The organism is Pollutimonas rozaliensis (assembly GCF_048751585.1).
Lineage (GTDB): Bacteria > Pseudomonadota > Gammaproteobacteria > Burkholderiales > Burkholderiaceae_B.
In genome coordinates this window covers 1-56346 of record NZ_JAZHOB010000014.1, presented here as the reverse complement: position 1 = coordinate 56346, position 56346 = coordinate 1, and the positions used below count along the sequence as shown (strand labels likewise).

Sequence of the window (56346 nt, the reverse complement as noted above, 5' to 3'; positions counted from 1 at the left end):
CCGAAGAGGCCGAGCAGGCGGTTGCCGGCATGCGCTATCCCCCGGCCGGCACGCGTGGCGTGGGCGGCACCATGCGCGCCAGCGCCTTCGGGCGTAATTCCGATTACATCCGCCAATGCCAGGACGAACTGTGCCTGCTCGTGCAGGTCGAGACACAGGAAGGCCTGGATAATCTGGAAGCCATCGCTTCGGTCGATGGCGTGGACGGCGTGTTTATCGGTCCGGCGGACTTGTCCGCCAGCATGGGCTATCCGGGCGAGCTGGCGCATCCCCAAGTCAAGTCGGCGATCGAAGACGCCATACGCCGCATCAAAGCCTGCGGCAAAGCGCCGGGCGTGCTAACCGTCGACGAGGCCCTGGCGCGACGCTATATGGAAGTGGGTACGCTGTTTACGGCGGTGGGAATGGATATGTCCATCCTGGCGCGCGAAGCGGACAGGCTGGCGGCGCGTTTCCGGGCCTGAAGCCATTTCCTTAGAAAAAATCCCGTTGTTTTTCCAACAACGGGATTTTTTACGGATTACAGCAATGCATTGCGCTGAACGACAGGCCGCCCTTACTTGACGATGGTCAGCCGGGGTGGCTTCGGGTCGTCCGAGGACGGGTCCGGCTTGTCGCCCTCTATGCTCGAACCGCTGTCGGCAACCACCCTGGGGGCGGAGTCGGACGGTTCGCCGGCTGGATGCGGCTGCGATTCCACGACATCGAAACCCATGCCCGCGCCGGTTTCCCGGGCGTATATGGCCGATACCGCCGCTACAGGCACGAAAATCTGTTCGGTGACGCCGCCAAAGCGGGTCTGGAATTCGATATAGTCATTGCCCAGCGTCAGGCGGTTGGTGGCCAGGGTCCCGATATTCAGGGTGATCTGGCCATCGTGGATGTGCGCCGGAGGAACGACGGTGTTGGCGTCGACCGTTACAACGATATGAGGGGTGTAGCCGTTATCGGTACACCACTCGTGCAGCGCGCGTATCAGGTACGGTTTGGTAGAGGACTCTTGCATGGCTTCGTTAGCGGCGCATGACCTTCTCGGAAGGCGTCAGCGCTTCAATGTAGGCCGGGCGCGAGAAAATACGCTCGGCGTATTTCTGGATGGGGGCCGCGTTCTTGGGCAGTTCGATGCCGTAGTGGTCCAGGCGCCAAAGCAAAGGCGCGACGGCTACGTCCAGCATCGAAAATTCCTCGCCCAGCATGTACTTGTTTTTTAGCAGCAAGGGGGCCAGTTGCGCAAGGCGGTCGCGGATATTCTGGCGCGCGATGTCTTGTGCCCGGGTATCGGTGGAACTGCGGTCTTCGAGCACGGAAACGTGTACGAACAGCTCCTTTTCGAAGTTGTACAGGAACAAGCGGGTGCGGGCGCGCATGACCGGGTCGGCCGGCATGAGCTGCGGATGCGGGAAGCGCTCGTCGATGTATTCGTTGATGATGTTGGACTCGTACAGGACCAGGTCGCGCTCGACCAGGATGGGAACCTGGCCGTAGGGATTCATCACCGCGATGTCTTCGGGCTTGTTGTACAGATCGATGTCGCGGATTTCAAAATCCATGCCTTTTTCAAACAGCACAAAGCGGCAGCGTTGGGAGAACGGGCAAGTCGTTCCAGAATAGAGCACCATCATGTCGCGGATTCCAATCGTAGAAATGAGAACAAGAGCGCGCACCGGAATGCGGCTCCGAAAAAGGGAAATAGGCGTATCAGACTACGCCTATTTCTTGACCGGTAGCTGACATGCAGCGCCACCTGGCGCTACCGGCGGTCAGCTTTACTTGACGTTCTTCCAGTAGGCGGCGTTCAGGCGCCATGCCACCAGCAGGAAGAAGGACAGGAATAACAGGATCCAGACGCCCATTTGCTTGCGTTGCTGCTGCATGGGTTCGGCCATCCAGCCCAGGAAATTGCTGAGGTCGGCCACGTTGTTGTCGAACACGGCAGTCATCCTGGGATCAGGCGAAGACAGCACGGCCTTGTCGACGCTTGCGCCTTCGTAGTCTTTCAGGACTTCGGTCTTGATTTCCGAAAAGCCCTGAGCGTCGTACTTGGCGGTGTGGCGTTCCCACTGCGAGCTGCCGTCGGCCTTGGCTACGTCGTGGATGGTGACGTGTTCCAGCGCGCGCGGGCCCTGGAGCTGCCACAGCACATTGGGCATGCCGACACTGGGGAAGACCAGGTTGTTCCAGCCTGTGGCCTTGGAGGTGTCGCGGTAGAACGTACGCAGGAAAGTGTACACATAGTCGACACCCGATGGGCCCATGGTGGTGGACTTGGCGCGGGCAATGACCGACAGGTCGGGCGGCGCGGCGCCGAACCATTTCTTGGCGTCTTGCGGCGTCATGGCGATATGCATGAGATCGCCCACTTTTTCGCCCGTGAACAGCAGGTTCTTCTTGATCTGTTCGTCGGTCAGGCCGATCTCGGTGAGCTTGTTATAGCGCATCGAAGAGGCGCTATGGCAGCCCAGGCAGTAGTTGACGAACAGCTTGGCGCCGTTTTGCAACGAAGCCATGTCGTTGATGCGATCGGGCGCGTGATCGAGCTTGTAACCACCCTCTGCGGCGACTGAGACCGCGCAGACCAGTGATAACGCGATGGTACCTAGCAGCTTTTTAATCATGATTGTTCCGTAACGTATTGGTGGCCTTAATGAGCGTGAAACGTGACGCGGTCGGGGACTTGCTTGAAGGTACCCAGACGGCTCCAGACGGGCATCAGGAAGAAGAAGCCCAGGTAGATCACGGTTCCGATTTGGCTCATGAGGTTGAAGGTTGGATTAGGCGCTTGCGTGCCCAAATAACCCAGCACCAGGAAGTTGACGATGAAAATAGCATACAGGTACTTGTGCCAGGTTGGACGATAGCGGATCGACTTGACCGGCGAGTGATCCAGCCATGGCAGGAAGAACAGGATGACCACGGCGCCGCCCATGGCGACCACGCCCCAGAACTTGGCGTCGATGGCGCGCAGCAGCACAGCCACCAGCAGCAGGACGACAGGCACCGCAATGCGCATGATGCCTTTCAGGTTGCCCTTCAGGAACAGGGCGATGGCCGCGATGACGGCGCCCGCGACCAGAACCCAGGTGAAGTCGGCCGTGGTGGCGCGCAGCATGGAGTAGAACGGCGTGAAATACCAGACCGGCGCGATGTGCGGAGGCGTCTTCAGCGGATCGGCGGGAATGAAGTTGTTGTACTCAAGGAAGTACCCGCCCATTTCGGGGCCGAAGAAAATTATGGCGGCAAAGACGATAAGGAAGCCGGCCACACCCATGATGTCGTGCACCGAGTAGTAGGGGTGGAACGGGATGCCGTCCAGCGGATGGCCGTTGCGGTCCTTGGGGCCTTGCTTGATTTCGACGCCGTCGGGGTTGTTGGAGCCCACTTCATGCAAGGCAATGATGTGCGCAACGACCAGGCCGATGAGGACCAGCGGGATGGCGATGACGTGGAAGGCGAAGAAGCGGTTCAGCGTGGCATCGGACACGACATAGTCGCCGCGGATCCAGATGGCCAGTTCGGGACCGATGAACGGAATGGCCGAGAACAGGTTCACGATGACCTGGGCGCCCCAGTACGACATCTGGCCCCATGGCAGCAGGTAGCCGAAGAAGGCTTCGCCCATGAGACAGAGGAAAATGGCGACGCCGAAGATCCAGACCAGTTCGCGCGGCTTGCGGTACGAGCCGTAGAAAAGGCCGCGCAGCATGTGCAGGTAAACCACCACGAAGAACATGGACGCGCCGGTGGAGTGCATGTAGCGGATCAGCCATCCCCATGGCACTTCGCGCATGATGTATTCGACCGATTCAAACGCCAGCTTGGCATCGGGCTTGTAGTTCATGACCAGGAAAATGCCGGTTACGATCTGTATGACCAGTACCAGCATTGCCAGCGACCCAAAGAAATACCAAAAATTGAAATTCTTGGGCGCATAGTATTCCGACATATGGTCTTTGAACAGGCTGGTAAGCGGAAAACGCCTATCTATCCATCCTAAAAGTCCTGTCGTCTCGACGGTTTTCTCGCCAGCCATGAAACGGCTCCTTATCTTATCTTACGGCGTATAACGGGTTCGGTTCGCGGGGCGCCTTGCGGGCGCCCGGTTCGGTGGATCAGGCCTTGTTGCTTTCGTCGACACCGATAGTTATGTGGGTGCCATCGGCCGAGTAGGTATAGGGCGGCACTTCCAGGTTGTCGGGTGCGGGCTTGTTGCTGAATACCCGTCCGGCCAGGTCGAAGGTGGAGCCGTGGCAGGGGCAGTTGAAGCCGCCTTCCCAGTTGGCGGGCAGGCCGGGCTGGGGGCCGGGCGTGAAGGCTGGCGATGGCGAGCAGCCCAGGTGCGTGCAGATGCCCACGCAGACGAAGAGTTCGGGCTTGCGCGAACGGTACTCGTTCTTGGCGTATTCGGGGGTGAAGCCGGGGCGATCGGAATTGGGATCGGCCAGTTCGGCGTCGTTGTCTTTCAGGTGCTCGAGCTGGCTGGTGGTGCGATGCATGATCCAGACCGGCTTGCCGCGCCATTCGACGGTAATCATCTGGCCCGGTGCAATATTGGATACGTCGACTTCCACCGGCGCTCCGGCGGCGCGCGCCTTTTCGGACGGCGCAAACGAACCCACGAAGGGAACGGCGGTGGCAACGCCTGCGACACCGCCCACGGCACAGGCGGAAGCTACCCAGAAACGGCGCGAAGGATCGGGTGGAAGGTTGGGGTCAACCGCAGCGGAATCATCGAGCTGTGTCGTAATCTGGCTCATTCTAGTATCCTTATTCATGCCCGAGCAGGGCATACCATTCACTGTTTTTTGGCTATGTACTATCTTATCAACCGCGTATTATAGCGTTAGCCCGCTATCGGGTGTAACGGGAAAGGAAGAAGACATGAGCAAAGCACGGGGTTTCCTGCAAGAATTCCAAGAGTTCGCCGTCAAGGGCAATATGATCGATCTGGCGGTCGGCGTCATAATCGGCGCGGCATTCGGCAAGATCATCGACTCGCTGGTCAAAGACATCATCATGCCGCTGGTGGCCTTCGTCGTTGGCGGCGAGGTCGACTTCACCAATCAATTCTGGGTATTGCGCGCGCCGGAGAATTTTTCCGGCCCTGAAACCTACGATGCATTGACCAAGGCGGGAGCCGTCGTGTTGTCGTGGGGCAACTTCCTGACCATTCTTATCAATTTCGTTCTGCTGGCCTTTGTGGTGTTCTGCCTGGTCAAGGCCGTCAACGCGGCGCGCAACCGGGTGGCCCGACAGGAAGAAGCGGTTGCGCAAACCGCTCCCACCCCCGAAGACGTCGCGCTGCTGCGCGAAATCCGCGATCTCCTGAAAAAATAGCCGGCTGTTCAGATCGGATTATCGATATCCACGAACTCCACCTTGATGCCGAACTCGTCCGCTATGGCCTGGCCCAGGGCCTGTATGCCATAGCGTTCGGTCGCATGATGGCCGGCAGCGATGAATGCCGTGCCGGTTTCTTGCGCAAGGTGGAAAGTCGGTTCCGAGGCCTCGCCGGTCAGGTAGGCATCGGCGCCCGCCGCCACGGCGGCTTGCATCATGCTTTGCGCGCCCCCCGTGCACCAGGCGATGCGGCGTATCGCTTGTTGTGTATTCCCCACAAGCAAGGGGCGACGTTGTAAGGCATTGCAAATACTGTTTCCAAGTTCATCCAGTGTTTTTGCGGGCTCGCAGCGGCCCAGCCAGACCAGGCCGTCAGGGCCGCAGACGACCGGGTTTCCATTGCCGTCCCGCTCGACCTCCAGGCCCAGAACACGGGCCAGTTGCGCGTTATTGCCCAGCACGGGATGGGCATCCAGAGGCAGGTGGTAGGCGAAAATATTCAGGTCGTGGCGCAGCGCGAGCGATAGGCGTTTGCGCTTGGGGCCGCGCACACAAGGGTCTTCATTCTTCCAAAACCAGCCGTGATGCACCAGGATTGCATCCGCTTTGCGCTCGATCGCGGCTTCCAGTAACGCCTGCGTAGCCGTAACTCCGGTGATAATGTGACTGATCGCGGCTTTGCCTTCGACTTGCAGTCCATTGGGACAGTAATCCTTGAAGCGCTGGACTTGCAAAGTGGCATCGAGCCAGTCGGCCAATTGCTGCGTAGATACCTGATTCATTGCCTGTCTTTTCCCTTATTGCCTTATGCGTCGATTGTGGTTGCTATTTGCCCAAACGGTAACAGTATGCCTGGGTATTTTATTCATCGTTGCAACCTTGCGCCCGGATTGGCTGCATTCCGCGCCTCCTCCGCCCGCGCCGGCGGTGGCCCCGCCTTTGCAGGCGTCATTCGCCGCCGCAGTGGCGCAAGCCACGCCATCGGTGGTCAACGTTTATACCAGCAAGCATATCAATGTGCCGCTGATACCGCTGCCCGCCGACCCCGAGCTTGAGCGCCTGTTCCGCGATATTCCCGGCTTCAGCCGGCGCAAGGAGTCCACCAACCTGGGCTCGGGCGTCATTGTGCGCGGCGACGGCTATATATTGACCAACTACCACGTCATCGAAGCGGCCGACGCCATCGAGGTTGCGCTTAGCGACGGGCGCCAGACGCGCGCCGAACTGGTGGGCGCGGACCCCGAAAGCGATCTCGCCGTCCTGAAGATAGACCTTCCCGATCTGCGGGCCATTGGTTTCAACGGCGAGCATCAGGTCCGTACGGGCGACGTGGTGCTTGCCATCGGCAATCCATTCGGCGTGGGGCAGACCACCACCATGGGCATCGTATCGGCGCTGGGGCGCAATCGCCTGGGCATCAATATTTACGAGAACTTCATTCAGACGGATGCCGCCATCAATCCCGGCAATTCGGGCGGCGCCCTGATCGACACAACGGGCCGGCTGGTGGGCATCAACACGGCGATCTATTCCGAAACGGGCGGTTCGCTGGGCATAGGGTTTGCGATCCCGGCGCAGGCCGCGCACACCATCATGGACCAGATCATCAAGACCGGCACGGTAACCCGCGGCTGGCTGGGCATCGAGCCCCAGGACATCACTCCCGATCTGGCCAGGGCCTTCAACCTGAAGCAGAGCGACGGCGTGATCATTGCCAGCGTCCTGCGCAACGGTCCCGCTTGGCGAGCGGGAATCCGGGTGGGCGATATCGTGCTGAAGCTGAATGACCAGACGGTCTACGATTCCATCGGCTTTCTGAACCAGATCGCCCCGCTGCCTCCGCGAGAAACGATAACGCTGACCATCATGCGCGAGGGCAAGAAGCGGGACCTGGATGTGCAGGTCGGCACCCGGCCGCGCATACGCAAGCCCTGATTGGTACACGAAAGGACGCGCGATTCCGGGAGCCGCCTTATCGGCGGTTCCGGAAACAGAGACGCCCCGGGGCAAGCGGGGCGTCTCTGTTTCGGCAGGCGATGATGCCAGTTAGATATTAGTCGTTGCGCGGAGCGATTTCGTCGGCATCGAGATCTTCATCTTCTTCAAGGTCGTCTTCCTGCGGTTTCGCTTCGTGCTTCTTGAGGGTGCTGGCAACCAGCACGCCCAGCTCGAAAAGCAGGCACAGCGGCAGTGCCAGCATGAATTGGCTGACCACATCCGGAGGCGTCACGACCGCGGCGATGATGAAGGCGCCGACGATGACGTAGCCGCGTGCCGATCGTAGCTTCTGTACGGTGACGATGCCGCTTTTTACCAGCAAGATGACCGCGATCGGCACTTCGAACGTAACGCCGAAAGCGATGAACATGGTCATGACGAAGCTAAGGTAGGCTTCGATATCCGGCGCGGGCGTGATCGATTCCGGCGCGAAATTGGCGATGAAATGAAAGACCGTGCCAAACACCACGAAATAGCAAAATGCCATGCCCATCAGGAAAAGCAGCGTGCTGGAGGCGATAAGCGGCAGGGCCAGTTTTTGCTCGTGCCGGTACAGGCCCGGCGCAACGAAGGCCCAGGCCTGATACAGCACGATAGGCAGCGCCAATACGAAGGAGGCCAGCAGGGTGACCTTGATGGGTACCATGAACGGCGTGATGACGCCGGTGGCGATCATGCGCGTGCCTTCGGGAAGGGAGGCCAGCATGGGTTGCGCCAACAGGTCGTAGATGGCGGATGGACCCGGATAGATGAACAGGACCACGAAAACGGCCAGCACGGATGCTACGGCCCACATCAGGCGTGTGCGCAATTCGACAAGATGCGAAATGAAAGTGTCTTGGGATGCTTCTTGTGTCACGTTGGCGTCCCTGATTTGGTCTTGCCGGCTTCGGTATCGGTGAATCCCGGCAGGGGAAGGGACGAGGCGGCTTCATCGCCGGGCAGCTTGGCCGCGTCCGCCGCGGAAGCGGGCGCTTGAGCCGATTCCGCCTTGGCGGTGTCGACCAGGGTTTCGACGGAAGCCGAGGCGTCCTTGAGCGCCTGCTGGGCCTCGTCCAGGGGCTTGCGCAGACTATCGGTGGCGTCCTGCATGGAGGACTTGACCGAATTGGCGGCTTCTTCCATCTGGCCCTTCAGATTGTTCAACTCGTCCAGATTCATTTCGCGCTGGATGTCCGTTTTGACATCGCTGACATAACGCTGCGCGCGCCCGACCAGATGCCCGATGGTACGGGCAACCTTGGGCAGGCGCTCGGGCCCGATGACGATCAGCGCAATGACGCCGATCAGCATGAGCTCACTAAAGCTGACGTCGAACATGTGTAAGGAATCCGCTTAAAAAGAGGTTAAGGAAAAATGCAGCCCTCTTTTTCAGGCGTCGGTCTTCTCTTTGGCTTGAACGTCGATGGTGTCGTCGCTTTGAACGCGCTGTGCGACCGATTCGGGCTTCTTTTCCTCGGATGCGTCGCGCATGCCTTTCTTGAAGCCTTTCACCGCGCCGCCCAGGTCTTCACCCATGTTGCGGATTTTCTTGGTGCCGAACACCAAGGCGACAATGACCAGGACGATAAGCCAGTGCCAAATGCTGAAACTACCCATGATACGGTCTCCGTTAGGCGGCTGGTGCCGCGCGTTTATCCCAGGGGCGAGGGCCCCCGATAATATGAAAATGCAGGTGGGCGATTTCCTGCCCGCCTTCGACGCCGGTATTGACGACCAGCCTGAACCCGCCATCAGGCCCCGGCGTACAGCCATTATCGTGCGCCAACCGGGGCGCCAGGGCCATCATTCTACCCAACCATTGGGTATCTTGAGGGCCAATATCCTGCATGGATACAACATGGCGTTTCGGTATTAACAGCAAGTGTACGGGAGCCGCGGGATTTATGTCGTGAAAAGCGAAAAAATCCTCGTCTTCGTACACTTTTTTCGAGGGTATTTCGCCCTTGGCTATTTTACAGAACAGGCAGTTGTCGCTCATGAGGGCCTCGCGTGTGGTGTTCAGGATTCGGATCGGCCGGCTTTTTCGGCCAGGCCGGATACGCCTTCGCGGCGAGCCAGCTCCGCCAGCACCTGTTCGGGCCGCAGTCCGTAGTGCGCCAGGGCCACCATGCAGTGAAACCAGAGGTCGGCGGTTTCCGCCACGATGCGATCAGGCGTGTTGTCCTTGGCGGCCATCACCAGCTCGGTGGCTTCTTCGCCGATTTTCTTCAGGAAGGCGTCGGGGCCGCGCGCCAGCAGCTTGGCGGTATACGAGGCGGAAGGGTCGCCGCCGTTCGCCGGCAGCCGCGATTCGAGCGTATCGGCCAGGCGGGCCAGGATGGTGGACGTATCTTGCGGATTCATTTGTAAATTAGCTCGGGGTCTTTCAGGACGGGATCCACCGCTGTCCAGACGGCATTGCCGGCGGTGCCGTCCAGGCGCCGGTAAAAGCAGCTTGCGCGGCCGGTATGGCAGGCGATGCCGCCTTCCTGCTTGACCTTGAGCAGGACGACGTCGCCGTCGCAATCAAGACGGATTTCGTGCACGATCTGCACATGGCCGGATTCCTCGCCTTTGCGCCAAAGGCGCTTGCGCGAGCGCGACCAGTACACGGCGCGTCCGGTCGCGATGGTTTCTTCCAGTGATTCGGCGTTCATCCAGGCCACCATAAGGATGTGGCCCGTATCGAAATCCTGGGCGATGGCCGGCAGCAGGCCGTTGTCGTCGAAATGGATGGCGTCCAGCCAGGTGGTTTCTTGCGTCATGCCGTCAATCGTACCTTAATGCCCTGTTCAGCCATGAATTGCTTGGCTTGCCGAACGGTGTATTCGCCGTAATGGAAAATGCTGGCGGCCAGGACGGCGTTGGCGCGCCCCGTGGTGACGCCGTCGGCCAGGTGCTGAAGGTTGCCCACGCCGCCCGAGGCGATTACCGGGACGGCGACGGCGTCGGATACGGCGCGGGTCAATTCCAGGTCGAAGCCCGACTTGGTGCCGTCGCGGTCCATGCTGGTCAGCAGCAGCTCGCCGGCGCCGTATTCCGCCATCTTCCTGGCCCATTCCACCGCATCGATGCCGGTGGCCTTGCGTCCGCCATGGGTGAAGATTTCCCATCGCGCGGCTTCGCCGGCCGGCGATACACGGCGCGCGTCGATGGCCACGACGATGCATTGCGATCCGTGATAATCGGCGGCGTCGCGAACCAGATCGGGATTTGCGACGGCGGCGCTGTTCATCGACACCTTGTCGGCGCCGGCATTGAGCAGGCGCTGTATATCGGATACCTGGCGCACGCCTCCGCCCACGGTCAGCGGGATGAAGACCTGTTTGGCCACCGATTCGATGATGGGCAGGATCAGGTCGCGCTCGTCGCTGGTGGCGGTGATATCCAGGAAGGTGAGCTCGTCCGCGCCTTGTTCGTTGTAGCGCTGGGCGATCTCGACCGGATCGCCGGCATCGACCAGATCGACGAAATTGATGCCTTTGACCACGCGGCCCGCCGTGACATCCAGGCAGGGGATGATGCGCCGCGTAAGTTCGGTATCGGCAAAGGCGTTATCGGTTTGCGTCATGTCGTTCCGAGTTCGTCGGCCATATCTTGCGCGGCGGCGAAGTCCAGGGTGCCCTCATACAGGCTGCGGCCCAGGATGGCGCCTTCCACGCCTTCGTCCTCGACCGCGCACAATGCTTCGATATCGCGCAGGTCGGTCACGCCGCCCGAGGCGATGATGGGAATGTTGACGTGCTGCGCAAGCTTCACGGTGGCCTCGATATTGACGCCGGACAGCATGCCGTCGCGGCCGATATCGGTGTAGACGATGGCTTCGCAGCCGTAGTCCTCGAATTTGCGGGCCAGATCCAGCACGTCGTGGCGCGTCAGCTTGCTCCAGCCGTCGGTGGCGACCTTGCCGTCGCGGGCATCCAGGCCGACGATGATGTTGCCGGGAAAGGCGCTGCATGCATCGCGCAGGAAGCCGGGATCCTTGACCGCGGCCGTGCCGATGATGACGTAGGTAATGCCGGCATCGAGATAGCGTTCGATGGTGTCCAGATCGCGTATGCCGCCGCCGATCTGCACGGGGATGTCATCGGCCACGGCCTCGATGATGGACTTGATGGCGGCCTCGTTCTTGGGCTTGCCGGCTATGGCGCCGTTCAGGTCGACCAGGTGCAGGCGCCGGGCTCCTTGCTCGAGCCACTGCGTGGCCATGGCCGCGGGGTCATCTGAAAAAATGGTTGCGTCGTCCAGGTCGCCCTGGCGCAGGCGCACGCAACGCCCGTCTTTTAGATCGATGGCGGGGATGAGTAGCATGATGTTATGGATTCCAATCAACAAAATTCCGATACAGGCGCAAACCATGGTCGGCGCTTTTTTCGGGATGGAACTGTACTGCGAAAATGTTAGCCGCTGCCACGGCACAGGTAAAGCTTGCCCCGTAGTGGCTTACCCCAACAGTAAGCGCCGGATCGTCCGGTTCGGCATAGTAGCTATGCACGAAATAAAAATGGGCCTGATCCGGAATGCCTTGCCATAGAGCATGGCCGCGGGTCTGCTGCACGCGGTTCCAGCCCATATGAGGGACCTTCAGCCGTTCCTGTTCCGGGGCGCCCTGCGCGGCGCTGGCATATTGCGGGCCTGCGAAGCGTTTTACGCGGCCGGGAAATACGTCCAGGCAGGGGACATGGCCTTCTTCGCTTTCGGTAAACAGCATTTGCTCGCCCACGCAGACGCCCAGCAGGGGCTTGCCGCGGGCGGCGCGGACGACGGCTTCGCGCAAACCCGATTTGTCCAGAGTGCGCATGCAGTCCGGCATGGCGCCTTGACCGGGGAATACCACGCGCGAGGCCTGGTCGATGTCCTGCGCCTTGCTGCAGATTCTGATGTCGGCATCGGGCGCGGCCGCTTGCAGCGCGCGCGCCACCGAGTGGAAGTTGCCCATGCCGTAATCAACGATGGCGATAGTATTCACGGTAATCAGCCGTTAATGGGTTGTGCGGATACGTGGCTTAAAGCACGCCCTTGGTCGACGGCACGACGCCGGCGTTGCGCGGATCGTGCTCGGTGGCCATGCGCAGCGCGCGGCCGAAAGCCTTGAAGACGGTTTCGCACTGGTGGTGCGAATTCTCCCCGCGCAGGTTGTCGATATGCAGCGTAACCAGCGCGTGATTGACGAAGCCCTGAAAAAATTCGCGAGCCAGATCGACGTCGAACCGGCCGATGTGCGAGCGCGTGAAGGGAATGTGATAGTACAGCCCAGGGCGACCCGAGAAATCGATGACGACGCGCGACAGCGCTTCATCCAGCGGCACATAAGAATGGCCATAGCGGCGCAAGCCTGCCTTGTCGCCCACGGCGGCGGCAAAAGCCTGGCCCAGGGTAATGCCCACGTCTTCGACAGTGTGGTGGTCGTCGATATGGGTGTCGCCGTCGCACTGGATGTCCAGGTCGATCAGGCCATGGCGCGCGATCTGGTCCAGCATGTGATCCAGGAAAGGCACGCCTGTGTTGATGGTTTGACGGCCTGTGCCGTCCAGATTGATTGAAACGCGCACGCGGGTTTCATTGGTGTTTCGGGTGATGTCGGCAGTACGCATGGTCAGGATTTGGAATCGGTAGGGTTCAGGCGGTATTCGGCGCTGGCGGCATGGGCCTGCAGGCCTTCGCCGTAGGCCAGGTTGGCCGCAATGCGCCCCAGAAACTGCGCTCCCTCTTGCGAAACCTGGATGATGCTGGAGCGTTTCTGGAAATCATACACGCCCAGCGGCGAGGAAAAGCGGGCGGTGCGGGAAGTGGGTAGTACGTGGTTGGGGCCGGCGCAATAGTCGCCCAGGGCTTCCGAACTGTAGCGGCCCAGGAAAATGGCACCGGCATGGCGGATTTTATCGGCCCATATCTGGGGGTCCGCGGTGGAGATTTCCAGGTGCTCGGGGGCGATATCGTTGGCGATGGCGCAGGCCTCGTCCAGATCGGCCACCTGGATCAGCGCGCCGCGCTGTCCAAGGCTGGCGCGGATGATGTCGGCGCGCGGCATGGTGGGCAGCAGGCGCGCAATGGCGGCCTCTACTTGGTCCAGATAGGCGGAATCGGGGCAAAGCAGGATGGCCTGGGCCAGTTCGTCGTGCTCGGCCTGCGAAAACAGGTCCATCGCAATCCAGTCGGCCGGCGTGTCGCCATCGCAGATGATCAGGATTTCGCTGGGCCCGGCAATCATGTCGATGCCCACCGTGCCGAACACGCGACGCTTGGCCGCCGCCACATAGGCATTGCCCGGTCCGACGATCTTGTCGACCGGAGAAATGGTTTGCGTGCCGTAGGCCAGGGCGCCTATCGCCTGGGCGCCGCCTATGCCCCAGACCCGGTCCACACCCCCCAGGGCCGCGGCGGCCAGCACGATGGGGTTGCGCGCGCCATCGGGCGTGGGCGTCACCATGATGACTTCAGGCACGCCCGCGACCTTGGCCGGAATGGCGTTCATAAGTACAGACGAAGGGTAGGCGGCCTTGCCGCCCGGCACATACAAGCCAACGCGGTCCAGCGGCGTGATCTTCTGGCCCAGCACCGTGCCGTCGGCCTCGGTGTAGGTCCAGGTCTGGGCCAACTGGTGTTCGTGGTAGCGGCGCACCCGGTCGGCGGCCGTTTCCAGCGCCGCGCGTTGATCCGCGGGCAGCGCGTCCAGGGCGGCCAGCCATTCGCGGCGCTCGATCTCCAGCGCCGCGACAGAGGCCGCGGGGCTGCGATCGAATTGCCGGGTGTAGTCCAGCACGGCGCTATCGCCATGTTCCTGAACGTTTTTCAGGATGTCGGCGGCGGCGCGCTCGATGGACTCATCCTGGGACGCGTCGAAGGCAAGCAGGGCGCGCAGGCTTTTACCGAACTGCTCGGACTGGGTACTAAGGCGTTTGATCAATGACATGATGGAAGGGACAGCAATGGCGGCATACACCAATGAGTGTATACCGTAACCGGATATGATTCAGGCGCGGCGCCAGGCGGCGGGATGAGGCGCTAGGATGTCTCCTGGCCGTCCTGCGCCGAAGCGCGCGCAAAGGCATCGATCAAGGGCTGCAGCTTGGCGGCGCGGGTCTTCAGCGAGGCCTGGTTGATGATCAGGCGCGACGAAATCTGCGCGACCTCTTCCACGGCGACCAGGTTGTTGGCCTTCAGCGTTCCGCCGGTGGAAACCAGGTCGACGATGGCGTCGGCCAGCCCCACCAGGGGAGCGAGCTCCATCGAGCCGTACAGCTTGATCAGGTCCACATAGACGCCCTTGCCGGCAAAGTGTTCGCGGGCGGCCTGCACGTATTTGGTGGCGACACGCAGTCGCGAGCCCTGGCGGACGGCGGCTTCATAGTCGAAGCCCTGCTTGACGGCCACGCACAGGCGGCATCGGGCGATATTCAGGTCGATGGGCTGGTACAGGCCGCCCGGATGCACGGCGGCATGCTCGTACAGCACATCCTTGCCGGCAATGCCGAAGTCGGCGGCGCCGTACTGCACATATGTGGGCACGTCCGAGGCGCGCACGATGATCAATTGCAGGTCGGGGCTGCTGGTGGGCAGAATGAGCTTGCGCGAGGTTTCGGGATTCTCGCCGACCTGGACGCCCGCCGCCGCAAGCAGCGGCATGGTTTCGTCGAAAATGCGACCTTTGGACAAGGCCAGTGTCAGGGGTCTATCGAGGCTGGCAGGGCTCATGCGGCTTCCCGTTTGACGCGTTGTATGTTGGCGCCGACCGACCGCAGCTTTTCTTCCATGCGCTCGTAGCCGCGGTCAAGGTGGTAGATGCGCTCGACGGTGGTTTCGCCGAAAGCCGCCAGGCCGGCAATGACCAGGCTGGCCGAGGCCCGCAAGTCGGTGGCCATGACGGTGGCGCCCGACAGCTGGGGCACGCCCGTGACGACGGCGGTGTGCCCGTCGATATCGATCTGGGCGCCCATGCGGACCAGTTCCTGGACGTGCATATAGCGGTTTTCGAAGATGTTTTCCACGATTACGGCCGTGCCGTCGGCGATGGTATTGAGCGCCATCAACTGGGCCTGCATATCGGTGGGCAGGCCTGGATATTCGCGCGTGCGGAAACCGGTGGCGCGCGGCCGCTTGTTCATGGAGCAGCGTATCCAATCGTCGCCGCACTCGATGGACAGGCCCGCTTCCTGCAGCTTGTCCAGCGTGGCGCCCATGGTGCCCGGAGCGGCCCGGCGCAGCACGATTTCGCCGCCCGCGGCGCCCACCGCGCACAGAAAGGTGCCTGCCTCGATCCGGTCGGCCACCACCTGGTGGCTGGCCCCGTGCAGGGCGTCGACGCCGTCGATCGTGATGCGATCGCCGCCGTGGCCCTGGATGCGCGCCCCCATTTTTATCAAGAGCTCGGCCAGGTCGACGATTTCAGGTTCGCGCGCGGCGTTCTCCAGCGTGGTGCGCCCTTCGGCCAGCACAGCGGCCATCATCAGGTTCTCCGTGCCGGTCACGGTGACCATGTCGGTGCGTATCGAGGCGCCTTTCAGGCGTTTGGCCTTGGCGACCACGAAGCCGTGCTCAATCTTGATCTCGGCCCCCATGGCCTCAAGGCCCTTGATGTGCTGGTCGACAGGACGTTGCCCGATGGCGCAGCCTCCGGGCAGGCTGACGCGGGCTTCGCCGAAGCGCGACAGCAGCGGCCCCAGCACGAGTATGGACGCGCGCATGGTCTTGACCAGCTCGTAGGGCGCTTCCAGGCTATGTACCTGCGCGGCGTTCAACTGCACGACGCCGTCATGGCCGTGTTCCGATTGCACGCCCATGCGGCCCAGCAGCCGCAGCGTCGTCCCGATGTCATTCAGGTCGGGCACGTTCTGCAACGTGATGGTATCGGCTGTAAGCAGGCTGGCGCACAGGATGGGCAGGGCCGCGTTCTTGGCGCCGGACACGGTGATTTCACCATTCAGGCGATTGCCGCCGACGATCTGGAGTTTATCCATTCGGGTTCGCCTTGTATTCGGCCGGCGTCAGGGTGCGCATGGACAAAGCATGTATCTCGGCTTTCATGCGCTCGCCCAGGGCGCTGTACACCAGCTGGTGGCGGGCGATAAGGCGCTTGCCTTCAAAGGCGGGGCTGACGATCAGGGCTTCGAAATGAGAGCCGTCGCCCTGCACCTCAAGATGCTCGCAGGCAAGATGATCGGCGATGTACTGGCGTACTTGTTCGGGGGTAGGCAACATAAGAATCAATTCCGAAGTTTATAACCGCTGGCCAGCAGGCGCAGGGCAAAAAGACAAAGCGCGGCGAATACGGCCGCCACCACGGCCAGGCTTTGCCACGGCGAGACATCCGACACGGCGAAAAAGCCGTAGCGGAACCCGTCTATCGTATAGAAGACGGGATTCCAGCGGGAAACGGCCTGCCAGAACGGCGGGAGGCTGTGTATGGAGTAAAAGACACCCGACAGGAAGGTGGCCGGCATGATCAGGAAGTTCTGGAAGGCGGCCAATTGGTCGAATTTCTCGGACCATAGTCCGGCCACGATGCCCAGCGTGGCCATGATGCCGCAAGACAGCACGGCAAAGGCCAGCACCCACAGCGGGTTGCTGACCTGCAGGGGCACAAAGAACAAGGCAACCAGCCAGACGCAGGCGCCCACGCACAAGCCGCGGGCGACGGCGGCCAATATATAGGCGCTGAAAATTTCCCGATGCGAGAGGGGCGGCAGCAGGATAAACACCAAGTTCCCGGTGATTCGGCTTTGAATCAGGGACGACGATGGGTTGGCAAAGGCGTTCTGCAGCATGCTCATCATCATCAGGCCCGGGATCAGGAAAGAGGTGTAGGGCACGGTGCCGTACACCTGGACCCGGCCTTCCAGCACATGGGCGAAAATCAGCAGATAGAGCAGCGCGGTCAGGACCGGCGCGGCAATGGTCTGGAAGGCGACTTTCCAGAAGCGCAGCAGTTCCTTGCGCAGCAAGGTTGGAAAGCCCGATCCCAGGTCGTCGCGCGGAGTGATCAGCGGCGTGGAGCTCATGCCGTCACCCCCAGGAATTCATCGTTGTGCATGATGCGCACGAAAGCGTCCTCGAGATCCGTGCCGCCGACCCGCGCCAATAGCGCTTGCGTGGTGTCCAACGCCACCACCTGGCCGCTTTTCAGCATGGCGATGCGGCCGCACAGGGCCTCAGCCTCTTCCAGGTAGTGCGTGGTCAGCAATATGGTGTGGCCCGCCTTGTTGAGCCGAGCTATGAATTCCCACAGCGTGCGGCGCAGGTCCACGTCGACCCCGGCCGTGGGTTCGTCCAGGATGATGACGGGCGGGCGATGCACCAGGGCCTGGGCCACCAGCACCCGGCGCTTCATGCCCCCCGACAGGGCGCGCATATTGGCGTCGGCCTTGTCCAGCAGCCCCAGATTGCTCAATACCTCGTCTATCCAGTCGTCATTGTTGCGCAAGCCGAAATAGCCCGATTGCAGCCTGAGCGTCTCGCGCACGGTAAAGAAGGGGTCGTACACGATTTCCTGGGGCACCACGCCCAGCATGCGCCGCGATTGCTTGAAATCGCCGACGACATCATGGCCGCAGACGCGCGCCGTGCCCGAACTGGCCCGGGCCAGGCCGGCCAGTATGGAAATCAGGGTGGTCTTGCCCGCGCCGTTGGGGCCCAGCAAGCCGAAGAACTCACCGTATTCGACAGTGAAGGACACGTTGTTGAGCGCCTGAAAGCCTTGCTTTGCGGGCGATGCCGAAAGCCAGCGTTTCCAGCCGCCGCTGCGCGGCGCGTATATTTTCGAGACGTTTTCTAAGATAAGGGCGGACATGAGGCAATAAAAAAAGCTCGGCTCGAATGAGCCAAGCTTTGCATTATAGTAGGTCGGCGCGGCCGTCGATGACAGTGCCGCGCCCCGCGCGCCCGGTCAGCGATTGTGCTGGTTCAGCGCGGCGATCAGGCCGTCAATGCCGTTCTGCGTTATTTGCTGGGCAAACTGATTGCGGTAGTTCTGGATCAGCCAGATCCCTTCCACGTTCAGATCGTATATTTTCCAGCCCTGCGGAGTCTTTTCCAGGCGGTAATCGATGCCCACCGAAGGGCCGTTGCCTTGGGAAAGCGTGGAGCGCACGACGACGTCGTCGGCATTGGCATCGCCCCGGAAAGGCAGCATGGAGAAGGCCGAATTCTGGTCCACGCGGGTAAAGGCGCCGCTATAAGTGCGGACCAGCGTGCCCTTGAATGCATTAACCAGGTCGTGCTGCTGCTGCTTCGTGGCCTGGCGCCAGTAGCGGCCGGCCGCCAGGCGGGTGGTTTTTTCGAAGTTCACATACGGCAGCACATATTCGTTGATGACCTTGTTGATGCTGGCGATGTTGCCGGATTTCACGGCCTGGTCTTTCTTGACGGCCTCCAGGGCATTGTTGGCGACGACCTGGACGAAATCATTGGGCGCGCCGTTGGCGTCGACCGTGCCTTCGGCGAATGCGGCGCCGCCCGCCAGCCACGACAGGCCAAGCAAGCCGGCCGCCGCAAGCCGCAGCAGGCGGGACGATGAAAATACGGAATGAAACAAACTGGACATAGGGACTCCTGTTACTGCGCCGTTTTGCTCGCGCCCGCGGCAGGCGCGGCGCCTGCATCGGCGGCGTCGTCATCGTCCGAGTAGTCGGGCAGGCTGCCTTCCTCGGAGTAGTCGGGTAATTCGGTGCCCTGGCGGCGGCTGTTTACCAGGGCGTTGCGGCGCTGTATGTAAGCGTCGCGAATAAAGCTGTAGCGGTCAAGCGCGACCTCGTTAACAAGTTTGTCCGCATCGAGCAGGCTGGCGCGTGTATCCACCGCATAAAGGCCGATGATCGAATTACGCAGGGGCACGTTGTCGATTTCGAACACGGGTGTGACGGGCGAAACGCCGGCGGCGAATGTTCCCAGCGTGGCGGTGCCATCGCGTACCGAGCTCGAGCCCAGGAAAGGCAGCACCACATAGGGACCGGAATCGAACCCCCAGACGCCCAGCGTGACGCCGAAATCGTTGGGGATGCGCTTGGCGCCGTTCATGGAGGCGACGTCAATGCAGCCGCCCAGACCCATGGTGGAATTGAACAGCACGCGGCCAAGGGTGTTGACGAAGTCATGCCCACGGCCTTGCAGGAAGCTGTTGATGGCCGACCAGACATCGCCCAGATTGTTGAAAACGTTGTGGATACAGGTTTGCGCCGGATCGGGCATAAGCTGATCGTAGCCGGTGGCAATGGGTTTCAGCAGCGCGCGGTCGAAGGTATCGTTGAACGTATACATGCTGCGGTTGTAGCTTTCCCAGGGATCGTCCGGGCTTGGGTGGGTTACGGTTGCGCAACCGGCCGCAAGCGCCGTCGCGCCGAGCACGCTGCTCAGGCGCAGCAACCGCTTCGCGTTGGAGAGGGGCTGAGTGTTGGGTAGGTTCATTTCGTGTATTCGGTAGGCAACGGACTGGGGATTGTAAACCGATGTTTCACATTTTAAGGTTTCGACGCCTGGGAAGCCTTTGAATCCGGGCTATCCGCAGTGGGTGCAGCTTGGCCGGCGCCTTCGTTTTCGGCTGAGGCGCTGCCTTCTTTGCTTGCTGAACTGTACAGGAATTTACTGATCAACTCTTCCAGCACGACAGCGCTTTGCGTGTACTGGATTTCGCTGTCCTGTTTAAGCATCTTGTCCTCGCCCCCTGGCGTGATGCCTATGTACTGTTCGCCAAGCAGGCCCGACGTCAGGATGGAAGCCGACGAATCGCTGGGAAACTCGTATTGCTGTTCCATGTCCAGCGTGGCGACCGCCTGAAAGCGCTGGTTGTCGAAGCCTATGCTGGCCACTCGGCCCACCACGACACCGCTGCTTTTGACCGGGGCGCGTACTTTAAGGCCGCCCAGGTTGTCGAAGTGCGCCTGCACCTGATAGGTAGGGGCGAAGGAGAACGAGCTCATGTTGCCGGCCCGCAAGGCCAGGAAGACCAAGGCAATGGCACCTATCAGTACGAACAGGCCAACCCAGAAATCGGTTTTTTCACGCGTCATGATTAATCCGTGTATGTCGTTAATTGCTGAACATCAGCGCAGTGAGTACAAAATCCAGCCCCAACACCAGCAGAGAGCCGGTGACAACGGTGCGTGTGGTGGCGCGCGATACGCCCTCGGGTGTGGCTTTGGCTGTCCAGCCGGCATGCAGTGCAACCAGAGTGACCGCAATGCCGAACACCACGCTCTTGATCACCCCGTTAAGGATGTCCTTGAAGATATCCACGCCATTTTGCATTTGTGACCAGAAGGCACCGGGATCGATGCCGATAAGCAGCACGCCCACGATCCATCCGCCGATAATGCCGACCATGGAGAATACGGCGGCCAGCACGGGCATGGCGATCACGCCGCCCCAGAAGCGGGGCACCAGTACGCGCCGTATCGGGTCAACGGCCATGACTTCCATGGCGGCGATCTGCTCGCCGGCTTTCATCAAGCCGATTTCCGCAGTCAGCGACGTGCCCGCGCGACCCGCAAACAGCAGCGCCGTCACGACCGGCCCCAGTTCACGCGTCAGCGATAGCGCCACCAGCAGGCCAAGGGCTTCTTCGGAACCGTATCGATTAAGCGTGTAGTAACCCTGCAGTCCCAGGACAAAACCTACGAACAGGCCTGATACGGCAATGATGAGCAGCGAGTAATTGCCGATGAAGTGTATTTGCTGGGATACCAGTCCCGGGCGTTTCAGGGCCACGCCGCTGCGCGCCAATATGGCGCCGGCCAAGCGCATGAATGCGCCCAGCCCGGATATGCCCCTGCGCACCCGGCCGCCCAGCGTCGCAATGGATTGAACAGGCGAGGTCATGAGCGTCCTGTGTGTTGGTCCAGCCACTTCGTGAAAGCCGGCGAAGTGGGGTAGTGAAAAGCGATGGGCCCATCCGGTTCACCGTTCAGGAACTGGCGCACATAGGCGTCCTGCGATTCCGAAAGTGCTTGCGGCGTGCCGCTGGCGATCAGCTTGCCCTGGCCCACCATATAGACCTGGTCGGCGATGGCAAAGGATTCGGCCACGTCGTGCGTGATCAGAATCGAGGCGCATTGCAGTCGATCGGTCAGGCCGCGTATTAATTGAGCGGTGATGCCCAGCGAAATCGGATCCAGTCCGGCAAAGGGCTCGTCGTACAGGACCAGTTCGGGCTCCAGTACCACGGCACGGGCAAGCGCCACACGCCGCGCCATGCCGCCGGAAATTTCAGATATCTTCAGGTGGGCCGCGGCCCGCAGACCGACCGCGTCCAGCTTGTCGAGCACGCGCTCGACGATCTGGCTTTCCGATACCTGAGTGTGCTCCCGCAGGGGAAACGCGACGTTCTCAAAGACGTTCAGGTCGGTAAACAAGGCGCCTTGCTGGAACAGCACGCCCATGCGCTGACGCACTTCGCGCAGGCCTTCTCCTGAAAGCGCGGCGATGTCCTTGCCAAATACCTGTATGGACCCCTTTTGTGCCGTGATCTGGCCGGTGGCCGCGCGCAGCAGCGTCGTTTTACCCGATCCGGAACCGCCCATCATGGCCACCACCTGCCCGCGCCGGACTTCAAGGTCGATGCCTTGCAACACCGTGAAGTCGCCGTAGCCCAGCGACACATCGGTAAAGCGTACAAGAGGATCAGAGTCGGTTTGCGAATTCATGTGCCGGTTGCCTGACGATAAGCCCTGCATTGTATCCTTTTACGGTGATTTGCCTTGTTTAAGCATATTTCCGGCGCGGCCCGCAGGCCTTGTAGGCGGCCTGTGCTTATCCGGCTGTTTCCCCGCTCAACTCGGTAAGCAGCCACTGCTGGAATACCCCTATGGTATACCGTTGCCGGGCCGCCTTGTCAGGCCGGCTGCACCAGCACGAACAGCAGTCCGCCCAGCCCTAGCAGAAGAAAAGGGCTGATGCGCGTATAAAGCAGCGCGATCGTCGAGGCGGCCGCTACGCCCCAGGCCCACGCGCCGCCTTCGGCCGCACGCAGGATGGTCCCCGTGGCAGCCAGGATCATGCCGGCGGCGACAGGTACCAGGCCGCGCTCGATGGCCTGGATAAAGGGGCGGCCCTCGTAGCGCGCCCAAAGCTTGGCCAGGTAGTACACCAGCACGGCCGAGGGCACGAAAATGGCGAACGAGGCGACCAGCGCGCCGGCCAGGCCGGCCGCTTGCCAGCCCACCAGCGTGACCAGCAACGTTTTCGGTCCGGGCGCCAGGCGCGACAAGGCGAACATGTCCAGGAACTCGGTGTTGCTGATCCATTGATGCACGACCACCGACTGCTGATGTATGGCGGGGATAATGCTTTGCCCCCCGCCTATGGTCAGGAAGGACAGCGGAGCAAAAACGCGTATGAACTGAATCAGTATTTCTAGCATGGTGTCGGCTGCGGGCTGGCGGTGGAGTTTCAGGCGGGACGGATCACAGGGGTTTGCTGCGGCGGTGCCGCCGCCGGGTCCGCAGCCAGGCCACGGCGATGGAGCAAGGCGCCGCCACGGCGATGACGCCGACCAGGTTCAGCCTGAATACGAATATGGCGGCAAAGGTGCCCGCCATGATCAGAATGGGAGCCAATCCGTCCATGGCGTGCCGGGCAGTGCGCAAACCCATCTCGAGGGACAGGCCGATAGCGGCCGCGGCGATGCCCGCCAGCGCCAGATGGGCGGTTCGCGAATGCGCAACCTGTGCAAACGCCATGGCCATGAGGATGGCGACACCCATGGCGGGCACGACCATGCCCAGCGCCGCCGCCAGCGCGCCCTTGCCGCCACGCAGCCGGTAGCCTATCCAGATGGACAGGTTGACGACATTGATGCCCGGGAATGCCTGGGACAGCGCCAGTCCGCTGACGAATTCCTTTTCCGAGATCCATTTGCGGCTATGCACGAACTCGCGCATGATCCAGCCGCTAAGGCCGCCTCCGAAACTGGTGACGCCCAGGCGCGAGAATGCGAGGAACAGGGTGAACAGGGAAGGCGGGGATTGGGGCGGCGGCGTCTTCATCGTGCGTCAAGTGCTTGCGGGCACTCATTTTCGCGTGATATGGACGCCGCCACAAGCGCCGCGGCAGCGGAATGCTTACTGTCCGCTGAATCGCGCCGGACGGCGTTCCATGAAGTGCGCCACGCCTTCCTTGAAATCTTCGCTTTGTATGCTCTGGAACATCTCCTGGTTGGCCAGAGAGACGGCTTCGGACAACGTTTGGAAAGGCGCTTCGCCCAGTTGCCGCTTCATGACTTGCACCGAGCGCGGCGATACATGCATTGCCAGATCGTCGGCATAGGAAATGGTTTCCTCCAGCAGACGGTCGGCGGGTATCACCCGATCGACCAAGCGCATTTGCCGCGCTTCGTCTATGCCGATCTTGCGGGCCGAAAACAGCAAATCGGCGGCGTGGCCGGGACCTACGATGCGGGGCAGTATCCAGGCAATGCCGTGTTCGGCAATCAGGCCGCGCTTGGCGAATGCCGTGGCGAATACCGCTTTGTCGCTGGCAAAGCGCATGTCGCTGTACAGCGCGAATACCAATCCCAATCCGGCGGCGGCGCCGTTGATGGCGCAAATAATGGGCTTGCGGATCGCGGCGAAATACGCATAGCGGGCCTGATAATCGGGCCTGCGGTTCATGTCGTACGGTCGCATCCATTCCGCTGCCCGGATATCTTCGGGAGGCAGAACCTCCAGCTCGTTCATGTCCATGCCCGCACAGAAAGCACGCCCTTTTCCGGTCAGGATGATGACCCGCACATCCTCGTTCTTATCCAGTTGCTCCAGCACGGTGCGCAGGTCGGCTTCCATGACCTTGGTCAGGGCGTTCATCTGTTCCGGCCGAGACAGAGTCACGACAGCGACGTGCTTGTCCGTGCCCGAAAACGCCAGTTCTACTTGAGTAAACATAATGCCTCTATCTCAGGATTTCAGTGTCGGTGGTGCCTGGATGGCGCGCAGCTCCGTGAATTCGGCAATCCCATGGACGCCGCCTTCGCGGCCGGTACCGGAGGCGCCGAAGCCGCCGAAGGGCGCCAGGGGATTGAAGGGCGCTCCGTTGATGTCGACCTGGCCAGCCCTGAGTTGGCGGGCAAGGGAGAGCGCCCGGCCTTCTTCGCCCCATACCGCTGCGGCCAGTCCGTAATTCGTATCATTGGCGATGCGTACAGCCTCGTCTTCGCTGGCATAGGTCAATACGGCCAGCACAGGCCCGAAAACTTCTTCTTTGGCGATGCGCGCTTGCGGGGGGACGCGGCCGAATAGGGTTGGGGCCACGAAGTACCCCGTGGCGGGCACGGGGGCATCCGGGCCTCCGGTAATGAGATCCATGCCGGAGCCGGCTGCTTCGGCAAGGAAAGACAGTACGCGGTCGCGATGTTCGCTTGATACCAAGGGGCCCATGCGGGTGCTTTCATCACGCGGATCGCCCAGGGCCATTTTTCCCGCCGCCGCTTTCAAGAGATCACGATACCGTTCATACTGATCCTCCGGAACCAGCAGCCGCGTGATGGCATTGCAGGTCTGACCCGAATTCAGGAAACAAGAGGAAACGGCATGCCGGGCGACCAGCGCCGGGTCCGCTTCGGGCAGGGCGACGCTGGCGGATTTTCCGCCCAGCTCGAGAGCCACCCGCTTCAAGGCTTGACCGGCGACGCTGGCGATATGCCGGCCCACCGATGTGGATCCTGTGAACGACACCATATCGACCTGGGGGTGGGCGATCAGGGACTCACCGGTGGCCCCGTCTCCGAAAACGATATTCACCGCACCCCGCGGCAATGCCGCTTCTTCAATGGCTTTGCCCAACATCTGCGCTGCTGTGGGCGCCAGTTCCGAAGGCTTCAGCACAACGGTGCATCCCGCCATCAGCGCGGCGGCGAGCTTGCCGGTAATTTGATGCAGCGGGTAGTTCCATGGCGTGATCGCGGCGACCACACCCACGGGAACCCGCTCAATATGCGAGTGTGCTATTTGCGTTTCAGCCAGGGCCTGCGCGGCGGCGTCAGCCGTGGCCCGCCACGCCGCGATCGGCGCCTGGACCTGGATGCGGCGGACAAGCTTCATCGGCATGCCGGTTTCGGCGCTGATCCCCGCGCAAAGCGCATCGACATGATCGTCCAGGCGATCCGCGACGGCCCTGACATATGCCGCCCGCGTCTCGAGGGGCAATTGCGCCCAGCCCGCATGCGCCGATCTCGCGGCGGCCACGGCGGCGCCTACCTCGTTGGAGGTTCCATGCACCACTTTGCCTATAGCCTGTTCTGTGGCTGAATCATGCAGGACGGTTTCACTCCAACCCTTGGCGTCCGTCCATGCGCCGTCGATAAAATGCTGCCGATAAATCATGTCTTTGTTCCTTTGGTCTGGCGTGTTTTCAGGAAGGCGTTCATGGCCAATTGAGGCTCGCCGTTGGCGTAACACTCGAGTTGCGCCCGTATGCCGGCGGTGCATGCTTCATCGAAGCCCGCTTGCGTCATGTCGCGCAAGCGCTGCTTGGATAACCGGACGGCGGTCGGGGCCAGTAGAGCCAGGCGGCGTGCCATCGTCAGCGCCTCCGCCAGGGCATCGTCGGCCAACTGATTGACCAAGCCTATTTCATAAGCGCGCCGGTTTCCGATCAGTTCGCCCTGCAATGAGAGCTGGGCGTTGTGGCCCATGCCGATATGCAAGGTCATGAGATACGAGCCCACAATACTGGCCAGCCCTGCCTTGACTTCAGGCTGTCCCAGCCGGGATTCCGGGTTGGCGACGCGCATGTCGGCGCACAGGGCGACCTGGAAGCCCGCCCCGGCGGCAACGCCATTCAGGGCGGCGATGCAAGGTTTGTCCAGGTCCCGTACCGCCTGGTACATATCGCGCTGCGCCTGCAGCCACGGCACAAGATCTTGCCAGGTCGCCATGGCGGCTTCCTCCAGGTCCTGTCCGGCGCAGAAAGCGCGATCGCCGGAGCCCGTAATGACAATGGCGCGAACTGCCGTGTCGCTGTTCATCCGGTTCAAAGCCTGTATGAAGGCGCGGCGCATTTCGCTGTTGACGGCATTCATCGCTTGCGGACGGTTCAGGGTGAGGATGGCAACGCCATCCTGGCTCTGGGTCAATACTGTATCGTTCATGCCTCTTCCTTGAATTCGATGACAGCGTCCACGATGCTGACGCCGTCTCCGTTTTTCATGACCATGACCGGATTCAGGTCGGCCGATTGCAATGCGCTTCGATGCGCGATGGCGTAGCGGCCCAAGGCCACGGCGGCCTTGGCCAGCGCCATGGCATCCAATGCAGGCGCATGGCGATAGCCCGACAGGATCGGCGCGATCCTAAGCTTCATGATGGCGTTCAGGGCCTCTTCTTCGCTGAAGGGGGCCGGAAGCGAAACGACATCTTTTCGAATCTCCACCAGGATCCCGCCTTCGCCTATTGTTACGACCGGGCCGAATACCGGGTCCACGGTCACGCCCAGCATGAATTCATGTTCTCCCTTGACCATGCGCGCGACCAGCACTCTAGGCTCTTTGACGCCTAGCGCATCGAGTTTGGCCAGGCAGTCAAGCGCGGCGATTCGCGTGCGCTCCTTGCCGGACACGTGCAGATGCACCAAGCGGTGTTCGGTTTTGTGCGGAATTTGCGCGGCGCAGCCCTTGACGACCAGCGGGCCATCCAGCAAGGCAGCCGCGCGGACGGCGGAGTCCGCATCCCGGCAAACGATATGGTCGACCACAGGCAGTCCGAAATCGGCAAGGCGGGCAAGGCTCTCGGCTTCGTCCAGCAGGCCGTGGCTTTCGCCTTTGCCAGGAACAATCGGGACGGGTGCCGCTGGAGCCGGGCGCTCCTGAAATCGGCTATGCCGGAAATATTGGCTCAAGGCCTGTATGGCATCGGTCTCGCTTCCAAATGTCGCGACCCCATGCCTCTGGAACTCCTGCCTGACCGATGCCTGGGAGGCTGTCACGGCGACGGGCATGCGGTGATGCGAGGCGAACGCCGCCGTCGCCGCCGCCAGGGCGGGAATGTCGTAGCCCGGACCGGCCACCGGAATGCCGACAAGCAGCATATCGGCTTCCCGGCTGCCGCCCAGCACCTCGAGCACGCGCGGAAACATGTCGCCATTGCCAAGCAGGGCGGCTGTCAGGTCCAGCGGATTGGCGGCGGTAGCAAAACCCGGTAATAGATTCTGCAATTTGTTCCGGGTTGCGTCATCGAACTCCGACAGCGGCAGGCCGGCCCGCTCCGCCGCGTCGGCGCAGAGCACCCCGACGGCGCCGCTGTGGCTCATGATGACAGTGCGTCCGGATTGCGGCGGAAAGCCGTCCAGATACAGGGCGGCGGCATTGACCAGTCCGTGAATATCCTGCGCCCGCCATATGCCGTTCTGCTCCAGAAAAGCGTCCAGCGCCCCATCCTGTCCCACCAGTGCCCCAGTGTGCGAGGCGGCCGCCGCGGCGCCTTTCTGGCTGCTCCCACCTTTAAGCAGGATGATGCGGGTCCCCTGTTGGCGGGCGAGGCGTGCCGCTTCAGCCAGCAGATCGGGGCGGGTAATCGCTTCGACGTAGACCAGGATAAGGCGTATGCCGGGATCGCGGGCAACGCTGCGCACCAGTTCCGATACGCCAAGATCGGCATCGTTGCCGGTCGAGGCCAGATAGCGCACTCCCAGGCCTTTTTCGCGCAGCAAGGCGTAAGGCATGACACTGGCGGCCCCGCTTTGACTGATGATGGCGATGGGCCCGTCTTGCGGTGCGACTTCCGTAAACATGGTGCTGAAATTCAATATCGCGCCGGTGGCAAAGTTGGCGATACCCTGAGCATTGGGCCCCACCAGGCGCATTCCGCAAGCCTGTGCGCCAGCAAGCAGCTTTTCCTGCAAATGGCGGCCCGCGGCGCCGCTCTCGGCAAAACCCGAGGACATGACCACCGCGGTCGATACGCCCAGTTGTGCGCAGCGATGCACCGCTGCGACCGCGTCTTCGCCGGATACGGCGATGATGGCGGCATCAGGCACCTCGGCGAGGTCTTCCAGGCTGGCATAGCAAGCCATTCCCTGTATGGTTTCCCTTGCCGGGTTGATCGGAAAGATGCGGCCGCCATACCCGAACTTGCGCATGTAATGTATAGCGCGTCCGCCTACCTTATTGGGATTGTCCGAGGCGCCGATGATGGCGACCGAGGCGGGGTTGAACACGCCGGCGATGTCGTCGCCAAGCGCGGTTGATTGCAAGGGGTCCACGCTTAATTCACCTTCATGCCGGAGGTCTTGATCAGCTTGCTCCACTTTGCCTCATCCAGTTTCATCTGGCTTGCGAAGCTTTCCGGCGAGCCGGGTGTGGGGGTCGCGCCGAAGGCCTGCAGTTTGGCCTGGACGTCGGATTCGGCAAGAATCTTGTTCAATGATTCATTCAGCGTCTTGATCACGTCGGACGGTGTTCCATGCGGAGCGGCCAAGCCGAACCAGATGCTTACCTGGAAGCCTGGCAAGCCTGCTTCGGCAATCGTGGGAACCTTGGGCAGCGCCGGCGACCTGGCGGTTCCCGTCACGCCCAGCGGAATCACTTTGCCGGCCTGGATGTTGGGGAGCGCATTCGATATGGTGTCGAACATCATGGAGATCCGTCCGCCCAGAAGATCCGTCAGAGCCGCTGCGGATCCTTTGTACGGTACATGCATGATGTCTATGCCGGCCATGTCTTTAAGCAGTTCTCCCGACAAGTGATTGGAGCTTCCCACACCGGCCGAGCCAAAGGTGAACGTGCCGGGTTTCTGCTTGGCCTGGGCGATAAGGTCCTGTACGGTATCGATCTTCAATGAAGGTGCCACGACCAGGACATTTTCCGTGCTGGCCACCATGCCTATGGGATCGAAGGCGACAAGCGGCTTGATCCCCATATTGGGATAGATGCTGGGATTGATCGTCATGGTGCCGGTGGTGGCAAAAAACAGTGTGTAGCCATTGGCCGAGCTGGCCGCCGCCGCTTCGGTGGCGATGACACCGCCCGCGCCGCCGCGATTTTCGACTATGACGGTTTGCCCCAGGGATTGCGTCATCTTTTCGCTGACGATGCGGGCCATGGCGTCGGTGGGTCCTCCGGCGGGAAAAGGCACAATCAGCTTTATGGGCTTGTCGGGATAGGCGGCATGCGCGATGCCGGCGTGGCCGCAGGCAAGCAGCGCAGCCGACATCAGTATCGAAGCGATCCTGGGCGGGCGGGGAATTCTCATGTTGTCTCCTGTGTATGTGTTTGGATTCTTTCTTATGTCGAAAGACGCATTCAAGTCTAGGCACCTGGAAAGGTATCTACAAGAGTAATATGCTATATATCAGCTTTCCATTTTTGTGATATCCATGAATCTCAAGCAACTGGAAACTTTCGCACTTATTGCCGAGCTCGGTTCGCTTTCCCGGGTTGCAACCGCTACCGGTACGGCGCAGTCGCTCATCAGCCGGCAGCTGGCCTTGCTGGAGTCGGAGTGGGGCGACCGCCTGTTCGAGCGCACGGGCCGGGGAATGGCGCTTTCAGAGTTCGGCAGGCGGGTCCGTCCCGAGGTCGAGCTTGTGCTGGCTCAGTTGGCCAGGCTTGAGAGCACGGTGAAAGACGCCTCAGGAGTGCTGACCGGCACGGTGCATTTTGGGGTGCTGCCGTCCATGAGCCGTGAACTGCTGCCCATGCTTTTCTCCGATCTTCGTGTGTTGGCTCCGCTGCTGCGGCTGCATGTCACCGAAGGCTTTAGCGGCGACCTGGACGAGCAGTTGGGCTCGGGCCGCCTGGATATGATCATCGTGAATCGGTATGGCGCCGCGGCAGGCCGCGGCGAAGATGTGCTGGGCAGGGTGGATACGTATCTGGTTGGAAAGCCGCAAGCCATGTCGGCTCTGGGATTGGGGGCTTCCGTGGCTTTTCGCGCCCTGGTCGATTTGCCGCTGGTGCTTCCGTCCGCACCCAATGGCTTGCGCACCACGCTCGATATGCTCGAGCGGCAGCGCAATGTTAGGCTCGATATTGTCATGGAGGTCGACACGCTGACGGCCATGAAGGACGTTGCAATGAGCGGCCATGCGTTCACCCTGCTGCCCATGCAGGCAATCAAGGAAGAGATCGAGTCAGGCCGCCTTGCGGCAGCCCGGCTCGACAAGCCAGTGATCCGCCGCACCGTGGCATTGAGCTTTACTCGTCAGAGGCCGCTGTCCCGGGCCGCCAGACTGGTGGGGTCCCGGGCACGTGAACTGGTGTCCGGGCTGCTGGCCTAGCGCGGCAGCGTGCTGGACCCCATCAGGAACTCATCGACCGAGCGGGCGCACTGCCGGCCTTCGCGTATGGCCCAGACCACCAGCGACTGTCCGCGACGCATATCGCCGGCGGCGAACACTTTGCCGACATTGGTGACATAGTCGTCGGTATTGGCCCGCGCATTGCCGCGCGCGTCCTGGTCCACGCCGAAGGCGTCCAGCACATTCTTGACCGGCGCCACGAAGCCCATGGCAAGCAGCACCAGATCGGCGGGAAGCTCGAACTGCGACCCTTCCACCTCGCGCATCTTCATTTGGCCGGTGGCTTTGTCCTTGAACCATTCAAGGCGGGCCGCGATCAGCTTTTCGATTTTGCCGTTCTTGCCTTCAAATGATTTGGTGGCCACGGCCCAGTCGCGTTCGCAACCTTCCTCGTGCGAGGAAGACGTGCGCAGCTTAAGGGGCCAGTAGGGCCAGGTCAGCGGTTTGTCCTCTACGTCGGGCGCCTTGGGCATCAGTTCGAATTGCGTGACCGAGGCCGCGCCTTGGCGGTTGCTGGTGCCGACGCAGTCCGAGCCGGTGTCGCCGCCGCCGATGACGATAACGTGCTTGCCCTTGGCGGAGATTTGCTTGCTCAGCCGATCGCCGTTGGTGGCCTTGTTCTGCTGGCGCAGAAAGTCCATGGCGAAATGCACGCCGCGTAACTCGCGTCCCGGCACCGGCAGATCGCGCGGGGTTTCCGAGCCGCCGGTCAGCACAACCGCGTCGAACTCTTCCCGCAGGGATTCAGGCGTGCGCACGTTCAAGCCGTCTTCGGCATGCTCCTGGGCACCCACATAGGTGGATGGGCAGAACTCCACGCCCTCGGCCTCCATTTGAGCCAGGCGGCGGTCGATATGCGTTTTTTCCAGCTTGAAGTCGGGGATGCCATAGCGCAGCAGGCCGCCGATGCGATTGCTTTTTTCGAATACGGTCACGGAGTGGCCCGCACGCGCCAACTGCTGCGCGCAGGCAAGCCCGGCGGGACCGGAGCCGACCACGGCAACCTTTTTGCCGGTTTTCCTGTCGGGCGGCTGCGGCGCCACCCAGCCTTGCGCCCAGCCCTTGTCGATGATGGCGTGTTCTATCGACTTGATGCCGACGGCGTCGTTGTTGATGTTCAGGGTACAGGCGGCTTCGCAGGGCGCCGGGCAGACGCGTCCCGTAAACTCGGGAAAATTGTTGGTCGAATGCAGCACGTCCAGCGCGCGGCGCCAGTCTTGCTTGTAGACCAGGTCGTTCCAGTCGGGGATGATGTTGTTGACGGGGCAGCCGCTGGTACAGAACGGTATGCCGCAATCCATGCAGCGCGCGCCCTGTTGCTTGGCTTCGTCGTCGGTCAGTGTATTGACGAATTCGCTCCAGTGCTTAAGGCGCACGAGCGGCGCTTCATAGGTTTCTTTGACGCGTTGAAATTCAAGAAAGCCGGTAATCTTGCCCATTATTCTTCCTCAGGCAGCAATTTGTTGTGGGTTGGCGGCACGCCAGAGTTCGCCCAATGCGCGGCGGTACTCGACAGGCATGACCTTGACGAAGGCCTGGCGCGACTGCTCCCAGTCGTCCAGCACGTCGCGTGAACGGAAGCTGCCGGTGTAGCGGTAGTGGTTCTCGATCAAGCGCCGCAAAATGGCCTCGTCGGTTTCCCGCTCGCCGCCGCGCATTGCGCTGTGCCAGGTTTCGATCTGTCCGAGCTCATTTTGCTCGGCATGCGGTACGACGCGCTCCAGTTCGACCATGGCCAGGTTGCAGCGTTGGCGGAAGGTGTTTTCCGGATCCCAGACATAGGCCACACCGCCCGACATGCCGGCGGCGAAGTTGCGGCCGGTGGCGCCCAGCACCACGACGGTGCCGCCGGTCATGTATTCGCAGCCATGGTCTCCGGTGCCTTCGACCACGGTCGCCGCGCCCGAGTTGCGCACGGCGTAGCGTTCTCCGGCCACCCCGTTGAAATAGGCTTCGCCCGAAAGCGCGCCGTAAAGCACGGTGTTGCCCGCAATGATGTGGTCGGGGCCGAAGCCGCGGAAGTCATTGGGCGAGCGCACGACGATGCGGCCGCCCGACAAACCCTTGCCGACATAGTCGTTGGCTTCGCCGACCAGGTCCAGCGTAATGCCGTGGGCCAGGAAAGCGCCGAAGCTCTGGCCCGCCGAGCCATTGCACTGGATGTGTATGGTGTCGTCGGGCAGACCCTCATGGCCGTAGCGCGACGCCACGACGCCCGAGAGCATGGCTCCTATGGTGCGGTTGCGGTTGCGCACGGGCGTGATGAACGAGACTTTCTCGCCGCGCTCGATGGCGGCCTTGCTGCGCTCGATCAACTGGTGATCCAGCGCATGGTCCAGCGCGTGATCCTGCTCTTCGGTCTGATAAAGAGGGGTGGAAACCGGTACGGCATGGAAGACGCGGCTGAAATCCAGCCCCTGCGCCTTCCAGTGCTCGATGCCCGAACGCATGTTCAGCAGCTCCACGCGGCCCACCATGTCATCGAAGCGGCGGATGCCCAGTTGCGCCATGATTTCGCGCACTTCCTCGGCGACGAAGAAGAAGTAGTTCACCACGTGCTCGGGCTTGCCCTGGAACTTCTTGCGCAGGACGGGATCTTGCGTGGCGACGCCGACCGGGCAGGTGTTCAGATGGCATTTGCGCATCATGATGCAGCCTTCCACGACCAGCGGGGCCGTGGCGAAGCCGAACTCGTCGGCGCCCAGCAAGGCGCCTATGGCAACGTCGCGCCCCGTTTTCATCTGGCCGTCGGCCTGAACCCGGATGCGGTTGCGCAAATTGTTCAGCAGCAGCGTCTGCTGGGTTTCAGCCAGGCCCAGCTCCCACGGCGTGCCGGCATGCTTGATCGACGACACGGGCGAAGCGCCGGTGCCGCCATCGTGTCCGGCGATCACGACGTGATCGGCCTTGGCCTTGGCAACGCCTGTCGCGACGGTGCCGACACCCACTTCGGACACCAGCTTCACCGAGATCGACGCACGCGGATTCACGTTCTTCAAGTCGTGTATCAGTTGCGCCAAGTCTTCGATGGAATAGATGTCATGGTGCGGCGGCGGCGAAATAAGGCCCACGCCGGGCACGGAATAGCGCAGCTTGGCGATGTATTCCGTTACCTTGTGGCCGGGCAGTTGCCCGCCTTCGCCGGGCTTGGCGCCTTGCGCCATCTTGATCTGGATCTGGTCCGCGCTGGAGAGGTACTCGGCCGAGACCCCAAAGCGCCCCGAAGCCACTTGCTTGATACGCGAGCGCAGCGAATCGCCGGCGGCCAGGTGAACGTCGGCTTCGATGCGGTCCGTCCCCAGGAAGGAAGCCAGCGTATCGCCTTTCCTTACGGTGGGCTTGCCGGCGCGCATCTCGGCGCGGTAGCGCATTTCATCTTCGCCGCCTTCGCCGGTGTTGGACTTGCCGCCTATGCGGTTCATGGCCACGGCCAGCGTCGCATGCGCTTCGGTCGAAATCGAACCCAGCGACATGGCGCCGGTGGCGAAACGCTTGACGATATCCTTGGCCGGTTCGACCTCGCTCAAGGGAATGGCGCGCGACGGATCGACTTTGAATTCGAACAGGCCGCGCAGCGTCATGTGTCGGCGCGACTGATCGTTGATCAGTTGGGCGTATTCCTTGTAGGTGCTGTAGTTGTTGGCGCGCGCGGCATGCTGCAGCTTGGCGATCGAGTCGGGGGTCCACATGTGGTCTTCGCCGCGGACGCGCCACGCGTAGTCGCCGCCGGCATCCAGGGCGTCGGCCAGCACGGGATCGCTGCTGAACGCGGCGCGGTGCCCACGCAGGGCCTCTTCGGCGACTTCGAATATGCCTATGCCTTCGATATTGCTCGACGTACCCGTGAAATACTTTTCGACAAGGCTGGAGTTCAGTCCGACGGCTTCGAAGATCTGCGCGCCGGTATAGGACATATAGGTCGAGATGCCCATTTTGGACATGACCTTGTTCAAGCCCTTGCCGATAGCCTTGATGTAGTTCTTGATCGCGATATCGGGTTGCGGCAGTGTCGCCAGCGATTCCAGCGCCAGGTAGGGGTGTATGGCTTCGGCGCCATAGCCGCCCAGCAACGCGAAGTGGTGAACCTCGCGGGCCGAGCCGGTTTCCACCACCAGGCCGGTATTGGTGCGCAGGCCGGCGCGTATCAGGTGCAGGTGTATGGCCGAAGTCGCCAGCAGCGCGGGGATGGCCACATGTTCGCTATCGACCTTGCGGTCGGTGATGAGCAGGATGTTGTAGCCGCTGCGCACGGCATCGGTCGCGTTCGAGCACAGCGCGGCGATACAGGCTTCAATGCCGTCGGGGCCCCAGGCCACCGGATAGGTGATGTCCAGCTCGAAGCTGCGGAACTTGCTGGATGTGATGTCCGCGATATGGCGGATCTGCGCCATCGCGGCGTCGTCCAGAACCGGCTGCGAAACTTCCAGGCGCAAGGGCGGATTTACGTTGTTGATATCCAGCAGATTTGGCTTGGGGCCGATAAAGGACACCAAAGACATCACCAGTTGTTCGCGTATGGGGTCGATGGGCGGATTGGTGACCTGCGCGAAAAGCTGGCGAAAATAATTGTAGAAGGGCTTGGAACGGTTAGACAGCACGGCCAGCGGGGCGTCGTTGCCCATCGACCCGGTGGCTTCCTCTCCATTGGCCGCCATGGGCTGCAGGACGAACTTGAAGTCCTCCTGAGTCCACCCGAAAGCCTGCTGGCGATCCAGCAGCGACGTGCCCTTGTTGGCGGCATCGTCCCGTTTCTGGGCGGGCAGCGATTCCAGCTTCAAACGCAGGCGTTCGATCCACTGGCGGTATGGCCGCATGTTGGCCAGCTGCGATTTGATTTCGGAATCGTCGATGATGCGGCCTTGCTGCAGGTCGATCAGGAACATCTTGCCCGGCTGCAGGCGCCATTTCTTGATGATCCGGTGTTCCGGAATGGACAGCGTGCCGGCTTCGGACGCCATGATGACCATGTCGTCGTCCGTGATCAAATAGCGTGCCGGGCGCAGGCCGTTGCGGTCCAGCGTGGCGCCGATCTGGCGGCCGTCGGTAAAGGCCACGGCCGCCGGGCCATCCCAGGGTTCCATCATGGCGGCGTGGTATTCATAGAAGGCGCGCCGGTTTTCGTCCATGTCGGCATGCTGCTCCCAGGCTTCGGGAATCATCATCATCATGGCGTGCGCCAGCGAATAGCCGGACATCACCAGCAATTCCAGGCAGTTGTCGAAGGTGGCGGTATCGGACTGGCCTTCGTAGACGATGGGATAGAGCTTGGGCAGGTCAGCGCCCAGCACGGCCGATTGCATCATGCCTTCGCGCGCCCGCAGCCAATTGAAATTACCCTTCACGGTATTGATTTCGCCGTTATGGGCGATCATGCGATAAGGGTGGGCAAGGGGCCAGGCGGGGAAGGTGTTGGTCGAAAAGCGCTGGTGCACCATGGCCAGGGCCGAGACGGCGCGAGTATCGGCCAGGTCGCGGTAGTAGCTGCCGACCTGGTTGGCCAGCAGCAGGCCTTTGTAGACCACCGTGCGCACCGAGATCGACGGTACGAAATATTCCTGTCCATGGGCCAGACGCATATGCTGGATGGCGTGGCTGGCGGTCTTGCGTATCACGTACAGCTTGCGCTCCAGCGCGTCCGGCACCATGATGTCGGCCCCGCGCCCGATGAACAGCTGCCGGATCACCGGCTCGCAGGCGCGCACGGTCGGCGACATGGGCATGTCGGAATCAATGGGCACATCGCGCCAGCCCAGTACCACCTGGCCCTCGTCGCGCACGGCGCGCTCCAGTTCTTGCTGACAGGCCAGGCGCGATGCGGTCTCTTTGGGCAGGAAGACCATGGCGACGCCGTATTCGTCGGGCTGCGGCAGTTCTATGCCTTGGGCAGCCAGATCCGCACGGTACAGCGCGTCAGGGATCTGTATGAGTATCCCCGCGCCGTCTCCCATAAGCTCATCCGCGCCGACGGCGCCGCGATGATCCAGGTTTTCAAGAATTTTCAGGCCTTGCTGGATGATGGCGTGGCTTTTGCGCCCCTTTATATGAGCGACGAAGCCCACGCCACAGGCGTCATGTTCGTTATGCGGGCTGTACAAGCCTTGGGCCGCGGGGGCGGCGCTGCGAATTTCCGGGTTGGCGGAAGGGACGGCGCGCGATGGGTCGATCGCAACCGTGGAGACGGTGGTAGGCAATAGAGACTGGGGCATGATGGACTCACGAAATGCTGCGGTGCAGAAATCAACAATACCGCCAACATGTCCCGCATGCAATAAAAATAATTTGGGGTGCGTCCCTATTTATTTGGTTAATAAAATACCCATTATAAAATAAGGGACGTATCTATATGGCTGAATAAAAACAGCTTATTTTGTTTAGAATAGCTGGAGTCCAGTTTCTTTTAGTTCAAGCAAGCCAGATTTTGCGGCCAAAAAATAGGAAATTTCTTGTCCTGGACGCAACGCTCCCGGTCTTAACGCGTCGCTTCCCAGGAGGATTCAACGCCAAACGGCTTGGACGGGCCGTTAAAAATCAGGATGGCTGAGCGGCCGCCAATTTACGGGGACGGCCCCTGGGGGCGGGCGCGATGCGGCGCGATGCGCGGCTTTCTATCTGCGCAAGGAAATCGGATTCGCCCAGCACCCATTGTCCGAACAAGGCGTCCTGTATGCGGCCGCTTTGCTGCGCGGACAGGCCTTGGCCCAGGCGCTGGCTATAGCGCGCCTGGCGGGCGAAGGGCGTATTGCCGTCCTGCCAATAATCGGGATGATCGGCAAGCAGATCGTTGTGCAGGGAATGAAGGCCCGTGTGGCTGGCCGCGGAGGACCAGGGCCAGCGCTGCGCCGTATCGACATACCGCAATTGCACCGGCAGCGATTCCAGCCATATAAGCGCGGGCAGCACCCAGCGCCCGGGTTCGATCAGTGCACTGCGATACCTGCCTGAAAACACCCGTCCGTGCCGTATGCCGGCGGCCATCCGCCGCCCCAGCGCCTGAATCAGGCGGGACGTGCCCTGAGCATCGGGCGGTGTGCACAGCAGGACAATGCGGTCGTTCAGCAGCAGCCAGCCATGCACCGCGACCTTGTATTCGCGCGCATCGCGCCGCAGCCATTCCAGCAACTGATCCAACTGCGCGGCGGGCGTGGGCTCCGCGGCCTGGGCCAGAGGATGCGCGAACTCCGCCTGTACCAGCTGAGGAATCTGCGGTGCATAGAGGCGTGGCAAGCGGGCCATTTTGGCGGGATCTGGAACGTTCGAAGCTGAATATTCTAACCCGTGCAAGTCCAATAATAATGAACTAACCTACTAGGGAAGCTCTGAACAAGTCACCGGAGGTACGTTCATGCAGTCCAGTCTAGCGGTTGAATCCAAAGCGATGCAGGGCACGCGTTTTCACATTCGTAAAGTCGCCGTATGCGGCGCGGGTGTGATGGGCGCGCAGATCGCCGCGCATTGCGTGAACGCCGGCGTCCCGGTGGTGCTGTTCGATCTGGCGGCTAAGGAAGGCGATAAAAGCGGCATCGCGAAGCGCGCCATCGTGCAGCTGAAAAAGCTCAATCCCGCGCCGCTGGGCGTGCCCGAGCTGGCCGACCTGATTCAGCCCGCCAATTACGACGATCATTTGCACTGGCTGTCCGAATGCGACCTGGTCATCGAAGCCATCGCCGAGCGCATGGATTGGAAAACGGACCTGTACCATCGGCTTGCGCCAGCCATCAAGCCCCAGGCCATCATTGCCAGCAATACCTCGGGCCTGTCCATTACCCAGCTTTCGCAGGCGCTGCCCGAAGCATTGCGGCCGCGCTTTTGCGGCGTGCATTTTTTCAATCCGCCGCGCTACATGAACCTGGTCGAACTGATTCCCACGACCGACACCGAACCCCGTCTGCTCGATCTGCTGGAAACCTTCCTGGTCACGGGCTTGGGCAAGGGTGTGGTGCGCGCCAGGGATACGCCCAATTTCATCGGCAACCGCATCGGGGTCTTTGGCATATTGTCGGTGTTTGCGCAGGCGGATAAATTCGGCCTTAGCTACGATCTGGTCGACGAGCTTACGGGAACCCGTCTGGGCCGCGCCAAGTCGGGCACCTATCGCACGGCCGATGTCGTCGGCCTGGATACGCTGGCCCACGTGATTCGCACCATGCAAGAGCAATTGCCCAACGATCCCTTCCATGCGCATTTCGGTGTGCCGCCCGTGCTGGCCGGGCTCATCGAGCAAGGCGCCCTGGGGCAGAAGGCCGGGGCCGGCTTCTATCGCAAGCAAGGCAAGGCGATCTTGCGGCTGGATCCCGCTAAAAAGGATTACGTGCCGGCCGACGCCAGCATCGATCCGGCCGTGGCCGAGATCCTGACCCAGCGCGACCCTGCCAAGAAGCTGAAGGCGCTGCATGATTCCGATCATCCGCAGGCTCAGTTCCTGTGGGCCGTCCTGCGCGACAGCTTCCACTACAGCGCGGTCCATCTGGCCGACATCGCCGGTACGGCGCGCCAACTGGACCTGGCCATGAAATGGGGCTTCGGCCATGCGCAAGGCCCCTTCGAAATATGGCAGGCCGCCGGCTGGCACGATGTCGCCAACTGGATCACCAAAGACATCGATGCCGGAAAAACCTTGTCCAATACGCCCTTGCCCGAATGGGCCACGCGTGGGCCGGTATGGGAAGCCAAGGGCGTGCATACTCAAGCGGGATCATGGAATCCGCGCGAAAAGCGCTACGAAGGGCGCAGCACCCTGCCGGTGTATGAACGCCAGGTGGGGGCGCCGCGCCTGGTGGGCGAACCCGCCAGCCTGGAACCCGTGGTCGTCCACGAAGACGAGGCCGTGCGCTGCTGGACTCTGCCCGCGCCGCAGCCGCAGGATGTGCTTATCGTATCGTTCAAGACCAAGATGCATACGCTCAGCCCGGGCGTGGTGCGCGGCATCGTGCGCGCGGTCGATCTGGCCGAGGCTTCCTTCAAGGCGCTGGTCATCGGGCAATTGGACGATCCTTTCTCCGCGGGGGCCGATCTCAAGGCCATGCTCCCTGCATTCGAGCAGGGCGGTGCGCAGGCGGTGGAGCCCATAGAGCGGGAAATGCAGGACATGGTCCAGCGCCTGCGCTACGCCCAGGTGCCTGTCGTGGCGGCGCTGGCCGGAATGGCGCTGGGCGGCGGATGCGAGCTTTCCGTGCATTGCGCCAAGCGGGTGGCCCATTTCGAAACCTATATCGGCCTGGTCGAAGCGGGAATCGGTTTGGTTCCCGGTGCGGGCGGGCTGACCTACTGTGCCCGGCGCGCGGCCGAACAACAGGCGCAGGATGCGCCCGACGCACCCTTGCTGGCCTTCGTGAAGAAATTCGCGCTCTCGGTGGCGACCGCCCAGGTGTCCAAGTCGGCCCCGGACGCCCGCAAGATAGGCTACCTGCTGCCGTCCGATACCATCGTCATGAATCGGCATGAGCTTTTGCATGTGGCGCTGCGCGAAGCCCTGGCCTTGGCGGAATCGGGCTGGCGCGCGCCGCTGCCCGCGCTATTTCCCGTTGCGGGGCGCGACGGCGCCGCCACCCTGGAAGCGCAGCTGGTCAATATGAAAGTGGGCGGTTTTATTTCCGATTACGACTTCACGGTGGCCAAGAAGGTGGCCCAGGTGATATGCGGGGGCGACGTGGATCCCGGCTCGCTGGTGGACGAGGCCTGGATGCTCAGGCAGGAACGCAAGGCCTTCCTTCACCTGCTGGTCCAGCCCAAAACCCAGGAACGCATTGCCGGCCTGCTCAAGACCGGCAAGCCGGTACGCAACTGATTGAATACGGAGTCACCCATGGCCACATTGCAACAGGCATATATTGTCGCCGCCACCCGCAGCCCCATCGGCAAGGCGCCGCGCGGCGTTTTCTCGCATACCCGCCCCGACGACCTCCTGGCGACTGTCATACGCGGTCTGCTGGCGCAGGTTCCCAGCCTGGATCCGGCCGCCGTTGAAGACGCCATCGTCGGCTGCGCCATACCGGAAGGCCCGCAAGGTTTGAACGTGGCGCGTATAGGCGCTTTGCTTTCAGGCTTGCCTTCTTCGGTCGCGGGCGTGACGGTCAACCGTTTCTGCGCGTCGGGGCTGACCGCCCTGGCCATGGCGGCCGACCGCATCCGCGTCGGCGAAGCCGATGTCATGATCGCCGGGGGCACCGAATCCATGAGCCTTGTGCCGACCATGGGCGTCAGCACTTCATTCAGCCCTGAAATTTTCCAGCGTGACGAGAACCTGGGCATCGCCTACGGCATGGGCCTGACGGCCGAACAGGTCGCCGCGCAATGGAAGGTATCCCGGGAAGACCAGGATGCCTTTGCCCTGCGCTCGCACCAGCGCGCCCTGGCCGCCCAGCAGGCCGGCGAATTTTCCGACGAGATCCTGCCCATCGATGTCGTCAGCCGCAAACCCGATCTGCGAACCCAGGCCGGTGTGCTGGACGGCCAGCCGGACAGCGACATCATCGTCAGCCGCAAGACGGTGTCGCTGGATGAAGGCCCACGTCCCGATACCAGCCTGGAGGCCCTGGCCAAGCTGCGGCCGGCGTTTGCGGCCCGGGGCAGCGTGACGGCGGGCAACAGTTCGCAGATTTCGGATGGCGCCGGCGCCTTGCTGGTGGTGTCCGAGCGCGCGCTCAAGACGCATGGCCTGACGCCGATTGCGCGTTTCGTTTCCTTCGCCGTCAAGGGCGTGCCTCCGGAGATCATGGGCATAGGGCCCAAGGAGGCGATCCCGCATGCGTTGAAGCTGGCCGGGCTGACACTGGATCAGATAGGCTGGATAGAGCTGAACGAAGCCTTTGCCGCCCAGTCCCTGGCGGTGATCCGCGACCTGGGCTTGAATCCGGACATCGTCAACCCCATGGGCGGTGCCATCGCCTTGGGCCATCCCCTGGGCGCCACCGGCGCCATACGGGCGGCCACGGTGGTTCATGGCCTGCGCCGCCGCAAGCTGGATTACGGCATGCTGACCATGTGCGTCGGCACCGGCATGGGCGCCGCCGGTATCTTCCAGCGCGTCTGATGCGTTATTGCGCGTTGGCGTCCGGGGCTTCGGTTCGGGACGCCTTGCCGCCGATGAATCCCGTGGCCAGCAAGGTGCCCAGCAGAACGATGCAGGCGCCCATGACCACATTGATGGTCAAAGGCTCATCCAGCAGCAGCACGCCCCACAGCACGCCGAACGGCGGCGCCAGGAAGGTCACGGTAATCGATTTCGAAGCGCCGACCCGGGCGACCAGGCGGTAGAAGATCAGGTAGGCAATGCCGGTGCATAGAATCGCAAGGCAAGTCACCGATCCCCAAGACAGCGCTGAAATAGGCGTGCTTGGCCATCTTGTTAGCGCCAAGGGAAGCAATATGATGGATGCCGCGATCATGCTGCCGGTGGCGCAGGCGATAGGCGCCACGCCGCGCAAATATTTGCTTAAGTGGCAGGCGCCCAGCCCGTAGAAGAAGGGTCCGCCCAGGGCGATGACGACCACCCAGCCCTCGCCGCCCGGGACGAAGGACAGCTTGTCCAGCATAAGTACCACTATGCCCGCGAAGCCTATGGCCAGTCCCAGCACGCGCGCCCAGGACAGGCGTTCGCGCAGCCAGACCCAGGCGATGATGCCGCCAAACAGGGGCACCATGGCGTTGACGATGGACAGCGTGCCCGCCATCATCGTTTGCACGGCATAGCTAAGGCAAAGAAAAGGGAGCACCACATTGAGCACGCCGGCCACCGCCATGGCCTTCCAGTGGGCGATGATCGTCGCGACATGGTGCGTGATCAGGGTTACACCCAGCAGGAACAGCGCACTGATGCCGACCCGCATGGCAATCAGGGGGATGGGGCCGAAATCGTCGATGGCCACTCGCATGAACATGAACGAGCTGCCCCACAGAGAGGCCAGCAAAAAAAGGTTGCGCAGGTCGGTGGCTTGCATTCGGAGACGGAACCTGAAAAGCGCCGGGTGGGCAAGTTCAGAATTGTAGGCCTTTACCGGTAAAATCATGTGATTCGGCGGCATTGACCGCCAGCTTCATAGGGAAATGCGTCATGAGGGTGCTGGATACCAGGCTGCCAGGCGTAAAGCGCATCGAGCCCGCCGTGCATACCGACGATCGCGGCCATTTTCTGGAAAGCTATCAAGCCCGGCGCTATGCCGAGCTGTTGGGTGCGCAGGTCCATTTCGTGCAGGATAACTGCAGCTATTCGCGCAAAGGCGTACTGCGCGGCCTGCATTATCAAGTGGACCATCCGCAGGGCAAGCTGGTTCGCGTGTCGCAGGGCGCCATTTTCGATGTGGCGGTGGACTTGCGTCCCGATTCGGCCACCTTCGGCCAGTGGGAAGGCCTGGTTCTTTCGGCGGAGCAGTACTCGCCGCAAGACGGATATGCAGCGTCGCCTTCACAACTTTGGATACCGCCGGGCTTCGCGCATGGCTTTCTTGTCCTGTCCGACAGCGCGACGGTCGACTACAAATGCACCGACTACTATCACCCCGAAGACGAAGCCTGCCTGCGATGGGACGATCCCGACCTGGCCATTGCATGGCCGCAGTCGGATCCCATCTTGTCCGACCGCGATCGCCAAGGCGATACGTTAAGGGCTCTGCGGCAAGCGGGCCGGCTGCCTGTGGCGGCAGCCAGCGTGGCGGCGGGCTCCTGACTTGAAAGCTCTGTTGATCGGCGCCGACGGGCAACTGGGGCGCTGCCTTAGGGATCGCCGGCCGGATCATTGGGACCTGATCAGCCTGGCACGTCCGGGCCTGGATATCAAGGATGGCCCCGCCGTGCTCCAGTTGGCCGACCGGATACGGCCGGACTGCATTATCAATGCCGCCGCCTATACCGCCGTCGATCAGGCCGAGCGCGAGCCCGACGAAGCGATGGCTGTCAACGAACAGGGTGCCGAGCATCTTGCTCTGGCTGCTTGCCGCATCGGGGCGCGCCTGGTGCATGTCTCCACCGATTATGTCTTTGACGGGCGCGCGGCGCAGCCCTATGCCGAGCTTGATGCCGGCAATCCCATCAATATTTACGGCCAGAGCAAACTGCTGGGCGAGCGCGCCGTACTGCAAGCATGTCCTTCCAGCCTGGTGCTGCGGACGTCGTGGCTATACAGTGAATACGGAAGCAACTTCGTCAAGACGATGCTGCGCATGGCGCGGGCCGCGGATCCAGATGCGCCGGCCCTGCGCGTGGTGAACGATCAGTTCGGCTGCCCGACCTATGCGGGGGACCTGGCCGATGCGGTCATAAGGCTGGTGGAATCGCAGGAAGCGGCGTCGGGCGTTTATCATTACTGCGGTGCCGATATCCTGTCATGGCATGAGTTCGCGCAAGAGATATTCGATTGCGCGATCAGACTGGACGCATCGTTCCGGGCGCCTCGGCTGGCCGGCATCCCCGCCCAGGACTATCCCAGCCTGGCCGACAGGCCGGCGTATTCCGCCTTATCGTGCGAAAAAATTGAAGCGCTGGGCATACGGCGCGTCAGCCTGTGCGACGCCTTGCCCCAAGCGATTGCTCGATCTATTTGAATGATTCGCCGAAAGCCCGTACCCAATGGGCCGTGGATGCATCGTGCTTGGGGTCGATGCCCTTACCCGCAAGCTCGCCCATAATGCCTTTGGCCAGCACCTTGCCGTATTCCACGCCCCATTGATCAAAGGGGTTGATGCCCCAGACCACCGCCTGCACGAAGACCTTGTGTTCGTAAAGCGCCAGCAAGGCGCCCAGCGTATAAGGCGATAGGCGCGGCAGTACGATAAGGTTGGAAGGACGCCCGCCCGCATGGACGCGGTGATGGGCCAGCCACTGGGCTTTCTCCTGCGGCATGCCTGCAGCCAGGCATTCTTTCAAGGCATCTTCATACGTCTTGCCCTTGAGCAGCGCTTCGCGTTGCGCCAGGCAATTGGCCAGCAGGCTTTTGTGATGCTCGGGCCAGCCATGGTCGGCATGCTGGCAGACGATGAAGTCCACCGGCGCGCCATCGCTGCCCTGGTGCAGCCACTGGAAGAAAGTATGCTGCGCGTCGGTGCCGGGCATGCCCCACACCGCGGGACCAGTGGGCACGCCCGCCGGCTGGCCGGCCAGGTTCACCGACTTGCCCAGCGACTCCATTTCAAGCTGCTGAATATAAGGCACCAGATTGGACAGGCGAAAATCGTAAGGCGCGATATTCAGCGAGCCGTAGTCCAGCACGCTGCGATTGACGATGCCCGCCAAAGCCATCTGCACCGGCGCGTTCTGCGCCAAAGGCGTTTCCGCAAAATGGGCGTCCATGGCGGCGGCGCCCGCCTGCATGCCGGCGACCACATCGGCATTGACCGCCAGCGCGGTGGTCAGGCTGACCGCCGACCAAAGCGAAAAACGGCCGCCGACCCAGTCCCACAGCGTGAAGATATGCGTTTCGGGCACGCCCCAGTCTTTGGCGACGTCCGGCCTTGCCGTGATGGCAACGATCTGGTCGTAAGGATTTTCGACGCCGGAGGCCTTCAGCCATTCCAGCGCGCGTTGTCCGTTCTGCAGCGTTTCAGCCGTCGTGAACGATTTGGACGCCAGCACGATCAGGGTGTCGTGCGGATCCAACCCCGACAAGCCCCCTTGTATGGCGTGGCCGTCGATGTTCGCCACAAAATGAACCTGGCGCCAGGTGCCGGCATAGCCGAAGGCGCTGACAGCCAGCCGCACCCCCCAGTCGCTGCCGCCTATGCCGATATGCACGATGTTGCGCCAGCGGCGCTCGGAGTCGGCCAGCCGCACGAACTCGTTCAGCCGCTGTCTTTCGGCGGCCACTTCATCGATGGGGGCGGGTGTGCGCAAGGCGGTGTGCCAGGCGGCCCGTTCTTCGGTGGCATTGGCCATGCCGCCGGACAGCAGACGCTCGCGCATCTGGGGGAAATTGCGCGCCGCCAGCAAGGCCTCGCCTGCTTGGGTCAACGCCGGCGAGCTGCTTTGTCCGCTGATGTCCAGATCTATGCCCGCGGCATTCAGCACGCGCAGGCTATGGACATGAATTCGGGACTCGGCGGCCGCTTTCTCGAATGCCGACCATTCGGGCATATCGGCCAAGCTGGGGAATTCGGACACGGTGGGCAAAGCACCGGGCATAGACGGGTTGCTGGCCACGGGGGCTCCTTATGAGCAAAACAATCGTTCAACGATTGTAATGCCTATAACGCAAGGGCTATGCGATTCCGGGCCTGCTGAAGACGGCTGCTTTCAGACGCTTACAAGGCGGCGTCAGCCGTAGGATGTCAGCGGCGACGCTGGCTGGGGGCGCCTGGCGCGCGGCCGGCAATGTGGCGGAAGGTGATGCGTCCCTTGCTAAGGTCGTAAGGGGACATTTCCAGCGAGACTTTGTCGCCGGCCAGGATACGGATGTGGTGCTTGCGCATCTTGCCGCCGGTATAAGCGACGACGGGGTGCCCATTATCGAGTGTCACGCGAAAGCGCGAATCGGGAAGCACTTCGGTAACGAGTCCACCCATTTCAATCAATTCTTCTTTGGCCATAGAGTATTTCCTGTAAACGTAAATAAAAAAGCACCCATGGCCGGACTCGCTTTGCGTGGCATCCGACAAACCGCGTATTGCAGTTAATAATTGAACAGGTGCTTCGTGACGCCACAATGGCGTGTGGTGCTGCGGCCCGTAAGGAGCCGTGTATTGGAAAATATCAGCGTGGATGACAAAACCAGGACAGACCTCGTCCGGCTTGTGCCAAGGTCTTGCGTTAAAACGAAGATGCCGGAATTAACTGTGTGGCAGGAGAGCTGAAACGGGGATGCCTGCCAAATTGAAGAGGTCTTGCCGACTTTTGCAAGCGATGAACATCGGCATTCTTGCCGGTGTTTTCTTGCTCGCAGCAACTATTTTCAGTTACCCAATGATATCACACATAGCACATAAATGGTGTTTCCGTCACGGTACCCCGCGGGACGCGCGGCTAACCTTGCGGCAAGCCCTATTCCAAAGGCGAAGTGTCGCTTTTGGAATGCGAAAGCCGATGCGGAATGAATTGCTATAAGATTTTTCAATCACAAGAACAGCTTCATCAACAAGGCAACGGAGACATAAACCATGGGTATCAAGCTCAAGAACGCAGCATTGGCTTTGGCGCTAGGCGCTCTTTTCATTCCTGTGCAAAGCCAGGCGCAAAGCGATTCGGTAAAAATCGCATTCATCACTGACATGTCGGGCCTGTATTCAGACTTCGACGGGCCGGGCGGGCTTGATTCCGTCAGGATGGCAGTCAGCGACTTTGGCGGGAAAGTGCTGGGCAAGCCGATTGAGGTGCTGTTTGCCGACCACCAGAACAAAGCCGACATCGCGGCCAACCGCGCGCGCCAATGGTGGGATCAGGATAACGTCGACCTGGTGATCGGCGGCTCCAATTCCTCCGCCTCGCTGGCGATCAGCAATATTTCCAAAGAAAAACAGAAGGTCTTCATCAGCGCGGGCGCCGGTGCGGACAGCCTGACCGAAGAAGCGTGCCAGCCCTATATGGTTCGCTATACCTATTCGACCTCGGCGCACGCTATCGGCACGGCCACAGCCATGGTGCGCGATGGCGGCAAAAAATGGTATTTCGTGACGGCCGATTATGCATTTGGCCATTCGCTTGAAAAGGCCAGCGCCAATGTGGTCAAGGCGCAAGGCGGCGAGGTTCTTGGGGCGGTTCGCCATCCGCTTAGTACTGCTGATTTCTCCTCCTTTTTGATGCAGGCACAAGCGTCGGGTGCCGATGTTGTCGGCTTGGCCAACGGCGGCGGCGACCTTATCAACTCCATCAAAACCGCCAAAGAATTTGGCATCGCAAAAACCACGCGTTTGGCGGGCCTGATGGTGTTCATTACCGACATTCACAGTCTTGGTCTGGAGACCACTGCGGGCATGTACCTGACAGATGGATGGTATTGGGACAAAAACGACGCATCGCGGGAATTTTCAAAGCGCTTCTATGAAAAGAACCAGAAAATGCCCACGACCTTCCAGGCAGGAGACTACTCGGCGACCCTGACCTATCTGCGGGCGGTCCAGGCGGCGGGCACCACCGAGGCCGATGCGGTCATGAAGCAGCTCAAGACCTTGAAGATCGATGACATGTTCGCCAAGGGCTATGTGCGCGCTGACGGCACGATGGTGCATGACATGTATTTGATGCAGGTCAAGACACCGGCAGAATCGAAGAAGCCTTGGGATTACTACAAGACGGTTGCCACGATACCGGGCGACGAGGCTTTCGTACCAACCAAAACCGGTGTGTGTTCGCTGATGCCGAAAAGCTGATCCGGTTCATGCTGTTCAGTGCGTTGCCTGCCTCTCGCAAGCAGGCAACGCATCGATATTTTCAATGAAGGAAAAGGTGGTTTTCAAATGAGCAAGGAATGGGTTACAGACGTGTACAGCACGATAAAGGCGATAGGCGTGCAGCAGGTCGCCTATGTGCCCGATGCAGGCCATACGCAACTGATCAAACTATGTGATGCCGACCCCGGCATCCATTCGGTATCCCTGACGACCGAAGAGGAAGGCGTGGCGATGCTGGGCGGTGCGTGGCTGGGCGGCCAGAAGGCCATGATGCTGATTCAGTCCAGCGGGGTCGGCAATTGCATCAATATGCTTGCATTGATTCAAGAGTGCCGCATGCCCTTTCTGACTATCGTCACCATGCGCGGCGAATGGGGTGAATTCAATCCCTGGCAATGCCCGATGGGGCAGTCGACGCAAGCTGCACTGGAAAGCGCGGGTGTGTTCGTACTGCGCGCGGACGACGAAAAAGAAATTCCCGAAACCGTGCGCGCCGCCGCCTTGCTGGCATTCAATTCGAATCGCGCGGTGGCAGTGTTGATTGGCCAGAAGGTTCTGGGCATTAAAGATTTTAATAAGTGAGCGAACGTGATGAGTCTTACAACAGCGACCACATTGAATCGGCGCGCGAGCGTTGCACAAATACTGGCCCATCGGGGCGATGCCCTGCTTGTGGCAAGTCTGGGTAATCCTACATACGATACGTCCGCTGCAGGCGACGACCCGCGCAATTTCTATGTTTGGGGAGCCATGGGCGGTACCTGCATGGTGGGTTTCGGATTGGCCTTGGCTCAGCCCGACCGGCAAGTCCTGGCCTTCGTCGGTGATGGCGAGATGCTGATGGGTATCGGCTCGTTCGCCACGATAGCGGTGAAGCAGCCCAAGAATCTGAAAATCATCGTCATTGACAACGAGCATTATGGCGAGACCGGCATGCAGCCGGCGCACTCGGGGCGGGGCGTCGATATTGCCGGGATCGCAACGGCTTGCGGTTTTCCCGTAGCCTATACGATCACGACGCAGGACGAACTGGATCAGAAAGCCGAAGGCCTCTGCACCAAGCCCGGACTGGAATGCGTCGTATTGAAAGTCGTGGCTTCGATCGAGCCCAGCTCGCTGCCGTCGCGGGATGGCCCTTATTTGCGTAGCCGTTTCCGCGAGGCTGTCCTGGGTCAGGGCAAAGGCGGACATAATTAATAGTTGCGCCTTCAGCGCAATTATCAGAAAGGAAGTAGATTATGAGTAAGCAGTTTGGTAACTTCATTGGTGGCAAATGGGTCGATGGCGATCAGACCATCGAAAACATCAATCCATCCGATACACGCGATGTCATCGGCCGCTACGCCAGCGCTTCCGCCGAGCAGATGGCGGCGGCAGTGGCGGCGGCCCGTCAGGCTTTGCCGGCATGGTCCGCCACGACCACCCAGTTCCGTAGCGATATCCTTGCCCGCGTCGCGGCGGAAATGAGCGCTCGAAAGGAAGAGTTGGGCGAGCTGGTTTCCCGCGAAGCAGGGAAAACCCGTGCGGAAGGCCAGGGCGAGGTCATGCGCGCTGCTCAGATATTTCATTTCTTTTCTGGCGAGGCCGTGCGTTACGGCGGTGAAAACCTGCCTTCCACCCGGCCCGACATCGGCATTCAGATAAGCCGGGATCCGGTGGGTGTGGTCGCGGCCATTACTCCCTGGAACTTCCCCATTGCAATTCCCGCCTGGAAGCTGGCGCCGGCCCTGGCGTTCGGCAATACCGCCGTCCTGAAGCCGTCAGAATTCACGCCTGCAATCGGCGTGGAACTCATGAAGATCCTGGAGCACAGCGGGGCGCCCGCAGGCGTGGTCAACCTGGTGAACGGCACCGGCGGCGCAGCAGCGCAGGGTCTGCTGCAAGGCATCGACGCCGTCAGTTTCACAGGCAGCGTCGCAACGGGTCACAAGGTGGCGCAGGCGGCCGTGAGCCGCATGATACGAGTCCAGCTCGAAATGGGCGGCAAGAATCCCCTGGTAGTGCTTGATGATGCCGATCTGGATGTGGCTGTCGAATGCGCATTGAACGGCGCTTTCTACTCGGCCGGTCAGCGCTGCACGGCATCGAGCCGCCTGATCATTGCCGAGAACATACATGACCGGTTCGTGGACGCGCTGCAGAAACGCATGCAAGCCATCAAGGTCGGACCGGCGCTAGCCGCCGATACGACGATAGGCCCGGTCATCAACCAGTCCCAGCTCGATAAAATCCTGGAATACGTCGAGATCGGGAAAAAGGAAGGCGGACATCTGCTTCAAGGCGGAAAGCAGCTCGAGGGGGCGACTCCCGGCTATTACATGGCGCCCACCCTGTTTACGGAAACCGCAAATTCCATGCGCATCAACCGCGAAGAGGTATTCGGGCCCTTCGCGTCGGTGATACGCGTTCGGGATTACGAAGAAGCCCTGTCCGTGGCCAACGATACCGATTTCGGCCTGTCTTCGGGTATTTGCACGACGTCGCTGAAGCATGCCAATCACTTCCGCCTGAATATCCGGAGCGGCCTTACCATGGTCAACCTGCCTACCGCAGGCCTGGACTATCACGTGCCATTCGGAGGCGTCAAAGGGTCCAGCTACGGTCAGCGCGAGCAGGGCCAGTATGCTGTCGATTTCTACACCAATACAAAAACGGCCTACGTAGGATATTGATCCGGTCCGCCCGAGAAAACGAATAAAGGAGCAGTCAACATGGAAAAAATAGGATTTATCGGCTTGGGCCGCATGGGCCTTGGAATGGCCTCTAACCTGCAGAAGAAGGGATTCGACCTCCTGGTGCTGGATTTGAACCAGAAGGCGGTCGACACTTTGGTTTCGCTTGGGGCGACGGCCGCCAAAAGCGTGGCTGATATTGCCCGCGAGTGCAAGATCATCATCACCATGCTACCCACTTCCGTCGAAGTGGAAAAAGTCGCCCTGAGCGCCGATGGCATTTTCAACAGTGCCCGCGAAGGAACCCTGTTGATGGACATGAGCACCATCGATCCGCTGGCGACGGACCGCCTTCAGCAGGAGGCGCTCAAGCGCAAAATGTCGGTGGTCGATGCGCCGGTGGGGCGCCTGGCCGAACATGCCGATCGCGGGGAGTCCCTGTTCATGGTCGGTGCCAGCGAGGCGGATTTCAAACGGGTCTCGCCGTTGTTGGATGCCATGGGAACCACAACCTACCATTGCGGCGACGTCGGTACCGGCGGCCGGACCAAGCTGGTCAATAACTATGTGGCCATAACCTTGTGCCAGGTGAATGGCGAAGCGCTTGCGCTATCGCAGAAATTCGGCCTGGACATCACCAAGACCATGCAGGTGCTGCTGGGTACCTCGGCCAACAACGGCCAGTTGCGCATGAACTTTCCGAACAAGGTGCTGGCAGGCGACACGTCTCCGGGCTTCACGATAGACCTGGCCCATAAAGATCTTTCACTGGTGGTAACCGCCGCGCATGCGGCCAAGGTGCCGATGCCGGTGGCAGCATCCGTCCATGAATCATTCAGCCTGGCGCGTGCCGCGCAGTTTGGCGCGACCGATTTTTCGGGCATAGCCGACGCCATTTGCGAACTGGCCAACATAGACAAGCCGCGGTTGCCATCGGGATGGAAGCCAAGCTAGTACGTTGGCCGCGATGGTTGGAGGGCGGGACTTCGACCGCCCGGTTTAGGCATGGAGCAGCTAAAGGATATGGGTATGCAGCGGTATCAGATGTATATAGACGGTCGCTATATCGATGGGTCTTCGGGACAATTTTTTGTATCCGAGAACCCCTACACCGGCAAGCCCTGGGCTGAAATGCCGCGCGGCAATCAAGCCGATGTAGAGGCCGCTGTCCAGGCTGCCCATAAAGCCTATACGCAGGGCGACTGGTCCAGGCTTACGCCCACGCAGCGCGGCGCGCTGCTGCGCAAACTCGGCGACCTGGTGGCCCGAGACGCCGAAAAGCTGGCTGCAACCGAGGTGCGCGACAACGGCAAGCTGTTTGCTGAAATGCGCGGGCAGCTTAACTACATTCCTCAATGGTTCTATTATTACGGCGGCCTGGCCGACAAGATCCAGGGCACGGTCATTCCCCTGGATAAGCCCGGCTATTTCAACTTTACGCGCAACGAGCCGCTGGGCGTCGTCGCGGTCATCACGCCGTGGAACTCGCCTCTTATGCTTACGGCCTGGAAGATCGCCCCGGCCTTGGCGGCGGGTTGCACAGTGGTGATCAAGCCGTCGGAATTCACGTCGGCTTCCATGTTGGAGTTCGCCAGCCTTTTTGAAGAAGCGGGCTTTCCGCCGGGGGTGGTGAACGTCGTCACCGGCTTCGGTAACGAGGTAGGCAGCCCCCTGATCGAGCACCCGCTGGTCAGAAAGATATCGTTCACCGGATCCGATCGCACGGGCAAGGCCATCAATGTCGCGGCCGCCGAGCATTTCAAGCACGTCAGCCTGGAGCTGGGCGGGAAATCGCCCAACATCGTATTCGCGGATGCCAATATGGACGACGCCGTGAATGGCGCGATCTCGGGTATTTTCTCGGCCACGGGCCAGACTTGCATTGCAGGGTCGCGCCTGTTGCTGCAAGAGAGCATTCACGACGCGTTCATGGAAAAGCTGCTGGCCCTGGCCAAGACGGCGCGCATGGGCGATCCCATGGCGTCCGATACCCAGGTCGGACCGATTACCACCCGCCCGCAATACGACAAGGTGCTGTCCTACATCGACATCGCTCAGAAGGACGGCGCCCGACTGGCCTTGGGCGGCAAGCCGGGCACCCGGCCCGAGTGCGGGAACGGTTGGTTCGTGGAGCCCACGATCTTTATCGATGTGAAGAACGATATGCGCATTGCTCAAGAGGAAGTCTTCGGGCCGGTTCTTTCCGTGATCAAGTTCAAAGACGAACAAGATGCGGTATCCATTGCCAACGATAGTTGCTACGGCCTGGGGGCGGGCGTCTGGACAAGCGATATAGGTCGTGCATTGCGCATGTCGGAAAAAATACAATCGGGCACTGTATGGGTCAATACCTATAGGGCGGTCAGCGTGATGTCGCCTTTCGGGGGATACAAGCATTCGGGTCTAGGGCGCGAAAATGGGATCGATGCCATCCGCGAATATCTGCAGACCAAGAGCGTATGGATCAACAGCGGGGCGCCCAACGGCAACCCGTTCGTCATGAAGTAGCAGTTGCCATTTCGGCTTGCTACTTAAGAAGTGGAGCCATCAAGAACAGCGCGGCCGGCGAAAGATTCTTTCGTCGAGGGGGCGTTTGTTCTGAAGTTCAAAAAAAGGAGATAAAACATGAAGAATTTCAAAAGTGCAATAGGTGGGATGAGCCTGGTGCTTGCCACTGCGGTGTTGCCGCTGCAAGCCCATGGACAGGCGGGTGATTGGCCCAATAAGCCTATAACGATGGTCGTACCCTTCCCGGCCGGCGGCGCGACAGATATCGTCGGCCGCATCGTCGCCAAGCAGCTTTCGGATTCGCTGGGTCGGCCTGTCGTGGTGGAGAACAGAGGGGGCGCCAATGCAACGATAGGTATGCAGTACGTTGCCAATGCCAAACCCGATGGGTACACGATTCTGTACAACACTTCCTCACTATCCTTAAGCCCTGCGCTGTACAAGGGCTTGTCATTCGATCCGGCCAAATCATTCGACCCGGTCAGCACGACGGCCGCCGTTCCCATGGTATTGATGGTGAATAATGATTTGCCAGTCAAGACGGTTCAGGAATTCGTTCAATATGCGAAAAAGCAGGACGGACGACTGAATTACGCATCCAGCGGAAACGGAAATGTGACGCACTTGGCCGGCTTCCTATTCAACAGAGGTGTGGGTATTTCCGCCGAACATGTGCCCTACAAAGGGACGGCGCCCGCCTTGGTGGACCTGGTCGGAGGTCAGACACACTATATGATCGGCACCTTGAATGATGCCTTGCCGCTGATAAAAGCCGGGCGAGTGAAGGCATTGGCCGTGACGACGCCGGCCCGGGTTGGGATACTTCCCGATCTTCCGACAGTCAGCGAAACGGTTATCAAGGGGTTTGATCTTAGCGCCTGGCAAGGCGTTATGACGCCGGCCGGCGTGCCTCCCGCCATTCTCGACAAGCTCAATGCCGCCGTGCTTGACGCACTGAAATCGGATGATATGAAGAAACAAGAGACCGAGGAAGGCACGGTGATCCTGGGAGGTTCACGCCAGGATTATCGCAAGTTCATACGAGATCAAATCGATTATTGGCAAGCCGCAGTCCGTGAAGCCGGCGTCAAGCAGGGTTGAACCCGTCGTTGATAAGCAGTCTTGCGTGATCTGCTCGCAAGGCTGCCTGACCCGTTTTACTTATTAAATTTTGGCGTTGGTATGAGCGACTACATCCTGGAAACCAAACACCTCTTCAAAGAGTTCCGCGGCTTCGTGGCGGTCAGCGACGTGAATTTGCGGGTGCGGCGCGGCAGCATCCATGCCCTGATCGGACCGAACGGGGCGGGCAAGACCACGTGCTTTAACCTGCTGACCAAGTTCCTGACCCCGACCTCGGGCCAGATCTATTTTGCCGGCCACGAAATCACCCACGAGAAGCCGGCGCAGATCGCGCGGCGCGGCATCATCCGCTCGTTCCAGATTTCGGCGGTGTTCCCGCAATTGACGGTGCTCGAGAACGTGCGCATCGGGCTGCAGCGGGCCACCGGCCAGTCCTATCACTTCTGGCGCAGCGACAAGGCGCTGTCGCACCTGGATCAGGCGGCCTACGCGCTGCTCGAACAAGTGGACCTGGCCGAGTTCGCGCGCGAACTCACGGTGAACCTGCCCTACGGGCGCAAGCGGGCGCTTGAAATCGCCACCACGCTGGCCATGGAGCCCGAGCTGATGCTGCTCGATGAGCCCACCCAGGGCATGGGCCACGAGGACGTCAGCCGGGTCACGGCGCTGATCAAGAAGGTCAGCGTGGGGCGCACCATCCTGATGGTCGAGCACAACATGAATGTGGTCTCGCAGATCGCCGACACGATCACGGTCCTGGCTCGCGGCGCGGTTCTGGCCGAGGGCGATTACCAAGCAGTCTCACGCAACGCCGAGGTCATGCAAGCCTACATGGGCACGACCAGCGGCGAACTGGAAGGGGCCCACGCATGAGCGCGACCGCATTGGAACTGAGCAACGTGCACGCCTGGTACGGCGAATCGCATGTGCTGCATGGGGTGAACCTGAATGTGGCCAAGGGCGAAGTGGTCACGCTGCTCGGGCGCAACGGCTCGGGGCGCACGACCACGCTGCGCGCGATCCTGGGGCTGACCGGCACGCGCAAGGGCTCGATCCGCATCCAGGGCACCGAATCGATCGGGCTGCCCACCTACCGGATCGCGCACCTGGGCATCGGGTACTGTCCCGAAGAGCGCGGCATCTTTGCCGGGCTGTCCTGCGAAGAGAACCTGCTGCTGCCGCCGGTGGTGGGCGAGACGCTGGGCGGGGGCATGTCGCTGGCCGAGATCTACGACATGTTTCCGAACCTGCACGAGCGCCGGCAATCGCCGGGCACGCGGCTCTCGGGCGGCGAGCAGCAGATGCTGGCGGTGGCGCGCATCTTGCGCACCGGAGCGAACCTGCTGCTGCTCGACGAGATCTCCGAGGGGCTGGCGCCGGTGATCGTGCAGGCGCTGGGGCGCATGATCACCGCACTCAAGGCCAAGGGCTACACCATCGTGATGGTCGAGCAGAACTTTCACTTTGCCGCGCCGCTGGCCGACCGCTTCTACGTGATGGAGCATGGCCAGATCGTCGAGCAGTTCGCCGCGGCCGAGCTGGCCGCCAAGCAAGATACCTTGAACACGCTGCTGGGCGTGTAAGGCTATGGCGACGCTTGGCCGGCTGGCTTCATCAAAGGAAATCCGACCGATGAAATTACGTGCTTCATCCTTCGTTACTGGTGTTAATCGTTATGACTGAACTTTTTGGCATACCCATCCAGGCACTGCTCGGGCAACTGCTGCTAGGCCTGGTGAACGGCTCGTTTTATGCTGTGCTTTCACTGGGCCTGGCGGTCATATTCGGACTGCTGAATATCATCAACTTCGCGCACGGCGCGTTGTACATGCTGGGCGCCTTCGTCGCCTGGATGGGCCTGCAGTACCTGGGCCTGAACTACTGGCTGATGCTGATCATCGCGCCCATCGTGGTGGGCGCCTTCGGCATCCTGACCGAGCGCGCGCTGATACGCCACCTGTACAAGCTGGACCACCTGTACGGCCTGCTGCTCACCTTCGGGCTGACCCTGCTCATCGAAGGGCTGTTTCGCAGCCTGTACGGCGTCTCGGGCCAGCCCTACCCGACCCCGGACCTTCTGAAGGGCGGGGTGAACCTGGGCTTCATGTACCTGCCCATCTACCGCGCCTGGGTGGTGGTGGCCTCGATCCTGGTGTGCGTAGTGACCTGGTTCGTCATTGAAAAGACGCGCCTGGGCGCGCTGCTGCGCGCGGGCACCGAGAACCCCAAGCTGGTCGAGG

General features: G+C 61.2%; 58 protein-coding genes (1 of these 58 only partly in view). 18 read left to right on the top strand and 40 right to left on the bottom strand.

Features of this window, described 5'->3' with window-relative positions:
• Window positions 1-464 carry the 3' portion of an aldolase/citrate lyase family protein gene (locus V0R37_RS21650; RefSeq protein ID WP_420376494.1) on the top strand. It extends 301 nt beyond the left edge of the window, so the window shows 464 of its 765 coding nt (coding positions 302-765); the start codon falls outside the window, past its left edge; its stop codon occupies window positions 462-464.
• A 92-nt stretch (window positions 465-556) separates the two neighbouring features.
• On the opposite strand, the gene V0R37_RS21645 is transcribed toward V0R37_RS21650, so the two are convergent.
• The 5 genes from V0R37_RS21645 to petA form a co-directional block, all read right to left on the bottom strand.
• Entirely contained in the window at window positions 557-1006 is a 450-nt protein-coding gene (locus V0R37_RS21645) for a ClpXP protease specificity-enhancing factor (RefSeq protein ID WP_420376493.1), read from the bottom strand.
• 7 nt (window positions 1007-1013) lie between these two features.
• Entirely contained in the window at window positions 1014-1622 is a 609-nt protein-coding gene (locus V0R37_RS21640; RefSeq protein ID WP_420376492.1) for a glutathione S-transferase N-terminal domain-containing protein, read from the bottom strand.
• Between the two features lie 144 nt (window positions 1623-1766).
• Window positions 1767-2615 (bottom strand): cytochrome c1, encoded by an 849-nt coding sequence (locus V0R37_RS21635; protein WP_420376491.1) that lies wholly within the window; start codon window positions 2613-2615, stop codon window positions 1767-1769.
• Between the two features lie 26 nt (window positions 2616-2641).
• On the bottom strand, window positions 2642-4030 hold the full coding sequence (locus tag V0R37_RS21630) for a cytochrome b (protein WP_420376490.1): 1389 nt from the start codon (window positions 4028-4030) through the stop codon (window positions 2642-2644).
• A 79-nt stretch (window positions 4031-4109) separates the two neighbouring features.
• On the bottom strand, window positions 4110-4754 hold the full coding sequence (gene petA, locus V0R37_RS21625; RefSeq protein ID WP_420376489.1) for a ubiquinol-cytochrome c reductase iron-sulfur subunit: 645 nt from the start codon (window positions 4752-4754) through the stop codon (window positions 4110-4112).
• Between the two features lie 124 nt (window positions 4755-4878).
• Between petA and mscL the strand changes: the two genes are divergently transcribed.
• Window positions 4879-5334 carry a large conductance mechanosensitive channel protein MscL gene (gene mscL / locus V0R37_RS21620; RefSeq protein ID WP_420376488.1) on the top strand — a complete coding sequence of 152 codons (456 nt, stop codon included), beginning with the start codon at window positions 4879-4881 and terminating at the stop codon, window positions 5332-5334.
• 8 nt (window positions 5335-5342) lie between these two features.
• Here the strand turns inward: mscL and V0R37_RS21615 are convergent, their stop codons facing one another.
• Window positions 5343-6119 carry a Nif3-like dinuclear metal center hexameric protein gene (locus tag V0R37_RS21615; protein WP_420376487.1) on the bottom strand — a complete coding sequence of 259 codons (777 nt, stop codon included), beginning with the start codon at window positions 6117-6119 and terminating at the stop codon, window positions 5343-5345.
• A 25-nt stretch (window positions 6120-6144) separates the two neighbouring features.
• On the opposite strand from V0R37_RS21615, the gene V0R37_RS21610 reads away from it, so the two are divergent.
• The gene (locus tag V0R37_RS21610) at window positions 6145-7272 is read left to right on the top strand and encodes a S1C family serine protease (RefSeq protein WP_420376486.1); all 1128 of its coding nucleotides are present in this window, start codon (window positions 6145-6147) and stop codon (window positions 7270-7272) included.
• Between the two features lie 118 nt (window positions 7273-7390).
• Here V0R37_RS21610 and tatC read toward each other — a convergent pair whose 3' ends face one another.
• The 28 genes from tatC to V0R37_RS21470 all read right to left on the bottom strand — a co-directional run bounded on the left by tatC (window position 7391) and on the right by V0R37_RS21470 (window position 29486).
• The gene (tatC, locus tag V0R37_RS21605; RefSeq protein ID WP_420376485.1) at window positions 7391-8194 is read right to left on the bottom strand and encodes a twin-arginine translocase subunit TatC; all 804 of its coding nucleotides are present in this window, start codon (window positions 8192-8194) and stop codon (window positions 7391-7393) included.
• Window positions 8191-8655, bottom strand: coding sequence for a Sec-independent protein translocase protein TatB (tatB, locus tag V0R37_RS21600; protein WP_420376484.1), 465 nt, complete (start codon window positions 8653-8655; stop codon window positions 8191-8193). Before tatB ends, tatC begins: the two co-directional genes overlap by 4 nt.
• Window positions 8656-8706: 51 nt before the next feature.
• Window positions 8707-8934, bottom strand: a complete 228-nt coding sequence (gene tatA, locus V0R37_RS21595; RefSeq protein ID WP_420376483.1) for a Sec-independent protein translocase subunit TatA — start codon at window positions 8932-8934, stop codon at window positions 8707-8709.
• Window positions 8935-8947: 13 nt separating this feature from the next.
• A complete protein-coding gene (locus V0R37_RS21590; protein WP_420376482.1) occupies window positions 8948-9316 on the bottom strand; it encodes a histidine triad nucleotide-binding protein in 369 nt (122 codons plus the stop codon).
• A 20-nt stretch (window positions 9317-9336) separates the two neighbouring features.
• Complete coding sequence (locus V0R37_RS21585; protein WP_420376481.1) at window positions 9337-9681, bottom strand: phosphoribosyl-ATP diphosphatase; 345 nt, start codon at window positions 9679-9681, stop codon at window positions 9337-9339.
• On the bottom strand, window positions 9678-10082 hold the full coding sequence (hisI, locus tag V0R37_RS21580; protein ID WP_420376480.1) for a phosphoribosyl-AMP cyclohydrolase: 405 nt from the start codon (window positions 10080-10082) through the stop codon (window positions 9678-9680). The genes V0R37_RS21585 and hisI overlap by 4 nt, the downstream gene beginning before the upstream one ends.
• Window positions 10079-10888 carry an imidazole glycerol phosphate synthase subunit HisF gene (gene hisF / locus V0R37_RS21575; RefSeq protein WP_420376479.1) on the bottom strand — a complete coding sequence of 270 codons (810 nt, stop codon included), beginning with the start codon at window positions 10886-10888 and terminating at the stop codon, window positions 10079-10081. Before hisF ends, hisI begins: the two co-directional genes overlap by 4 nt.
• A complete protein-coding gene (hisA, locus tag V0R37_RS21570) occupies window positions 10885-11628 on the bottom strand; it encodes a 1-(5-phosphoribosyl)-5-[(5-phosphoribosylamino)methylideneamino]imidazole-4-carboxamide isomerase (protein ID WP_420376478.1) in 744 nt (247 codons plus the stop codon). Before hisA ends, hisF begins: the two co-directional genes overlap by 4 nt.
• 4 nt (window positions 11629-11632) lie before the next feature.
• Window positions 11633-12286: an imidazole glycerol phosphate synthase subunit HisH gene (hisH, locus tag V0R37_RS21565; RefSeq protein WP_420376477.1), complete on the bottom strand. Its 654-nt coding sequence runs from the start codon at window positions 12284-12286 to the stop codon at window positions 11633-11635.
• A gap of 37 nt (window positions 12287-12323) precedes the next feature.
• On the bottom strand, window positions 12324-12911 hold the full coding sequence (gene hisB, locus V0R37_RS21560) for an imidazoleglycerol-phosphate dehydratase HisB (protein ID WP_420376476.1): 588 nt from the start codon (window positions 12909-12911) through the stop codon (window positions 12324-12326).
• Between the two features lie 2 nt (window positions 12912-12913).
• Window positions 12914-14230 (bottom strand): histidinol dehydrogenase, encoded by a 1317-nt coding sequence (hisD, locus tag V0R37_RS21555; protein WP_420376475.1) that lies wholly within the window; start codon window positions 14228-14230, stop codon window positions 12914-12916.
• Between the two features lie 92 nt (window positions 14231-14322).
• Window positions 14323-15012 (bottom strand): ATP phosphoribosyltransferase, encoded by a 690-nt coding sequence (gene hisG, locus V0R37_RS21550; RefSeq protein WP_420376474.1) that lies wholly within the window; start codon window positions 15010-15012, stop codon window positions 14323-14325.
• The gene (murA, locus tag V0R37_RS21545) at window positions 15009-16274 is read right to left on the bottom strand and encodes a UDP-N-acetylglucosamine 1-carboxyvinyltransferase (RefSeq protein WP_420376473.1); all 1266 of its coding nucleotides are present in this window, start codon (window positions 16272-16274) and stop codon (window positions 15009-15011) included. The genes hisG and murA overlap by 4 nt, the downstream gene beginning before the upstream one ends.
• Window positions 16267-16515, bottom strand: a complete 249-nt coding sequence (locus V0R37_RS21540; RefSeq protein WP_264130780.1) for a BolA family protein — start codon at window positions 16513-16515, stop codon at window positions 16267-16269. The genes murA and V0R37_RS21540 overlap by 8 nt, the downstream gene beginning before the upstream one ends.
• A 5-nt stretch (window positions 16516-16520) precedes the next feature.
• On the bottom strand, window positions 16521-17315 hold the full coding sequence (locus tag V0R37_RS21535; protein ID WP_420376472.1) for an ABC transporter permease: 795 nt from the start codon (window positions 17313-17315) through the stop codon (window positions 16521-16523).
• Complete coding sequence (locus V0R37_RS21530; protein ID WP_420376471.1) at window positions 17312-18103, bottom strand: ABC transporter ATP-binding protein; 792 nt, start codon at window positions 18101-18103, stop codon at window positions 17312-17314. Before V0R37_RS21530 ends, V0R37_RS21535 begins: the two co-directional genes overlap by 4 nt.
• Before the next feature lie 96 nt (window positions 18104-18199).
• Window positions 18200-18856 carry an MlaC/ttg2D family ABC transporter substrate-binding protein gene (locus V0R37_RS21525; protein WP_420376470.1) on the bottom strand — a complete coding sequence of 219 codons (657 nt, stop codon included), beginning with the start codon at window positions 18854-18856 and terminating at the stop codon, window positions 18200-18202.
• A gap of 11 nt (window positions 18857-18867) precedes the next feature.
• The gene (locus V0R37_RS21520) at window positions 18868-19716 is read right to left on the bottom strand and encodes an MlaA family lipoprotein (protein WP_420376469.1); all 849 of its coding nucleotides are present in this window, start codon (window positions 19714-19716) and stop codon (window positions 18868-18870) included.
• 53 nt (window positions 19717-19769) lie between these two features.
• Window positions 19770-20318, bottom strand: coding sequence for an outer membrane lipid asymmetry maintenance protein MlaD (gene mlaD / locus V0R37_RS21515; protein WP_420376468.1), 549 nt, complete (start codon window positions 20316-20318; stop codon window positions 19770-19772).
• A gap of 19 nt (window positions 20319-20337) precedes the next feature.
• On the bottom strand, window positions 20338-21126 hold the full coding sequence (mlaE, locus tag V0R37_RS21510; RefSeq protein WP_420376467.1) for a lipid asymmetry maintenance ABC transporter permease subunit MlaE: 789 nt from the start codon (window positions 21124-21126) through the stop codon (window positions 20338-20340).
• Complete coding sequence (locus V0R37_RS21505; RefSeq protein ID WP_420376466.1) at window positions 21123-21950, bottom strand: ABC transporter ATP-binding protein; 828 nt, start codon at window positions 21948-21950, stop codon at window positions 21123-21125. Before V0R37_RS21505 ends, mlaE begins: the two co-directional genes overlap by 4 nt.
• Window positions 21951-22138: 188 nt before the next feature.
• Entirely contained in the window at window positions 22139-22666 is a 528-nt protein-coding gene (locus V0R37_RS21500; protein WP_420376465.1) for a chromate transporter, read from the bottom strand.
• 43 nt (window positions 22667-22709) lie between these two features.
• The gene (locus tag V0R37_RS21495) at window positions 22710-23291 is read right to left on the bottom strand and encodes a chromate transporter (protein WP_420376464.1); all 582 of its coding nucleotides are present in this window, start codon (window positions 23289-23291) and stop codon (window positions 22710-22712) included.
• Between the two features lie 75 nt (window positions 23292-23366).
• Entirely contained in the window at window positions 23367-24185 is an 819-nt protein-coding gene (locus V0R37_RS21490) for an enoyl-CoA hydratase (RefSeq protein ID WP_420376463.1), read from the bottom strand.
• A gap of 12 nt (window positions 24186-24197) precedes the next feature.
• Window positions 24198-25622 (bottom strand): aldehyde dehydrogenase family protein, encoded by a 1425-nt coding sequence (locus tag V0R37_RS21485; protein ID WP_420376462.1) that lies wholly within the window; start codon window positions 25620-25622, stop codon window positions 24198-24200.
• Window positions 25619-26389 carry an enoyl-CoA hydratase/isomerase family protein gene (locus V0R37_RS21480; RefSeq protein WP_420376461.1) on the bottom strand — a complete coding sequence of 257 codons (771 nt, stop codon included), beginning with the start codon at window positions 26387-26389 and terminating at the stop codon, window positions 25619-25621. Before V0R37_RS21480 ends, V0R37_RS21485 begins: the two co-directional genes overlap by 4 nt.
• The gene (locus tag V0R37_RS21475; protein WP_420376460.1) at window positions 26386-28497 is read right to left on the bottom strand and encodes an acetate--CoA ligase family protein; all 2112 of its coding nucleotides are present in this window, start codon (window positions 28495-28497) and stop codon (window positions 26386-26388) included. The genes V0R37_RS21480 and V0R37_RS21475 overlap by 4 nt, the downstream gene beginning before the upstream one ends.
• Window positions 28498-28499: 2 nt before the next feature.
• Window positions 28500-29486: a Bug family tripartite tricarboxylate transporter substrate binding protein gene (locus V0R37_RS21470; RefSeq protein ID WP_420376459.1), complete on the bottom strand. Its 987-nt coding sequence runs from the start codon at window positions 29484-29486 to the stop codon at window positions 28500-28502.
• A 124-nt stretch (window positions 29487-29610) separates the two neighbouring features.
• Here V0R37_RS21470 and V0R37_RS21465 point away from each other — a divergent pair, with 124 nt between their 5' ends.
• Window positions 29611-30513 carry a LysR family transcriptional regulator gene (locus tag V0R37_RS21465; RefSeq protein ID WP_420376458.1) on the top strand — a complete coding sequence of 301 codons (903 nt, stop codon included), beginning with the start codon at window positions 29611-29613 and terminating at the stop codon, window positions 30511-30513.
• Here the strand turns inward: V0R37_RS21465 and V0R37_RS21460 are convergent.
• The 3 genes from V0R37_RS21460 to V0R37_RS21450 form a co-directional block, all read right to left on the bottom strand.
• Complete coding sequence (locus V0R37_RS21460) at window positions 30510-31973, bottom strand: glutamate synthase subunit beta (RefSeq protein WP_420376457.1); 1464 nt, start codon at window positions 31971-31973, stop codon at window positions 30510-30512. The two genes, V0R37_RS21465 and V0R37_RS21460, sit on opposite strands and share 4 nt — an antisense overlap.
• Window positions 31974-31982: 9 nt before the next feature.
• Window positions 31983-36725, bottom strand: a complete 4743-nt coding sequence (locus V0R37_RS21455; RefSeq protein WP_420376497.1) for a glutamate synthase-related protein — start codon at window positions 36723-36725, stop codon at window positions 31983-31985.
• A 337-nt stretch (window positions 36726-37062) separates the two neighbouring features.
• Window positions 37063-37767 (bottom strand): hypothetical protein, encoded by a 705-nt coding sequence (locus tag V0R37_RS21450; RefSeq protein WP_420376456.1) that lies wholly within the window; start codon window positions 37765-37767, stop codon window positions 37063-37065.
• 109 nt (window positions 37768-37876) lie between these two features.
• Between V0R37_RS21450 and V0R37_RS21445 the strand changes: the two genes are divergently transcribed.
• Both V0R37_RS21445 and V0R37_RS21440 read left to right on the top strand, forming a co-directional pair.
• Complete coding sequence (locus tag V0R37_RS21445) at window positions 37877-40318, top strand: 3-hydroxyacyl-CoA dehydrogenase/enoyl-CoA hydratase family protein (protein WP_420376455.1); 2442 nt, start codon at window positions 37877-37879, stop codon at window positions 40316-40318.
• A gap of 18 nt (window positions 40319-40336) precedes the next feature.
• Complete coding sequence (locus tag V0R37_RS21440) at window positions 40337-41563, top strand: acetyl-CoA C-acyltransferase (protein ID WP_420376454.1); 1227 nt, start codon at window positions 40337-40339, stop codon at window positions 41561-41563.
• Between the two features lie 4 nt (window positions 41564-41567).
• Here V0R37_RS21440 and V0R37_RS21435 read toward each other — a convergent pair whose 3' ends face one another.
• The gene (locus V0R37_RS21435; RefSeq protein WP_420376453.1) at window positions 41568-42470 is read right to left on the bottom strand and encodes a DMT family transporter; all 903 of its coding nucleotides are present in this window, start codon (window positions 42468-42470) and stop codon (window positions 41568-41570) included.
• A gap of 113 nt (window positions 42471-42583) precedes the next feature.
• Here V0R37_RS21435 and rfbC point away from each other — a divergent pair, with 113 nt between their 5' ends.
• Together rfbC and rfbD are read left to right on the top strand one after the other, a co-directional pair.
• Window positions 42584-43195, top strand: a complete 612-nt coding sequence (rfbC, locus tag V0R37_RS21430; protein ID WP_420376452.1) for a dTDP-4-dehydrorhamnose 3,5-epimerase — start codon at window positions 42584-42586, stop codon at window positions 43193-43195.
• 1 nt (window position 43196) lies between these two features.
• Window positions 43197-44069, top strand: coding sequence for a dTDP-4-dehydrorhamnose reductase (gene rfbD / locus V0R37_RS21425; protein WP_420376451.1), 873 nt, complete (start codon window positions 43197-43199; stop codon window positions 44067-44069).
• On the opposite strand, the gene pgi is transcribed toward rfbD, so the two are convergent.
• Window positions 44062-45642: a glucose-6-phosphate isomerase gene (gene pgi / locus V0R37_RS21420; RefSeq protein WP_420376496.1), complete on the bottom strand. Its 1581-nt coding sequence runs from the start codon at window positions 45640-45642 to the stop codon at window positions 44062-44064. The two genes, rfbD and pgi, sit on opposite strands and share 8 nt — an antisense overlap.
• A 146-nt stretch (window positions 45643-45788) precedes the next feature.
• The gene (gene infA / locus V0R37_RS21415) at window positions 45789-46046 is read right to left on the bottom strand and encodes a translation initiation factor IF-1 (RefSeq protein ID WP_420376450.1); all 258 of its coding nucleotides are present in this window, start codon (window positions 46044-46046) and stop codon (window positions 45789-45791) included.
• Window positions 46047-46619: 573 nt separating this feature from the next.
• On the opposite strand from infA, the gene V0R37_RS21410 reads away from it, so the two are divergent.
• From V0R37_RS21410 to V0R37_RS21365, 10 genes are all read left to right on the top strand, one after another.
• Window positions 46620-47822, top strand: a complete 1203-nt coding sequence (locus V0R37_RS21410; protein ID WP_420376495.1) for an ABC transporter substrate-binding protein — start codon at window positions 46620-46622, stop codon at window positions 47820-47822.
• Window positions 47823-47909: 87 nt separating this feature from the next.
• Window positions 47910-48425: a phosphonopyruvate decarboxylase gene (locus V0R37_RS21405; RefSeq protein WP_420376449.1), complete on the top strand. Its 516-nt coding sequence runs from the start codon at window positions 47910-47912 to the stop codon at window positions 48423-48425.
• 9 nt (window positions 48426-48434) lie between these two features.
• Window positions 48435-49040: a thiamine pyrophosphate-dependent enzyme gene (locus tag V0R37_RS21400; protein WP_420376448.1), complete on the top strand. Its 606-nt coding sequence runs from the start codon at window positions 48435-48437 to the stop codon at window positions 49038-49040.
• A 41-nt stretch (window positions 49041-49081) separates the two neighbouring features.
• The gene (locus V0R37_RS21395; RefSeq protein WP_420376447.1) at window positions 49082-50515 is read left to right on the top strand and encodes an aldehyde dehydrogenase family protein; all 1434 of its coding nucleotides are present in this window, start codon (window positions 49082-49084) and stop codon (window positions 50513-50515) included.
• 39 nt (window positions 50516-50554) lie between these two features.
• Window positions 50555-51469 (top strand): NAD(P)-dependent oxidoreductase, encoded by a 915-nt coding sequence (locus V0R37_RS21390; protein WP_420376446.1) that lies wholly within the window; start codon window positions 50555-50557, stop codon window positions 51467-51469.
• Window positions 51470-51544: 75 nt separating this feature from the next.
• On the top strand, window positions 51545-53023 hold the full coding sequence (locus V0R37_RS21385) for an aldehyde dehydrogenase (protein WP_420376445.1): 1479 nt from the start codon (window positions 51545-51547) through the stop codon (window positions 53021-53023).
• A gap of 117 nt (window positions 53024-53140) precedes the next feature.
• Entirely contained in the window at window positions 53141-54124 is a 984-nt protein-coding gene (locus tag V0R37_RS21380; RefSeq protein WP_420376444.1) for a Bug family tripartite tricarboxylate transporter substrate binding protein, read from the top strand.
• 81 nt (window positions 54125-54205) lie between these two features.
• Window positions 54206-54979 (top strand): ABC transporter ATP-binding protein, encoded by a 774-nt coding sequence (locus tag V0R37_RS21375; RefSeq protein ID WP_420376443.1) that lies wholly within the window; start codon window positions 54206-54208, stop codon window positions 54977-54979.
• On the top strand, window positions 54976-55689 hold the full coding sequence (locus V0R37_RS21370) for an ABC transporter ATP-binding protein (protein WP_420376442.1): 714 nt from the start codon (window positions 54976-54978) through the stop codon (window positions 55687-55689). Before V0R37_RS21375 ends, V0R37_RS21370 begins: the two co-directional genes overlap by 4 nt.
• A gap of 92 nt (window positions 55690-55781) precedes the next feature.
• A partial coding sequence (locus V0R37_RS21365; RefSeq protein ID WP_420376441.1) for a branched-chain amino acid ABC transporter permease occupies window positions 55782-56346 on the top strand: 565 nt, incomplete at its 3' end.

Bases quoted from the DNA above. Each gene is read 5' to 3' on its own strand.
- V0R37_RS21645 (WP_420376493.1), bottom strand. From the start codon at position 1,006: ATGCAAGAGTCCTCTACCAAACCGTACCTGATACGCGCGCTGCACGAG.
- V0R37_RS21640 (WP_420376492.1), bottom strand. From the start codon at position 1,622: ATGATGGTGCTCTATTCTGGAACGACTTGCCCGTTCTCCCAACGCTGC.
- V0R37_RS21635 (WP_420376491.1), bottom strand. From the start codon at position 2,615: ATGATTAAAAAGCTGCTAGGTACCATCGCGTTATCACTGGTCTGCGCG.
- V0R37_RS21630 (WP_420376490.1), bottom strand. From the start codon at position 4,030: ATGGCTGGCGAGAAAACCGTCGAGACGACAGGACTTTTAGGATGGATA.
- petA (WP_420376489.1), bottom strand. From the start codon at position 4,754: ATGAGCCAGATTACGACACAGCTCGATGATTCCGCTGCGGTTGACCCC.
- mscL (WP_420376488.1), top strand. From the start codon at position 4,879: ATGAGCAAAGCACGGGGTTTCCTGCAAGAATTCCAAGAGTTCGCCGTC.
- V0R37_RS21615 (WP_420376487.1), bottom strand. From the start codon at position 6,119: ATGAATCAGGTATCTACGCAGCAATTGGCCGACTGGCTCGATGCCACT.
- V0R37_RS21610 (WP_420376486.1), top strand. From the start codon at position 6,145: ATGCGTCGATTGTGGTTGCTATTTGCCCAAACGGTAACAGTATGCCTG.
- tatB (WP_420376484.1), bottom strand. From the start codon at position 8,655: ATGTTCGACGTCAGCTTTAGTGAGCTCATGCTGATCGGCGTCATTGCG.
- tatA (WP_420376483.1), bottom strand. From the start codon at position 8,934: ATGGGTAGTTTCAGCATTTGGCACTGGCTTATCGTCCTGGTCATTGTC.
- V0R37_RS21590 (WP_420376482.1), bottom strand. From the start codon at position 9,316: ATGAGCGACAACTGCCTGTTCTGTAAAATAGCCAAGGGCGAAATACCC.
- V0R37_RS21585 (WP_420376481.1), bottom strand. From the start codon at position 9,681: ATGAATCCGCAAGATACGTCCACCATCCTGGCCCGCCTGGCCGATACG.
- hisI (WP_420376480.1), bottom strand. From the start codon at position 10,082: ATGACGCAAGAAACCACCTGGCTGGACGCCATCCATTTCGACGACAAC.
- hisF (WP_420376479.1), bottom strand. From the start codon at position 10,888: ATGACGCAAACCGATAACGCCTTTGCCGATACCGAACTTACGCGGCGC.
- hisA (WP_420376478.1), bottom strand. From the start codon at position 11,628: ATGCTACTCATCCCCGCCATCGATCTAAAAGACGGGCGTTGCGTGCGC.
- hisB (WP_420376476.1), bottom strand. From the start codon at position 12,911: ATGCGTACTGCCGACATCACCCGAAACACCAATGAAACCCGCGTGCGC.
- hisD (WP_420376475.1), bottom strand. From the start codon at position 14,230: ATGTCATTGATCAAACGCCTTAGTACCCAGTCCGAGCAGTTCGGTAAA.
- hisG (WP_420376474.1), bottom strand. From the start codon at position 15,012: ATGAGCCCTGCCAGCCTCGATAGACCCCTGACACTGGCCTTGTCCAAA.
- murA (WP_420376473.1), bottom strand. From the start codon at position 16,274: ATGGATAAACTCCAGATCGTCGGCGGCAATCGCCTGAATGGTGAAATC.
- V0R37_RS21540 (WP_264130780.1), bottom strand. From the start codon at position 16,515: ATGTTGCCTACCCCCGAACAAGTACGCCAGTACATCGCCGATCATCTT.
- V0R37_RS21535 (WP_420376472.1), bottom strand. From the start codon at position 17,315: ATGAGCTCCACGCCGCTGATCACTCCGCGCGACGACCTGGGATCGGGC.
- V0R37_RS21530 (WP_420376471.1), bottom strand. From the start codon at position 18,103: ATGTCCGCCCTTATCTTAGAAAACGTCTCGAAAATATACGCGCCGCGC.
- V0R37_RS21525 (WP_420376470.1), bottom strand. From the start codon at position 18,856: ATGTCCAGTTTGTTTCATTCCGTATTTTCATCGTCCCGCCTGCTGCGG.
- V0R37_RS21520 (WP_420376469.1), bottom strand. From the start codon at position 19,716: ATGAACCTACCCAACACTCAGCCCCTCTCCAACGCGAAGCGGTTGCTG.
- mlaD (WP_420376468.1), bottom strand. From the start codon at position 20,318: ATGACGCGTGAAAAAACCGATTTCTGGGTTGGCCTGTTCGTACTGATA.
- mlaE (WP_420376467.1), bottom strand. From the start codon at position 21,126: ATGACCTCGCCTGTTCAATCCATTGCGACGCTGGGCGGCCGGGTGCGC.
- V0R37_RS21505 (WP_420376466.1), bottom strand. From the start codon at position 21,950: ATGAATTCGCAAACCGACTCTGATCCTCTTGTACGCTTTACCGATGTG.
- V0R37_RS21500 (WP_420376465.1), bottom strand. From the start codon at position 22,666: ATGCTAGAAATACTGATTCAGTTCATACGCGTTTTTGCTCCGCTGTCC.
- V0R37_RS21495 (WP_420376464.1), bottom strand. From the start codon at position 23,291: ATGAAGACGCCGCCGCCCCAATCCCCGCCTTCCCTGTTCACCCTGTTC.
- V0R37_RS21490 (WP_420376463.1), bottom strand. From the start codon at position 24,185: ATGTTTACTCAAGTAGAACTGGCGTTTTCGGGCACGGACAAGCACGTC.
- V0R37_RS21485 (WP_420376462.1), bottom strand. From the start codon at position 25,622: ATGATTTATCGGCAGCATTTTATCGACGGCGCATGGACGGACGCCAAG.
- V0R37_RS21480 (WP_420376461.1), bottom strand. From the start codon at position 26,389: ATGAACGATACAGTATTGACCCAGAGCCAGGATGGCGTTGCCATCCTC.
- V0R37_RS21470 (WP_420376459.1), bottom strand. From the start codon at position 29,486: ATGAGAATTCCCCGCCCGCCCAGGATCGCTTCGATACTGATGTCGGCT.
- V0R37_RS21465 (WP_420376458.1), top strand. From the start codon at position 29,611: ATGAATCTCAAGCAACTGGAAACTTTCGCACTTATTGCCGAGCTCGGT.
- V0R37_RS21460 (WP_420376457.1), bottom strand. From the start codon at position 31,973: ATGGGCAAGATTACCGGCTTTCTTGAATTTCAACGCGTCAAAGAAACC.
- V0R37_RS21450 (WP_420376456.1), bottom strand. From the start codon at position 37,767: ATGGCCCGCTTGCCACGCCTCTATGCACCGCAGATTCCTCAGCTGGTA.
- V0R37_RS21445 (WP_420376455.1), top strand. From the start codon at position 37,877: ATGCAGTCCAGTCTAGCGGTTGAATCCAAAGCGATGCAGGGCACGCGT.
- V0R37_RS21440 (WP_420376454.1), top strand. From the start codon at position 40,337: ATGGCCACATTGCAACAGGCATATATTGTCGCCGCCACCCGCAGCCCC.
- V0R37_RS21435 (WP_420376453.1), bottom strand. From the start codon at position 42,470: ATGCAAGCCACCGACCTGCGCAACCTTTTTTTGCTGGCCTCTCTGTGG.
- rfbC (WP_420376452.1), top strand. From the start codon at position 42,584: ATGAGGGTGCTGGATACCAGGCTGCCAGGCGTAAAGCGCATCGAGCCC.
- pgi (WP_420376496.1), bottom strand. From the start codon at position 45,642: ATGCCCGGTGCTTTGCCCACCGTGTCCGAATTCCCCAGCTTGGCCGAT.
- infA (WP_420376450.1), bottom strand. From the start codon at position 46,046: ATGGCCAAAGAAGAATTGATTGAAATGGGTGGACTCGTTACCGAAGTG.
- V0R37_RS21405 (WP_420376449.1), top strand. From the start codon at position 47,910: ATGAGCAAGGAATGGGTTACAGACGTGTACAGCACGATAAAGGCGATA.
- V0R37_RS21400 (WP_420376448.1), top strand. From the start codon at position 48,435: ATGAGTCTTACAACAGCGACCACATTGAATCGGCGCGCGAGCGTTGCA.
- V0R37_RS21395 (WP_420376447.1), top strand. From the start codon at position 49,082: ATGAGTAAGCAGTTTGGTAACTTCATTGGTGGCAAATGGGTCGATGGC.
- V0R37_RS21390 (WP_420376446.1), top strand. From the start codon at position 50,555: ATGGAAAAAATAGGATTTATCGGCTTGGGCCGCATGGGCCTTGGAATG.
- V0R37_RS21385 (WP_420376445.1), top strand. From the start codon at position 51,545: ATGCAGCGGTATCAGATGTATATAGACGGTCGCTATATCGATGGGTCT.
- V0R37_RS21380 (WP_420376444.1), top strand. From the start codon at position 53,141: ATGAAGAATTTCAAAAGTGCAATAGGTGGGATGAGCCTGGTGCTTGCC.
- V0R37_RS21375 (WP_420376443.1), top strand. From the start codon at position 54,206: ATGAGCGACTACATCCTGGAAACCAAACACCTCTTCAAAGAGTTCCGC.
- V0R37_RS21370 (WP_420376442.1), top strand. From the start codon at position 54,976: ATGAGCGCGACCGCATTGGAACTGAGCAACGTGCACGCCTGGTACGGC.